The sequence below is a fragment of the Mesorhizobium dulcispinae genome, from assembly GCF_033977345.1.
Taxonomy (GTDB): Bacteria; Pseudomonadota; Alphaproteobacteria; order Rhizobiales; family Rhizobiaceae; genus Mesorhizobium; species Mesorhizobium dulcispinae.
The window spans coordinates 1-57671 of the sequence record NZ_JAVIIY010000008.1; the positions used below are offsets into that span (position 1 = coordinate 1).

The following is a 57671-nucleotide window of genomic DNA, read 5'->3' on the forward strand; positions in this document are numbered from 1 at the left end:
GGACCACGATAGGCGAGCAGGGTCTCGCCGAGCGCACGCCCGACCTCTCGACGATCGTCCAGGAGATCGTCAATCGTTCGGGCTGGGCTGCGCTCAACGACATGGCGTTTGTGATCACCGGCACTGGCACTCGCACAGCCGACTCGTATGAGTACAACCCCGCCAGCGCGCCGCTCCTGCACATCGAATATACCTTGCCCGGGCCGCCCAGCGCTCCGGTGGCTTTCAACACGCCGCCCGATGCCGATCCCGCCACCAACCAGATCGCCGAGCTCGCCGCGGCCGGCGACCCTACAGGGATCACCGCTTCGGCCACCGATCCCGATGCGGGCTCGACGGTCACCTACAGCCTCGGTGACGCGCGCTTCGCCGTCGATGCCAGCACGGGCGTCATCACGCGCTCAGCCAATGGCACGCTCGACTTCGAGACCCAGCCGTCGATCAATCTGACCGTTACGGCAACCTCGTCGGACGGCAGCACGGCCAACCAGACCTTCACCCTCGCCGTCCTCGACAGTCCCGAACCGGTTGCCTTCAACACCCCGCCGGATGCCGACACGGCGACCAACCGAATCGCCCAGAACGCGGCCGCGGGCACGGCTATCGGCATCACCGCTTCGGCCTCGGATCCCGATGCCGGTTCGACGGTCACCTACACGATCGATGACACGCGCTTTGCCATCAATTCCAGCACCGGCGTCATCACGCGCTCGGCCACAGGGATGCTCAACGCGGCCTCGGAGCCATCTATCAACCTCCACGTCACTGCAACCTCGTCCGACGGGAGCATGGCCGGGCAGGACTATACGGTCAGCGTCGTGCCGACGACGACACCCCAAGTATTATACCGGTACGCGGTCTTTGGTGATTACGGCGACACCGATCTCTCCGGCGAGAAGGCGGTGTCGGCGATGGTCCATGCCTGGAACGTCGATTTCATTCTCACAATAGGCGACAACGTCTACGCACCGCAGGTACTGGACGCTGCGGTCGGCCAGCAATACCACGACTACATCGGCAATTATCAGGGCGCGTACGGAAGCGGCAGCTCCATCAACCGCTTCTTTCCAACGCTGGGCAACCACGAATACAACGAAGGCAACGTCACCAACTACCTGAACTATTTCACGCTGCCCGACAATGAGAGGTATTACGACTTCCAGGTCGGTCCGGTGCACTTCTTCGCTCTCAACAGCAACAAGCAGGAGCCGGATGGCCGCAGTTCTACTTCGGTGCAAGGCCATTGGGTGCAAAACCTTCTCGCGAATTCCGACGCGACCTTCAACGTCGCCTACTTCCATCACACGCCATTCAATCCGAGCGGCGGCAGCGCCATCATGCGGTGGCCCTTCGAGCAATGGGGCGTGGACGCGGTCTTTGCCGGCCACCAGCACAACTATTACCGGGAGAACAGGGACGACAACGGCGACGGTGTCTTTCTTCCCTACACGACCACCGGGCTCGGCGGCGCCGGTAAAAGCGTCCCCAACGTCGGCGCCAACCTGGTGACGGTCACCGACCAGGGCATGCTCATAGAGTTCTACAAGGTGAGCAGCTTCAATGGGACAACCGCAACCAGCACTCTCTTCGACTCCTACTTTGTCCCGACGCCGGCGGGCCGCGCCCCGACGATCGCCAATGGTGGCTACGTCCTGAACGGCACCGCCGGCGCCGACTATCTGTGGGGCCTGGGCGGAAACGACACGCTGAACGGCGGGCGCGGAAACGACATGCTGGTTGCCGGCAACCAGCACAACCTGTTCGTATTCGCTCGTGGTGACGGTCAGGACACGGTCATGAATTTCCTGCCCGGCGCCGGCACCGGCGATGTCCTCGATCTCAGAGCCTTTGGCATCTACAACAACAGCCAGTTCCAGCAGGTGGCCACGAACCAGGGCTCCAGTGTCGTGGCATCCCTAGGCGGCGGGGATCAGATCACGCTGACTGGCGTTCATGTGGATCAGTTCCACGACGACAACTTCCTGAGCACTCTGCTGCTCGCATAGCGCGTCTTTCGGCGGACACGCGGGCGCGGTCCATCCAGGCGCCAGGCTAGCCGCCGCCGACAAACAAATGCCCGGACCGCTCGTGGTGCGTACCGCGGGCGATCCGGGCTGAAAAAGTGACAGAGCCCTATGTCCTCAAAACGCTGCTTTCAGCGACCCCGATGGTCAGGCTTACGTCTGGCCGGGAGGGCCGTAGTGAATATGGTTCTTGTCACCCCAGCCATTGCCCGGGCGCCCTCCCGATTGGGCGATCGCCTTGGAGTTCAAGCTCGTGCCGAGCAGAAGCGTTATGGCCGGTGGGGTCACCGCCGCAAAACGCCCCGCCTTCTTGAGAAAGTCCCGGCGCGCCTGAGCCTCTGAGACCAGAGTTTCCTGTGTCCGTTCCGAGCGTTTTGTGCCTTCGGTTGGCATGGCAAAACCTCCCCACAAGCGTTTCAAAATTTCACGGAATTTACTCTATGCTTCCTGATACATGGGTACCAGTTCACCAAAAGGCTTAGATCTTCGCGCTTGGAAGCAAGAGCGTGCGAGCGACGCGACGCGCAAGATCGGACGAGCCTCCTCGCGCCGAGCAATCGGCACTTAGAAACCGCCGCGTTCCCCAAATTAGATTGCCGGCCAGGCGCAGCGGAGCGCCGATGATCGGGTGCGTTGCCGTGAAGACGCGCCTCCAGTGCTGGAACCGGACGATCGGGCGCCGTGCGCATCTTGCCGGGATCCTGGTTCCAAAGAAGTGATGCAAGGCCAACAGCTGGGTGTCGAGCGCATTGCGTGCGCTTCGATCCGACATGGATGCTTGCAGCGCCCTCCAATCCACATCGTCGCTCTCCGCCAATTGCGCCAGGTCATGAAGATGCCTGAGATCGATCCTTCCGCGCCAGTAATCCCCCTCCTTCAGAAGGTCGTGCACGATCCAGTGCAGGGCCCGGGACTGGGCAGGAGGAATATTCACCCGCAAACCGTCTCGCTGGACAGGCATAGCGGGTTCAAAGCCGCGCGCCCGGCGCGCCCGGAGTTCCAGCATTCCGGCGTCCTGCTGACGAGCCATGCCCCGGCCACCCGCCACCTCGATGTAGCCGAGCTCCTCAAGGCAGGCTTGGGCGGCCGCCTCTTCAGCCGGCTCCACGGCCAGATCGAGGTCGCTTGTCATCCTGCTGGGAGCCCGGCCGGCCGGCGAAAGGAACAAGGGAACAGCGCCCTTGAGCAGGAGCGGAACGATGCCGCGGCGATTAAGGGCCGCAACCGCTTCGAGCAGTTGGGCACGCAAGCGCAGGTTCCGCTCCCGATTGCAGTCGTGAACGAACCGAAGGTACTCGTACACGTCCTGCGGCAGCCGGTGGATCTGGCCGGCGCGCGCGAGTGATGAGAACAGGTCTGGTGTGAGCAGCGTGCGATTGGCCAGGGCGATCACAGCGTGCCAATCCGCCCTGCCGGACGGACTGCCGCGTAGTCCGGCGACCAACGCCTCGAGCGCGTTGCCCCTGCGCCTCATCGGCATGCCTTCGTGATCAGCTCTACCGCATCATCGAGCTTCGAATAGGTCAGGCAATAGGTGTCCGCTGATCCGATTACTTGGGTCAGAGCGTCGAAGGCGGCGCCGCTCAACTCTCGGCCGGGTGCGAACGCCCCGTTGAGCAGGACGCGCAACGCGCTGGCCGGGTCGACCGGCTCCAGGCAAGCTTTCGCGTCGCGACCTCGACGAAGCTGGATCACACAGCCGATCGGTATGGGAGACGGCGGCGCGACATCGCTCGGCACCGCAAAGCGAACACGCCTGCCGTCCGGTCGGCGACAGACCGGCACAGCATCGAGATCGGGGTAGTGTTCGGCCAGAAGCGGCCATGCTCCCGCCTTGACCGCGGGAGCGAACGGCAGACCAACGCCGTGCCCACGGGAGTCCAGCAGCGTAACATCGTCAGACGCAAAACCGAACCCTGCGTGGACCAGCGCCAGGGTCAGTGTCGTCTTGCCCGCGCCCGGCTTGCCGCAAAGAAGCACGATGCGTTCATGTCGGAGAAGCGCGGCCGCGTGCAGGGCAAGTTCGTAGGCGCCGCGATCGAGCACCTCGATCAGCAATTGCCCTTTCAGCATGACGGGCAGCTCGTCGGGCGCGCAAGAGAGAATCCAGTCGCCATCGCGGAACAGATGAACGCGCCCTTCGCGCTCGACCAGTTGAAGCAGAACGTCGGCCCTCTCGCTTCGCACTTCGAGATGCCGAAACACGGCGATCGCGGGAAAGGCGCAGGCAGCCGGATAGTCGAGGCGCATCTTAAGGCCCGCAATGGCGACCATCTGGCTCACAGCCCCTTGAGCCGGCGCAGACAACGGGGCGTGCGGCCGTATCAGGCTCAACCGCTGCCAATCCCTCAGCGCGGCCTCGACGTGCTTGTTTGCCTCGAGCCTATCAACGCCAGCGCGCGCCATCTCGGCCGAGATGGCGTCCAGCGGCATGCCTCCTTCCAGGGAGCGCCAAATCTCGGCGGCAGTATCGTTGACGGCGAAAATGGCCTGCCGGGACGGGCTGAACAGGATATTTTGCTCCCTGACGCGAGCCAGCCGCCCCTGGATCACAAACGTCGCACGGCTGTGAGCGGCAGGGCCTGGCCCCACCGTTCTGTTAACCGCCTCGTGGTGATTCATCGGGATGGCCCCTCCCCGTCCGCCGAAACGTGGCGACGGTCCAAGCTGCAAAGCATTTCCGAGGACGGAATGATCGGCGAGACCCGCCGACGGGTGCGACTTCTCACAGCGCCTCGTCGGAGAATCGGGCCACGTTCTGATGTGCCGCGACCCACTGGAGATGCGCCTTGTTCCAGTACTCGCGCGCGTCAGCCCCCGTCAGCACCCTGAAACCGGACGGCGGCATCGGCAATGCCGGCGGGATTGGCTCGTCGGGCAGCCACAGCAACAAATTGTCCCGGCTTTCGATGGCCAGCCGCCAGGTCCTTTCCAGGCGGCGGAACCCGCGCATGTTTGCCGAAGCCAATGCAAAAACCGATCCCGTGATCCTCAGCCTCGGTGACTGATCGACGGCCTTGATCGGCGCCTGATGCGTGACTTCGCCCTTCGAGAGAAAGGCGTGCATACGGATGAGGGTTCGGTCGATCAGCACGGTTTGCCCAGTTCCGTCCCGGTCGTTTGACGCAGGATCCACGCTGATCCCCGAGAAACATCCGTCGAACAGGCAATCTTCGACGGTGCCGCTGAGGAGGTAATCGTTCTCCACCGCGTCATCCCTGACTTCGCTGAACCAGCACCCTTTTAGGCGAAAGCCGTCGGCCTGCTCGGCGAAACGGACGGCGTCCCAGCAGCGCCGTACACGGACCCCTTCTATTGTCGCATTGTCGGTTCCGTCCCTGACCAGCAGAGCCGCGCTGTTGCAGTAGGTATCCCGCCAATCGGAGGTCAGCGGCACCTGGCCGTCGATGCGACCTCCGATGAAGCGAACGCCGGGGCAATTGCGGATGACGACTGGATAGCGATTGACCGGCAAGGTCCCTTCGTCGCAGCCCATCATCGCGCTGGGTTCGGTGTTTCTGCTGTTGGCAACTATAAAGGAAGCATTCCGAGCGTCGATTGTTGCTCCGGCTTCGAGATTCCGGATCGTTTGCTGCTCGTAGCCATGCTCGCCTGTCAGAACGAGCTGCTTGCCCCTCGGCGTCTGCCCGCCCTCCGCCAGGCACGAGCCCGGCAGCAGGGCGAACATGGGAGACAAGCCAGCAAGGCCCATGAATGAACGGCGGTCTATTCTCATGCTGTTTGACCGGGAGAATCACATAGCCGATGCCGGTCGAGACAGGCCAAAAGCACCGCCTCGAGAGCTCTTTCGGCCACGTCCTCGGGCGAGGCAAATCTTTCGACATCGACCGCTGCCAGCACGCCGATATGATCTTCCGTTCCCATTCCCTGCTCAAGCGTGGCCGCCATCTCGCGACAGGCACGATCCGCCGCCGACCAGAGGTCAGGATCGCTGTCCGGAGATGTGCGTTGCAGCCGCGAGGACTGGTCGCCCCTGGTCAGGAGCCGGTCTCTGGCGATGCCGGTCTCGCTGCGCAGGTAGACAAAGATCATGTCATGTATCCCAATGGCAGAAAGCATATCCAGCCAATTCTCGGACGTTTTTCGACATCTGCTCTTCAGCAATACGGACCAGAATCCCTGCAGCAGCCCCTGATCCAGTATAATTATCGAATTTCTTCTTGACCTCTCATGCTGGACAAATGCGACCACGCCAATAAGGTTCCAGACAAGCCTGAAAGCATCGAAGCGCGAAACTTGCCTGCTTTCGATAACGAAGCGGACAATTCGAGCAAGCAACGAGCGAAACTCACGATCCAGGAATCGAGGGGCGACGACGCCGATCCTATATATCTGCCTCGCGATGAATGTTCTTCCTTCCGACGCCATTCGCACGTCGCCCACCAGCGGGCCACACCGTCGCAAGCTGTTCGCCAGTAGCCTGGAGGTGGTTGTCTTTCCGACCCCGGGCAGACCAAAGAACTCGACAAATCGAATGTCTGTTCTCAGCGCGCGCGCTTCGACGCTTGGCGGCAGGCTTGCCGCCAGATCACCAACCGTGTGCGAAGTCATTGGATTTCAGGCAGGAAAGTGGGTTTTTGGTAAACCGGAGAAACCAGGACGAATTTCTTCCTTCCTGATTTTTAATGTTGCAATAGCTGAGATCCGACCCTGACGTATAGCGGTGGATTTTTGCTTGAGGCCACCTGCAACGATCGCTGCATGCCGCGGTAGAATATGAGCAAAGCCAGCGGTAGCCAGAAGAAGGCCGCGGTTGATGGACCGAAGGAATCGCTCATCTGGTTGGCGACTAAGTAGTTCCATACGGCAACCGATGTTCCGAGCACCATGACATTCACTTCCGTCGCTTGTTCGCCTCTGCCCCTGTCGACCAATGTGTGAAGAACGGCGCTGATCAGATACCCGACCACCAGCACCACGATGACCAACACCAAGACCAAGCCGGGCACTCCCAGCGTTCTAAAATAGTCGATGAACAGGTTATGGCTATGCGGAGCGATGTCTTGCACCCACTGCCCTGCCCCCACGCCCATGAACGGATGCGCCAGGCCGAGATCGATCGATATGGACCACAGTCGTTGCCGAGACACGATCGAATGTGCCTCACCGCCGGAAAGCTGAAGTGAGAGCAGCTTGTAAGCTCGCGGATTTAGGAACTGCAACGTCGCCAAGCTCGCCTGGAATAATATCGGGGCGGCAACCATCCCCGCGATCACTGTTACTGGACGCTGCTTCCTTATCACCAGATAGAGGCTGTATAGCCCGAAGAATGTGCCGAGACCGACGACGCCAAGGACGAAATTCGTCTTGGATCCCGATTTGACCAAACCCAGCAATCCCGCGAGGAGGCAACCCGAAAGGAGGATTCGGTGCCTTCGAGAAGCGACGAGCTTCGCAGCGACAAGCGGCAGACCGGCCGACAAGGCAATTCCGAGCTGGTTTGCGTGCTTGAAATAGCCTTCCGCCCGATCGGCGAATCGAGCATCGCCCAGCCCGACAGTGACAAGGCAGGATGTAACTGCAACCATGATGACCATGGCCATCCCGATCCTGTCGATTGCCTCGAACCCCCTGGGCCTCGCGGCGATCACTGCAATCGTTGGAATAATGGCGAAACCGAACACCTGCGCGAAGACCGCGCGCATCGTCCTGATCGGATTGTCCGCGTAAAGCGCCGACAGCAGGGACAGGATCATGATGAACGCAGACATCGTCAGCACTGCCGACGCCAGGGCCGCATCGGTCCGATGAAGGCGTCTTGTCGTTTCGGCGTACGGAACGATGCTCAGCACGGCGCAAAACAAAGCAAGCAAAAAGGAAAGCGAGCCGTCGGTACCGGCTATCCGGGTGGCGCCGGGGAACCATATCGAAACGATAAGCAAAAGAATGGATGTCTGCAGCATGGGTGGACATCACGCCGAAAGCGCTATGCAGCAACTGCACGCCAATGCGGGATTCAAGGCGCGCTGCCGCACCGCGGGTGAATACTCCGCGTACCTATTTCATCAGCAGCGTAGGCGCAGCGGGAGGACAAGGAAATGAGCGAAAAAGCGTCATTGGGACAAGGTGTCCTACGCCTTTTGTGCAAGCGGCTGAGGTGCAGCGATTCCCCTGTGCCTGGTCGAGAGCCGGTCAGGCAGCGCAGCCGGGATTGGCTGTTGGTACGGATTCGCAGATATGGGAGACTTGGGCTCGGCACACCGAGTCTTCCACACCACAGGAGATCGCCGTGCTTTGGGGTCTTGTCGCCGTTGGCGCGATCGGCATTTTGCTCGGATTTCGCGTTCGGGCACCGGCGCTCATCGTCATGACCGCCGTGATTGTCGTGGTCGGCGCTGTTGCAGGCGGCATCGGCAGCTTGTTCGATTGGGACCGTCTGCTTTCGATCCTGCTTTTCGTTGTCACGCTGCAATGCGCCTACCTGCTCGGCGTCTTCCTTGGCGTCGTGTGGCGCCGCACCATGACCCATGAGCAATGACGAACCGCGGCTGCCATCGCCTCTCCGGCGCCGGGCCTGTTCGACGCGGCCATGCAGCCAAGGTCGCTGCCTTGCCCGGCAGTCAGGACGCATGATCGAATCTCATCACGGCGAAGACCGTCCGGATGAGAATGACGACATCGGCCCATATGGACCAGTTTCGCACATAGCGGCTGTCGATAGAGACACGGCTGGGGTAATCTATTGCGTCCCTGCCCGTCACCTGCCACGCGCCGGTCAGCCCGGGCCGGGTTCGAAGGTAATCGATCGCACAGGCGCCGTAACGTTGCAGTTCGTCGGGGACGACCGGTCGAGGCCCGACGCAGCTCATGTCGCCGCGCAGCACGTTGATGAGCTGAGGCAACTCATCCAGGCTCGACTTCCTGAGGATGTGCCCCAGGAATGTGATGCGCGGATCGTTCTTGAACTTCAAATTCCGCTCCCACTCCTTGGCGGCTTCGGGATTGCTCGCAAGATAGTCGGCCAGAACCTGCTGGGAGTTGGCGACCATGGTCCTGAACTTGTAGCAGGCGAAACGCCTGCCGTTGAAGCCGACCCGGGTGTGGGAGAATATCGCCGGTCCACCGTCGGTCACCAATATCAAGAGGGCAACCACAAGCATGATCGGCGCGGCAAGGACAAGTGCGACCGATGCCACGGTCACGTCCATGATCCTCTTGCGCCGCCCCCCAAGCGGACGGTGGTTCTGGCCGACGCGGATGCCGGGCCTGCGGGAGTTCATGTCGAATGCGCTGATTGTCATGAGCGTCGCCACGAAATACGGCTGGTTTCAACATTTCACTTCACAGCGGCGGGTCATTCCGGGCAAGAACCGCAAAGGAGGTAGCGCCGTATCCGGCGCCGGGTACCCCCTTAGCCTGATCCGCGCAGTGCCGGCGCGGTGTCGATAAGCCTTCTGATCAAACGACGTATCACCGGGCACCCGTTTTCTGCAGTAGCGGTTCGGGCAAGTTCGACTGTATTGCGTGATCGATGAATTGGAACTGGTTCGGCTACGGGCGGGTCAAGAGCGCGGACTAAATTCGGGCCCGAACTCTCGTGGCGAGGATGCTGAGAGAATGTCGGGGCCCACCTTTGCCGAATTCGCAACCCGGCAAAGCCGTGTGGCAATGCAATGCGTTAAAAGCATGCGCGTCGCGTCCGGACGAGATCCGACGGGACAGGTCTTCGGCGCAAAGGAATGCCAGCCTGCCTGACAGTGGAGAGCACGCAACGTGGCGCCCGTTCTGAAGCCTTGGTCCCGTGATTTCCCCGCAAGACCGGCCGCGCGTCATGCTCCCGAGATCGACCGTGCGGAAACACTTGCCGTCGTGCGCAAGCAGATAGCTTTGCTCGACCTCGATCTCTCCGGCCTCACCGTGGTGGTCGGCGCGGCGACAGGCTACCACGCGGTGGCTGCGACCGCAGCAGCGCTCGCCGATGCCGACCGCGTCGTTGCGCTCACTCGCGTATCCTCCAGACATCCGAGCCTGGCGGCAGCCGCAGATGCGACGTTGGCATTTGCCGGATACGCCAAGGTTGCCGAACGCGTGGAAGTGACAAACCGCATCGAAAGTCGCAAATGGCAGGACGTCGACATCATCACGAATTGTCCCCAGGTCGGGCCGATTTCGAGATCGCTCATCGAACTCCTGCCCTCTCATGCGGTTGTTTCACTCATGGCTGAACCTTGGGAGCTCCGGCCAGGCGTTTTGGACTTTGACGCCTGTGACGAGGCCGGCATCAAGGTTGCGGCTCCAAATCTCAGCCACCCGGCCATAGGCCTGCTGCCGGAATTCGCGCGCTTATGCCGGGTCTTGCTGGACGATGCCGGCGTTGATCAGCGCGCCTCGAGGTTCGCCATCGTCTGCGACACGCCCTGCGCGCCATTCCTCGAGCATATGATCGCCGAGCGTGGGGCAAGAGTGAGTGTCTTTTCGCATCCGGTGCTCCTGACGGACGAGGCATGGGAGGTGATCATCGTGGCGATGCGGCCCTCCACCAAACCGCCAATGGACATCAATAGCCTGGGCCGTATCGCCAGGAGATCGCGCCATACGCTGCTGGTGCAGTTCAGCGGCGGGATCGACCGCTCGGCCGCCAGCTATTTCGGCCTCAGGGTTTGGCCGCCGAAGCGTCCCAACCGCGGCGAACTGGGCCTGCCGCTCGACATACTCGGAGCGGCTCCGGTGATCCGCAGACTGACGGGAGGCCTGAAGGCCGCCGAAGCCGCATATCGTGGTGCGGCGTTGGGCGGAGACAGCGTTGGATTTCTCGTGAAGACAGGATTCGAGATGCTCGACCGGGAACATGCCTGACACCAGCCGAGCATATCCGTTTCACGGACCCGGAGGGACCGCCGACTTCTGAACCGCGTGGGAACGGCGGACCTGAAACAGGTCCGCAGTTCCGTCGAGGCATTGTCGCGCCCGGTCGTTTTGTCGCCGGGTGCTGTGCTGGGCAGCCTTCAAAGCATCATCTGTCTAAGCTTGTAGGCTACTTCCGTGCGGTTCGTAGCTTTCAACTTTTTCATGATGTTGCGGATATGGACTTTGACGGTGCTCTCGCAGAGGTTGAGCTCATAGGCAATGATCTTGTTGGCCTTGCCTTTCCTGAGCGCCTCCACGACCGCGGCCTCGCGTAAGGTGAACATGCCGGCAAGCGGCCGAGCCCCGTTTGCGGTCGAATGGATGATCTCGCGAAGCGCCAGCACGCAGCTGGCGGGCACGAAGATTCCTCCCGCGCGGGCGAGACCGATGGCCTCGGCGGCGACCTTCACCTTCACGCTTGTGGGAATGTAGCCGCGGGCGCCGCATTCGAGAGCCGCAAGAATCTCCCCTGGCTCGTCGGAATCCACCACGACGATTACAGGTACGGCGCCAACCTCGGAGATGAGGTGCACAAGTTCCGCCCGAACGCTTTGGTCGGTAACCTTTCTGGCTCCGAGAATAACGAGGATCGCGGAAGCCTCCGCCCCGCCGTCCACGTGCTGGATCTCGTCAAGAGATCCCACGGCGCTCACGCGCAAAGCGGGATTGTGTTCGATAAGGCCTCGAGCAAGACATTCGCGCTCGAGCGCTCGCTTGTCGACAATTACCACCAGGCCGTCGGTCGGATGTTCTTCTTCTAGCTCGGGCGTGCCAAGCCCATTCACGTCCGTCAGATGCCCGTTCTGTAACCCTGTCGCTTCCTTCCAAATGGAAATTTGAGGGTGTCCCATCGCCTTATTTACTCCTCTCCGCCGCCGACTTTTGCTCTCTCCCCCTTTATATCTTGGCACCCATGCAGGGCATCGTCAGAGGCATGAACTGATACGCTCGTTTACCGTGTGTCGGGCAACTGGCTGCTAAGTGAGGAATAGATTCAAGGAGTAGTGCATACGCCGGCCCAACCCACGGACGTATGGCACCCCCGCTCCATTGAGGTAATCCAACCTCGAATACATACTACGATGCTGTGGAAAAGGTGCATTAATCCCGGTTAACAATTTGGTAATTATATCTTAGGTGGCTAATATGTCCGAAAGGATGACAACCTAAAATTGCTCAGGCGCAATTCAGCACCTAAAAGCTGCGCGCTAGCCGTCTCGACCGCAGAGTGGGGATTTGCGGTTTGGCGGAAATGGCACCACAATTCTAGGAAAAACATTGACCTCGACTGCCAGCGTCCCCCACCCAACCGCTGCAGCCGGGGTTCTTTTTTGGCCGGCAACTCGAACAAGAACCCCGCTCCAGACGCCCCCCGTCGTCGAGCAATTCCAGGAAAAGTGTGTAACGGTTAGGCTCGGTGACTTCGCCGTAGCCCTCCGTCCGGAATTGCGTAAAAACAAAGAGATAGAGCGGTTCGCCGTTTCCATGAAACGGTGAAACGCTCCAGCGCGACGCATTGCCAAGTCGTATGTGCCGGCGCTTATGGCGGTGCACGGCATGGTCGTCGATAGTCTCGCCACGCGGGAAGCGACCCGGGGCCCTTCCTGCCATTTTGAGCTATGAACTCTGCCACGCAGTAAATGCCAGGCCTATCGCAAGCGCCATTGTTCCGTAGAGAACCGGCAGGGTCTTGGCGCTTATGCCGACCCGCAGCAGGGTGTGGCCGAGGTGGTCCGTGCCGCCGATCCAGGGTCGCCGTCCCAGCCGCAAGCGGCGGATGATGACGAATATCGCGTCGATCAGCGGGATAGCAAGCCACGCCAGCGAGGGGCCGAAACCTCGTTCGGAAGCCTGAAGCACGATTGCCGCGCCGAGCAGAAGACTGCCGCTGTCGCCCATGAAGACACGTGCGGGCGGATAGTTGAAACAAAGAAACCCGGCGCACGCCCCCGCGGCGGCCAGTCCGCTATTGCCGCCGAGACCGAGAAAGGCGGCCGCGATCGTGCTCGCGGCCAGGCCGTCGGCGTGATCGAGCATGTTGACCGCGTTGCAGGCTATCCAAATCACGATCGGCACCCACCATACGCCTGTTACGATGCCGGCAAGGATTGCGGCAGCGGCCAACGCCGCAGCCTTGTGCGCGGGCGAAAGGGATCGGATGTCGTCGAGAGCCCCGACCAGGCAGAAAACAGACAATAAGACGATATGACTGATCGGAAGCCACGGGGCCATGGCAATCAGAAAGGCCGGGCCCGCCAGCCGCGGAATCTCGCCCGATGTGTGCCAGCGGTCGCTCTTGACCTTGGAGACTGCCCCGATGCGCCCCGCCAGACGCGCAAACAGCCAGACGCAGGGAACTGCAATGAGCAGGGCCCCGATGAACGGGACCAATGGTTCAAGTGTCAAGCCATCACTCGTTCGGTACGCATATGCTCGATGCAGTCGGCAATCGTCTGCCTCGTGCTTCGCACCGGGCGCCAGCCTGTCATTCCGGTCAAAAGACTTGTGTCCGGCACGCGATCGTAGGTTACGGCGAACCTCTCGCCATAGACCGCGTTGGAAGGTTTCATGACGATCGGCGCGTCCGTCCTGGCCGCTTCGACCACCATCTTTGCAAGGTTGCCGATCTGCATCGCCTCGCTGCCGCCCAGATTGACCGGCCGCCCCCGCAAGGATCGGCATTGCATGACGAGCAGCAACCCTTCCGCGGCGTCGGCGACATGCAGGAATGCCCGCCTCTGCTCGCCGTCGTCGTGCACAACGAGCGGCTCGCCCCGCAAGGCTGCGTTGACGAAGACCGGCAACACCAGGCCGGTCGCCGGGCGCTGCCGCGGCCCGGCCATGTTGAATGGCCGCACGATCCAGGTCGGGATGCCGAAATCGAAGAACAGTCCAGCGACCAGATGCTCGACCGCCGCCTTGGCCGCGGCGTAGCCCCATCGCGGCCGCAGATCCGTCATCACGGGATCGGCCTCGCTGATCGGGCGGTCGCGGCCGGAGCCGTAGACTTCCGAGCTTGAGGTGTAAAGCAGCGGGCGCCGGTGCAGCCGACATGCTTCGACGATCGCGCTGCCCGACTCAAGAATGCCGCTGGTGACCGCAAAACGTTCCTTGTGGGCGCGCTGAACGCCGATCGGGCTCGCCAGATGGAACACGGCGTCGGCCTGGCCGACCTCGTCGTGGACGGCCGCATTGAAGGCCGGATCACCAACCCTGAAGGTACGGATCGTCAGACGGGGATGATTGGCCGGGAGATTGCGCAGCGAGCCGTTCGAGAGATCGTCGATAACGGTTACGCTGCAATTGCGGGCAAGCAGCAAATCGACCAGCGCCGACCCGACAAAGCCTGCGCCGCCGGTAACCAAAACATGCGTCCGCGGGCCGAATTCGACCATGTCCGCGCTATGGTTGTCCAAAGTTGCCGCCCTCCAGAATGACCCGTGGCCTCGCAACACACGGGACAGCCTTTCTATACAGTCAAGAACACGGGGAACAACTCGTTTTTCTATCAAGCGAGCGAGTTTTCGTCGCCCTCGATATACCAACGAATAAACACCACACCCGATAGGTGCCAAGAGCCACACGCCGCGGCGGCGGCGAACTGATTCTGCCACATACCTGCCACTGTGTAGGTTTTCGCCGTTCGAGCGCGAAATGAATTGTGGGGGTATCCCCATGTTTCTCGCAGTTTTTAACCGTAGGAACATGCTAATTCTCGAATGGATTGGCCGAGTTGTCGTGTCCACAAATTGTCGAGCTCATATCGAAGTCCACGATCGACTCTTGGGGTGTAATCGGGCTACGAGACGCAGCGGATACCTCCGGGGAGAGTTGTGAAGTTCGACTATCGGCCCGACGTCGACGGCTTGCGCGCGATTGCGGTGATCGCCGTCATTCTTTTCCATTTCGGCGTACCCGGTTTCCGGGGAGGATTCGTCGGCGTTGATATCTTCTTCGTCATCTCTGGTTACTTGATCACGCGACTTCTGGTCGCCGAGGGCCGCGAACTATCGCTTATCGAATTCTATGGCCGGCGCATGCGCCGAATCCTGCCGGCAATGCTGATGGTGATCACATTGTCGCTCGCCGCCGGCTGGTTCCTGCTGCTGCCGGGCGACTATTCCAGCCTGGGACGGAGCGCCGCTTTTTCCGCTGCAGGCCTCGGGAACTATTACTTCCTCTGGAACACGGGCTATTTCGATCGTGAGGCGACGCTCCTGCCGCTCCTGCATCTTTGGTCGCTCGGCGTAGAGGAGCAGTTCTATCTCGTGTGGCCGGCTCTGTTGATGGCTGCCAGCCGCCTGACGCGAGGCCGCCAGTCACCGACCATAGCGGCGATCTGTCTCGTCGCGGTGGCCAGCTTTTCAATCGCCCTGCACTTGGTGGCGGTCGATCCAAAGCAAGCGTTCTATGGTCCCTTCAGCCGGGCCTGGGAACTGGCGCTAGGCGGCCTGCTGGTATTTGTTCCGCTAGTCGGTCGCCGAATCACTTCCGAAGCGTTCGGCCTGCTCGGCCTTTGCCTGATAGCCGGCAGCATCATATGGCTATCGGCAAGCCAGCCCTTCCCGGGACTGAGCGCGCTCGCCCCGGTGATCGGCGCGGTGTTGCTCATCTGGCCGCGCTCGCACTCGATGGTGGGTGCGGCTCTTTCCAGCCGGCCGCTGCGATTCACCGGGAAGATTTCCTACAGCCTGTATCTCTGGCATTGGCCGATCCTGGTCTTCTTCCGTCACTACGCCGGCGGCGTAATGCCGACAGCGGTCGAAGGGTCGGTCCTCGTCGCAGCAGCATGGATGATGGCCTATCTATCTTGGCGATTCGTCGAAGAACCCCTTCACCGTCTGCGAGCACCCCCGCTTAGAACACTCATGGCTGGCGCAACCGCCGCGCTGGCGGTTGGTCTGAGCGGCGATTCAATCTTCGAAGCCGGTGGCATTACCAGCAGAATTCCGAAAGAAGCTGAGGCGATGCGCAGCCTCGACGTGATGTGGGACTGGCAATGTCCGCAGTTGATCAAGATCGACGAACTGGGCAGCACGTTCTGCGCCTTCGGGGCACGCTGGGACAAGGCCAGGCATCGCGGTATTGTTTGGGGCGACAGTCATGCAGAGCATATGGCGCCGTTGCTTGATGTTGTGGGACAGCGTGAGGATACAGGCTTCATCCTCTATCGAGCTTGCCCGGCGGCTTTGGGAGAGGGTGTCCATCGCAACAATCCTAAAGAGCCGACTTACCAAGAGGACTGCGCTTCTTCACGCAAGTCCGCCGTTGCACTGCTTGCGCGGCGATCCGATATCGACATCGTTGTTCTTGCTTCTGCTTGGACAACCCTTGCTAACACAGATCTCGTTGCTGATGATGGACGGCAAGCAGACAAAGTCCAGCTGGTGCGTGACGGATTGCAAAGCCTTATTAAGGAAATCGACACGCGTGATCGGCGTATTGGCATTATCGGCCAAGTTCCGGGGTCGGGTGTCGATCTAACATTCTGCGCCGCAATGCGGGAGAGCAGCATTCTGAGACGTTGTTCCACCGAGATCGACAGCAAGGTAATCCTGACTGCATGGGCGCCGATGGTGACGGCCCTCAAATCGCTGGCGGAACAAGCCAGGGTCTTCTTCGTCGATCCGCTGAAGGGTATGTGCCCGGACGGACGCTGCGTCGCCTATGTCAATGACGAGATGATCTACCGCGATGGATCGCACCTACGCAGGAATCTGACGCCTGCCACCAACGACGCCCTGGCCCGGATGATGGGCCTTTACCCAGCTATTGGCAGTACTCAAAGCCGAATATCGGCTGCCGCCAGCGATTAAGTCAGTTGATTCGTGGGGTTTCTGTTGAAGCCGGCGATCTGTCGGCCACCCGCCCGGTTACCTTCCGGCGGTCGGTGCGTTGGGAAGATTGGGTCGGACGGCTCCAGAAACGCCAGAACGACATCAAGGCCCATCGGTAGAAGTTGCGATCCGGTACGAACCATAATGTGGGTAACCAGTCTTGCGGCGAATAAGAAAAAAGTATGCCAATAAGTATGATACGGACGTCATCGCAAGAAGGTTGGCCACCAATCGAGATTTCTTGAAAAGAGCAGCCTGTTTTTCAAAAACGCGGTCAATATAATCGCCGTATGGTTTATTGTCCTCCGCGCTGTTGTAAAATCCCACGAGCAATTCCAGGTCGCCGGAAGCTGCCAACGAATAATTTGATCGTACAGCCTCTTCCAAGGTATCAGCCGCTGCCGGGAATGGTCCAACTCCATAGTCTGGGTCTGTGTAATATTGCTTTCGATCGATATTGACACGAGCAACAACATGGCCATTCAATCCAAATAAGTCTGAAGTAATTCCATTCCTTTGCAAAGCTTGACGTACCAAGAATACCCTTTGATGACAGAACCCACAAGTAAAACGGTCTTTTACCAATATTCCTTCGACAAATAAGCTGGGACTCCCCGACAGCCAAAGGAAAATCCTTTCCAGCCAACTCAATGAAAATTCCGTCGGCTGACAATTGAAGGTCGAAAGGTGCACCACATCCGTAACTCGTTTGACGTATCCTAGCTGGCTCTCCCCTTCGGTTATATCGAGAACGGTGTCCGCAATTTCGGATATTGGCTTTATGGTGACGGCGGTCAGGCCCGCAGTGCCGGCTCCTAGTCTGCCCGGATACACCGTCCAAAAATGTTGAGCGGAAATGACCGCACATGCGACGGCGAGACCAAGCAAGGCTGTGTGAATGTAGGAGATATTTTTCACACCCTCTCGTTACTTTAGCGAGACCGTCAAGTCAAAAAGGAAGGCGGCGCGGATGACCACACTTCTCGATCTTTGCCCAAAAATCATAAAGACGTCGAGTGATTTGTCGCGCACCTTGGGTGTCAGCGCTTGGATGACGCAATGGATCTGGACGCAAGGTCGTCCTACAAACCATCCACCCGGTGCGACCCACGAATCGAAACCACCGTCGCAATCGACCACACGATGATTGTGCCTAGAAGAATGAAACAGAGTGCACTGACCGAAAGTGGAACGGCTACCTCGTAGGTTCGCCCATTGTTGCGAGGATCGCTCGAATCCGTGGCCGCGAACAGCACCGCCTCTCGCCGGCGAAAAGTAAACTCGCCCTGCCGGACGGCGGGCCGTGCATGCGAGGACCAGTCGACCCGCTGGAGCGGTGTCCTGTCCTCGCGCAGATAGGATGCCTGCGACGAGGAACTGGCGGCAAGGTTGTCAAATTGGAAAAGGCCCGGAAACTGTGACCGCGGAAGCGGCGTCTCGTATCCGCCGCGCGCCGTGACCATGGTCTCGTTCTGCAGCCGCCCGCTGGCCAGCAGCGGTGTGACGAGCAGTACCGCAACGCAGCCGGCAACAAATGCCACGACGCCTGTGGCTGTTCCGAAAACAAAGCTCCAGGACTCCCCGTTCCTCGCCGGCGACGACTTTGGAGCAGGCACCCTCCGCCCGGCGAGCATACCGCCAATTCCCAGGGTGACCGGAAGAAGGAGGCTGGGTGTAAGCAAGATGTCATGAGACGTCAGCATGACCCCCACGAGTGCTATACCAAGGGCAAGATCGCCGGCGTTGCGGGCGAAGCAGAAAGCGAAGCCGACGAGGCCGATCGGGATCAACCAGCCGAGATGACCGAAGGCGATTGCGAAGAGAAGGAATGTGTTGTGGGGCGCGAGGGCTTGCGCCTCTTCAAGTCCCCGACCAAAGAAGCCGCCTTCGCGATAGGCGAGCAGGCCGCGCTCAAGAAAGAGAGCTCTTGCCGAGATCGAATTTCTCGTGCCCTCATCCGCCAGACGCTCGCCGAGCGCCCGCATCTTGGCAACGTTGGATTGGCTGGCCGCTGACGAAGGCGGAGTGTCGGACTGCACAGAAGATGGCGCAGCGCTGTCCGCGGGCTTGTCGGTCTCAGGAGGAGGCGTTGAACTGATCGCAGATCTTGCCGGCGGCGGCTCAATGCCCGCGGGCCAACCTTCCGAAGCCGGTTGATTTGCCGAAGTCTCCGCAGGCGACGGCGCAACCGGAACTGCAGTGTCAGGGGGATATCGATCGCGAGATGCATCGATAGCCTCCGATGCCTCGTCGAGCGCCCTGCCAACCGACAATACGCCAGCAAAGGATTCATCCATGGCTACGCGAAAATACGCATTTGTCGCCAGCGCGATGCCGATGGCACCCAACAGCACAAATGCGACGACGGTCGCTCGGCCCCAGCCGTTGAGATCGGTCTGAAAACGACGGCCACTGCGGAACTGCTGCCAAATGCGAATGACGACCGGCACGGCCACGGTGCCGAAGGCGGCAAGAAGGGTCGAGCGGGACAGTGTGGCAAGAAGCGCCGCGCCTACAAGGGTGAGGAAGCTTGCACGCCATTTTTGCGAGACGGCGCGGTAGCTCGCCGCAGCCCCGAGCAGAAGGCCAGCCGCCGCGACATTGGGATTGATCGCCAATCCGGCAGCCCGGCCAGGGGTATTGGTGAAGCCGTTGGCGAACAAAAGGTCGAGGAAGCACGCCACCGCACTGAACGCTGTCACCGATGCGGATATGCGCAACACCGTCGCAGGCGTGGAGGCAAGCATGAAGACAATCGCTGCGCCACCTAGAAAAAGGGTGATAAGATAGCACTCGGCGACGATCCCGACCGGATGGAGCGCAACCGGGGCGACCGCCATGGCAGCGGAGATCGCCAGCGGGAGGATAGCGCTAAGCACATCCCGGCGCGCCGCAAGAACGGCGATCGCAACAATCAGGATGCCGCCGTAGAGCGCATGAAAAACCAGCCTCGCGAACTCGTCCCGCCCGGTAAAGAACGGCAGAAAGTATGGCATGAACCAGGACTGATAGATGACGACGGTGAACGCGCAAAGCCAGGCGGAGACGTTCGTCAGGATCGCACGCAGCGAGTGCGCTGAATTCGCCGAGCGTTCTGAATGAGCAATCCCGCTCATTCAATCGTCCGCGAGATAAAGGCGTTCATAGGCATCGACCATAGCCCCCGTCGAATAGCGCTCCCGCATTGTCCGTTGCCTAAATTCCCGGTCGCTTGCTTGCTCCGGCAATCGGTCAATGACGGTTAGAAGCCCACGCGCGAGATCAGCCGGCTCACGGGGATCCACCAATATACAGCCCGGCATGCCGGAGACGGCTTCCGGATTTCCGCCGACATTGGTGGCGACGACAGGAAGGCCTGCCGCGAGCTTTTCCATCAACGCATTGCAGAAGCCCTCTTCATGGGAAGCGATCACGCCGACATCCATGCCGGCCAGCAAACCGGGAACATCGTTCTGCGTTCCCAGCGCCTGCACTTTCGATTCGACACCGAGCCGCTTGGCTTGCTCCGCCAGGGCCGGTCCGATGCCCCGATCCTGTCCAGCCATGAATAGCCTTAGATTCGGTAGCTTCTCGCTTGCACGGGCGAAAGCTTCGATTAGATCGCTGTGCCCTTTGTAGGGGATCAGATTGGCGACTATGACGATGCCGACTTCGCCAGGACCGAGACCCAGTCGGCGCCGGGCTTCGTCCCGACGGTGGCTGATATCATCGAAACGGCTGAGATCGAGACCGTTCGGGATCACCTTTATACTGTCGATGTCATATTTGTCGCGGGCCGCTGTGTCGACCGCCACCGCGTGGGAGTTCGCGATGACTACATGCGAAAGTCGGTTGGCGATCCGATCCATCCGTTTCGCCCGAGGCCATCGCTCCTGATGGTTACCAAGGGCTCGCCGCGAGGTGATGACTAGCGGTGCAAGCGCGATCCGGCCTGCCAAGGCGCCCAAGAAGTTGGTTAGAGGTAGGAAAGCCTGAACTACGTGCGGCCGGGTTAAAACAATACGGATGACAAGCGAAGCGACGGCGGCGCCGAGAACCAGCATCGCCTTCACGCTTGGACGCGTCTTCAAGGCAACGCTCGACTTGACAAGCCCGTTAGCCGATGCCGGCGGTGCGGGCGAGAGATTCGGCCGATGAAGCCCGTACAGTACCCGAATTCCGGCGCGATTCAGTGTCTCCGCCAGAACACCGCCCTGCGAAAGCGCAAAGACTTCAACCTTCCAGCCTCGCGCCTTCAATTCCTTGGCAAGCAGTACAAGCTGGCTCTCCGTGCCGCCGAGATCGAGCGTCCCTATGATAAAGAGCACACCGCGGCGGCGTTTTCTGGCGAACGCTTTTGGGGGCACGGCAACGTACCCCTGTTCTTCAGCACCAATCATCGGAACTTCTTCTTGCAGCGTCATTCGTTTCGCCGCCTATTTCTTGCTCAGTCACCGCTTGCCACAGGCGTTGGCCCCACGCAAGCACGGGGCTTTGCTGGCCAGCGGTCCATGGTGGACAGGCAATCGTACCAGCCGGAATTGACAGGGCTTCAGCGCGATCGCTTTTTTGTGGCTGCGACGTAGTACATTGCTTGTCGTTCCCGCCGTTCTATCGGCATGCTTGCAAATAATCTCAAGCTCGACGCCAGTTGCGGCTTGTCGTCGGGCATTGAACATGCGCATTGGAAATCCATTGGATACGGACATCGACTTGGCATTGAACGGAAAACGAACCTCCGACAACACCCTCGACATGCTTCGACGCTTGTGGCGGCAGGTGTCGAAGCGCCGGCAACGGCAACTCCTCGGCCTTTTGGTCCTGATGATGTTCGGCGCGCTCGCCGAAGCCGCCACGCTTGGTGCCTTGCTGCCGTTCCTTGCGCGCATCGCCAATCCCGAAGCGATCGGTGGCCAGTCGTTCCTTGCGCGCCAGCTCGCCGGTTTTAGGCTGGCCGGCTCTTCCGACAGCCTTCTCGGTTTGACGGTTCTGTTTTCGGTGGTCGCAATCATAGCCGGAGCCGTGCGCATAGCCCTCACCTGGGCTACGAATTCCTACGTTTTCTCGCTGGGACATGAATTGGGGGTGAAGGTCTACGACCGGGTGCTCCACCAGCCCTATAGCTACCACGTTTCGCGCAATTCCAGTTCCGTGCTGGCCGCACTTCGGCAGGTCCAGGCGATTGCCGCAGGCGTGATGCTGCCCCTGTTGCAATCAATCAGCGGCGTAATCATCGGCGTCTTCATCATCGTCGCTCTTTTCGTTCTAAGTTCCTTCATCACCTTCGTCATCTTCGCAGGCTTTGGGGCAGTCTACCTCGCGATGTCGCTTGTCATCCGCAAGCATCTCAAGAGAAATGCGCGCATCATTGCCAGCGTGCAGGCGGAAGGCATCCGTTCGGTGCAAGAGGGACTGGGCGGCATCCGCGACGTCATCATCAACGACACCCAATCCTATTTTCTCTCGCGCTACAGCGAACTCGACAAGCACTTCCAGCGTGCGAACGCCGCGAACGCGCTCGGGGCAGGCGCTCCGCGTTTCGCGATCGAAGCCGCGGGCATGGTGATCATCGCGGCGCTCGCCTATTTCCTGATCACCCGGTCCAACAATGCCGGCCAAGTGCTTCCGATGCTGGGAACATTCGTTCTTGGAGCGCAGCGTCTGCTTCCGTCCATGCAGCTTGTATACGGCAACTGGGCGCTCATCCTGAGCAATCTTGCGGGCGCCGAGGTCGTGCTCCAGGCGCTCGAGGCACCGGTTGGTCCAGAATGGAACCAGCCACCGGCCAGGCGGCTGCCCTTCGATCGAGCAATCGTGCTCAAGGATGTGTCTTTCAGTTACGCTTCCGATCAGCCGCCCATACTCGAGCGGTTCAATCTTGCGATCTCGAAGGGGAGCAAGGTGGGGTTCATCGGCAAGACAGGCAGCGGCAAGAGCACGACGGTCGATCTGATAATGGGTTTGCTCGAACCGACCAGCGGGGCGATCGAGATCGACGGGCAGAGGCTGGACGGCACGACGCGGCGCGCCTGGCAAAGACAGATCGCGCATGTGCCACAAAGCATCTTTTTGGCCGACGCCTCTATCGCCGACAATATTGCCTTCGGCATTGACCCGGCCACGATCGATCATGCGCGCGTGCGCAATGCGGCCCAGCAGGCTGCCGTGGCGGACTTCATCGAAAGCCTGCCGCAGGGCTATGAGACCCGGGTCGGCGAGCGTGGCGTCCGTCTGTCAGGCGGCCAGCGCCAGCGAATCGGCATCGCCCGGGCATTGTACAAACAGGCGAGCGTGCTCGTCTTCGACGAAGCGACGAGCGCTCTCGACATGGAAACCGAGACAGCGGTCATGGAAGCGATCGAAGAACTGCCCGCCGATCTGACGGTGCTGATCATCGCTCATCGTCTCACGACAGTCGAAAATTGTGACGAGATCGTAACCCTCGAAAGCGGCCGACCACATATCTGGACGAGAACCGGTGGTCAGATCGCCTAAGGCACGTCGAATAGTTGCGCGTCGCTCGCTGACATTTGGACGTGTACTAGAATTGCTCTAGTTCCGGCTGGATGGCGGGTTATTCGGGCTTTGGAAGAGAAATTCCGTGCATGCTTCACCCGTGGACATCCTGACGAGCTCGAAATCGAACCGTTCCTTCAGGAAATCGACCACGGCCTGATCGTCGGCGAACTCCATCGGCCAGCCGCCCAGCCAGTCGCGGACGTCGGTCATGTAGCTCATACCCCGACCTTTCTTCTTTTGGTAAATCTGCCTCAGCAATTGAGGCAGATAACGGGGATTGCGGCCAAGCCCGAAGCGCCAGATGTACCAATATTCCATCCAGCGTCTCTTGCTTGGACCGGCGGCATTGTACCGACGCTTCACATCCAGCCAGAATTCCGCGGACGGCTTGACGACATTCGACGAATAGAGGGCAATGAAGAAGAGCCCGCCGGGCGCCACCTTGTGCGCCGCATTTTCGATCGCCTGCCACATGGCGCCGGTGTGGTGGAGCACGCCCCACGAATAGACCAGGCTCCAAGTGCCCAGCCTCTGGAGATAATCGACGTCGAGCACGTCGCCTCTCTCCACGATCCAGTTCGGCGGGTCGCCCGCCAATTGGCGCAGCTTTGCGGTTGTCCTGACCGAAAGCGGATCAAAGTCGAAGGAATGTATCCGCTTGGCTTTTGCATCGAAGGCGGCAAGCGAGTGCAATCCGCTGCCGCTGCCGATATCGAGAAAATCGATACCTTCAAGGCTCTCTTTGCCTAAGAAGGACAAAAGCTTGTCGGCCGACGTCCGCCGGCGTTCAGGCGAGTAATGCCTGTCGATAAACGCAGCCCAATTGGCTCCGAACTCGTATCGTTCCGACAACGAATTCTCTGTAAACGTCATTCTGCGGCCTGTCGCCCTGCTTCGATGATTTCCATCATATGAGCGGTCACCTTTTGAATATCATAGCGCTGTTCAGCGATCGTTCGACTGTTCTTGGCCATGCTGTCGGCCTCATCCGGATTGTCGATCAGGCGGATCATAGCTTCCGCCAAGGGGGCCGTGGCGCCGACCGGCACCAGCAGGCCGTTCACCCCCGGCACGATCGGCGCGCGGCAACCCGGCGCATCCGTCGTGATCACGGGGCGTCCCATCGCCATCGCCTCCAGAACCGAGCGCGACGTGCCCTCACGATAGGAAGGGAGCACGTAAACACGCGAATCGGCAATCACCCCGCGAACGTCTTCGACGGCCCCGTGATAACTTATCGTTCCGTCCGCGACGGCTGCTTCAACCTCCGAAACCGGAAATCCCGCGGGATTGGGATCTGTGTCGCCGACCAGGTCGAAACGAGCCTCCGGCCGGACCGCCTTCACCAATCTCGCCGCGCCCAGATATTCGGCGAGGCCTTTGTCGCGAAGCAGGCGCGCGATCATAAGAAATCGCGGCTTCTCCGATAGAGGCGCCACCTTGAAACGGTCCAGGTCGACGCCTGAACCGTTGACGACGTTGGCTGGTGTCCTCCCGAGAAGCCCCAGTCGACGGAAATCGTCGCGGTCGTCGTCGTTCTGGAAGGTGGCAGTGGTGGCCACGCGCAGGCTGGCGGCATAAAGCAGCCGAGCCACGGCGTTGACCGCCCTCCAGCGCAGCGATTTGTGCCGGTCCGTGAACGCATAGCCAAGACCGGTAACAAGTGCGTGCCGGCGCGGCACCCGTGCAAGCAATGCCGCGGGTACGCCGTAGACGATTGGCTTGATCGCGCAGGCCAGCACGATCCGAGGCTTGAGTTTTCGTATCTTCCTGTAAAGGCGAAGGGCCAAAAGCGTATCGCCGAACGGCGCAATAGCGGCGCGCTCCATCGGCAATGGATGAAACCGGATGCCGTTTTCCGTCAGCCAACGAACGGTCGTCGCGTCGAAAGGGGCCAGGGCATGAACTTCATATCCGGCAAGGCGCAGCGCCAGAAGAAAATGCCCCCGCGTGGTTGCAAGGGACTTTGGTTCGCTCACGACAACGACGATACGGTTCATGCGTTCAATTTCTTGGGCTGATCGCTTCAGGCCATTCGCCCCTTGTAGGTTTTCGACGCCCGAAACCCAATCCTGACGCATGTTATCCACAACATCGATCGGCATGAGAGCGGATCTACAGTGCAAGCATGGTCGCGGACCATTTTTGAGTGGAGACTTCTCCCTTCGCAATGGCGCATCGTTGAATTGAAACACCGCCTGCCATACAAGCGCCTCGACTCATAAATGACCTGAGGAAATCTGCGGATGTCCGAACGCATTGCTGTAATCGGGTTAGGCTATGTCGGCTTGCCGGTAGCTGTCGCGTTTGGAAAGGTTTTCCCGGGAACGATTGCATTTGATATCAGCGAACGTCGGATCGGCGAGCTGCGCGACGGCATCGATCGCACGGGAGAGGTCGACGCAACGGCGCTCAAGGAATCCTCGATCGTGCTGACGACCGACCGGGAGATGCTGAAAGGGGCGACTTTCTTCATCGTTGCCGTGCCGACCCCTATCGACATCAACCGCGCCCCCGATCTTGCTCCTCTGAAGCTGGCATCCGAACTTGTCGGCGAGGCTGTAAGCAAAGGCGCGGTCGTCGTTTTCGAATCGACAGTCTATCCAGGCGTGACGGAAGATTTCTGCGGGCCGATCATCGAGCGGATTTCAGGTCTGCGGCATCCTCACGACTTCGCGCTTGGCTATTCGCCCGAGCGAGCCAACCCCGGCGATCGCGAACACTCACTGCAACGGATCGTCAAAGTCGTCTCCGGCGAGAATACCGACACGCTGGAGCGCGTGGCGGATACCTACGGCCGCATCATCGATGCCGGTGTCTACCGCGCCCCCTCGATCAAGGTGGCCGAGGCAGCGAAAGTTATCGAGAACACCCAGCGCGACCTGAACATCGCACTGATGAATGAACTGGCAATGATCTTCGAGCGGCTCGAGATTCGGACGCAGGACGTCCTCGATGCGGCGTCGACAAAATGGAACTTCCTTCCCTTCAAGCCGGGTTTCGTGGGCGGCCACTGCATCAGCGTCGATCCATACTATCTGACCGCCAAGGCAGAGGCTGAGGGATACCATCCGCAGATCATCCTCGCCGGTCGTCGCATCAATGACGGCATGGGAGCCTTTGTTGCCCAGCAGGTTGTCAAGCAGTTGATCCGCTCGGACATGCCCGTCAAAGGAGCTTCCATCGGCATCCTCGGGCTGACCTTCAAGGAGGACGTGCCGGATTTGCGCAACAGCCGCGTTTTCGACATGGTCAGGGAACTGAGGCAGTTCGGCATTGTCCCCAAAGTCCACGACCCGCTTGCCGATGCCGAAACCGCTCGACGCGACCATGGCGAAACAATCCTGCCGATTGAGGAAATAAAAGATCTGCAGGCGCTTGTTCTGGCGGTTCCTCACAAGCATTATCTGGAGGGTGGGAAGTCCCGCATTTTTCAGATGATCAGGCCAGGTGGAACGCTGTTCGACATCAAGTCTGCCTTCAAGCCGAATGAAATTCCTGGCACGATAAGATATTGGAGCCTGTGAGGTTCAGCCCGAAATCGACGCTGGGGATAGACCGTGACATCAAGCAGGCCAATTCTGATCACCGGTGCGGCCGGTTTCATAGGTTTTCATCTCTGTGAGAGACTGCTCTCCGATGGCCGGCAGGTCGTCGGATTGGACTCCATGAATGAATACTACGACGTCAACCTGAAGCGGGCGCGACTCGATCGGCTGAACGGGTTCTCGAACTTTCGGTTCGAGCATGTCGACCTCACGGAGCGCGACCGTATTTCGGCGCTGTTTCTGTCAACCGCGCCGGAGGTCGTCGTCAATCTCGCGGCTCAAGCCGGCGTGCGCTATTCGCTGACCAATCCGCACGCCTATGCGGAAAGCAATCTCAGCGGCTTTCTCAATATTCTCGAAGGATGCCGGCACGCCTCGGTTGGCCATCTGGTCTATGCCTCTTCCAGCTCGATCTATGGCGGCAGCACTCGAATGCCGTTCTCCGTCCACGATTCAGCCGACCATCCGCTCAGCCTCTATGCGGCAAGCAAGAAGGCCAACGAGCTTATGGCGCACACCTACAGCCATCTGTTCAGACTGCCGACGACAGGACTGCGCTTCTTCACCGTCTATGGTCCTTGGGGACGGCCGGACATGGCTCTGTTCATCTTCGCCAAGGCCATCCTCGCCGGCGAGCCGATCGACGTCTTCAACTATGGCAACATGCAGCGGGATTTCACTTACATCGACGACATTGTTGAAGGTATTGTCCGCGTCATGCGGCAGCCCGCGACATCCAACCCCGATTGGAAAAGCGCCGCGCCGGATCCGGCAACCAGCAACGCGCCGTTCAGGATCCACAACATTGGTGGCAATTCACCCGTTCAGCTGAACCGGCTGATCGAAGTGTTGGAAGACGCGCTCGAGCGCAAGGCAAACCGCAACCTGATGCCGATCCAGCCGGGCGACGTTCCGTCAACTTCCGCCGACGTCAGCTCGCTCGAGGAGGCGACCGGATTCAAACCAAAGATTCCGATCGAGATCGGGGTTCCGCGCTTCGTGAAATGGTACCGGGATTTCTATCGGGTATGATCGACAGCTTCGGCGGACGACGGGTGAAAGTCCATGAACGCGCGCTATGATTTCGGCCGCAACTGGTCCGAGCTCGCCGCGCGCTTCGAGCAGGAACACCTGGACCGCGCTTGCGAAGACCTTCACCGCCTCGTCGGCGATGTGAAGGACAAGACCTTTCTGGATATCGGCTGCGGATCGGGTTTGCACTCGGCGGCCGCCCTCCGGCTCGGGGCGGCGAAGGTCCAGGCGCTGGACTATGACACCGGCTGCGTCGAAACGACGAGAGCCGTCCTCTCCCGGTTCGCGCCGGAAGCCGAATGGAGCGTGGAGCGAGCCGACATTCTCGACGAGGGATCGCTTCCGTCCGGGACGTTCGACATCGTCTATTCGTGGGGCGTCCTGCATCACACCGGGGACATGTGGGCTGCGATCTGCAACGCAGCCGGTTTCGTCGGCCGTGGAGGACGTTTTGGCCTTGCGATCTACCTGAAGACGCCTCTTTGCGGACTATGGACCGTCGAAAAACGGCTCTACTCCTCCCATCGGTGGTTGCGCGCCCCCGTAAAGGCGCTCTTTGTTCCCGCCTACATTTTGGCGAGAACGTTGCGCCACGGGGACCCAATTTCTTTTGTAAAGAACTATCGCGCGCGCCGCGGCATGGAGTTCCTGGCAGATGTCGACGACTGGCTCGGTGGATATCCCTATCAATCCACCTCGGCCGATGAGTTGGAGACGACCGTCGAAAAACTTGGGTTTCGTACGAAGCAGCGCTTCAATGTAACGCCTGGAATTGGCCTTTTCGGCACCGGCTGCGGTGAATGGTGTTTCGAGCGAATCGATTTATAGATACTTGGTTTTCCTCTATCTGATCACGCGGCATAGAGAGCAAGTCCCGAGCTGGCCATCATGGAGCAGTGACGCCGTATGTGCGGTATTGTCGGCATTGTAGGAGGAGCGGCCGCGACGGGTAGCGGCGCCTTCACCGTGCGCCGCATGGCCGACATGATCCGACATCGCGGGCCGGATGGAGACGGCGTCTGGACCGATGCCGAGGCCGGTGTCGCTCTCAGTCAGCGCCGACTGGCGATCATCGACCTGTCGTCGGCGGGCGCGCAGCCGATGATCTCGCATGGTGGTCGCTACGTCATCATCTTCAACGGAGAAATCTACAATCATACCGAGATGCGCACGCTTCTCGATCGCAAGCATGGCCTTCATGCCTGGCGCGGGCATTCCGACACCGAGGTCTTTCTGGCTGCGATCGAAGAGCTGGGTCTGAAAAAGGCCCTCGAACTGGCCGTCGGCATGTTCGCTTTCGGCTTGTGGGACCGGCTGGAGAGGACGCTTGTCCTCGCGCGCGATCGTCTGGGTGAAAAACCCTTGTATTACGGGCGTGTCGGCAAGGCGTTCGCTTTCGCCTCCGAGGTCAAGGCATTCAACGCACTTCCCAACTGGCGCCCGGAGATCGACCGCAACGCGCTGGCGTTGTTGATGCGCCACAACTACATCCCCGCGCCTTACAGCATCTATCAGGGCATCCGCAAACTGAGGCCCGGCGAGTTTCTCGTCCTTTCCGACCCCCTGCGCGAGCCGCGCGTCGAGAGCTATTGGAGCGCCAGGGAAGTCGCCGAACAGGGCCGGCGTGATCCTTTTCAAGGCAGCACCGAAGAGGCGGTCGACGAACTCGAGCGTCATCTTCGCCAGGCGCTCGAAGGGCAGATGATCGCCGACGTGCCGCTCGGCGCCTTCCTCTCGGGCGGCATCGATTCCTCCGCGATCGTGGCGGTCATGCAGTTGATCAGCTCGCGGCCGGTGCGGACGTTCACGATCGGATTTAACGAAGCGGGCTACAACGAGGCGCACCATGCCCAGCAGGTGGCGCGCCGGCTCGGCACCGATCATACCGAACTTTATCTTAGCGAGCGGGACGCGCTCGACGTCGTGCCGCAGCTGCCCGGCATCTATTGCGAGCCTTTCTCGGACTCCTCGCAGATTCCGACGTTCCTGGTGTCCAAGTTGGCGCGAGGCAGTGTCAAGGTCGCGCTGTCGGGCGACGGCGGAGACGAGCTGTTTTCGGGCTACACGCGTTACGCGCTTGCCGATGCCTTCTGGAACAGACTTTCCCGCATCCCGATCGGGTTGCGCCTTGTGTCGGCAAGCTTGGCCACGCTGCTGTCGGCGGGTCTCTATGACAATGTCGCAGGCGGGATCATGCCGCTCCTGCCGCGGCGCATGCGCCGCCAGCGTGTGGGCGACAAGATCCACAAAGCCGCCTCGCTGCTTTCGCTGCGAACCGTCGATGACGTTTATCGTCGCCTTTGCTCGCATTGGGAGCCGACGGAGATCGTTGCCGATGCGGCTGAGCCACCCACCATGCTGACGGGGCTTGAACCCCTTCCGGATTTGCCGGGCAACGTCGAGCGGATGATGTATCTCGACACGATGAGCTATCTGCCGGACGACATTCTGGTAAAGGTCGACCGCGCGGCAATGGCGGTCGGCCTTGAAACCCGTGTGCCGCTTCTCGACCATCGCCTTGTAAGCTTCGCGCTTTCGCTGCCGCTTTCCGTTCTGCGGACCGGCGGGCAGACCAAGTGGCCGCTCAGGCAACTGCTCTACAGACATGTTCCGCAGGCGCTTGTCGAGCGTCCCAAGATGGGCTTCGGTGTGCCTATAGACGCTTGGCTGCGTGGTGCCCTTCGCGAATGGGCGGAGGCGCTGCTGGACGAGCGCCGGCTGCGGGAAGATGGCTTTTTCCGGCCGGAGCCGATCCGACGCGCCTGGTCCGAGCACCTTTCCGGACATCGCAACAACCAGTACCTGCTTTGGGACGTGCTGATGTTCCAATCGTGGCGGGAAGCGCAGGAGGGAGCCTTGGCTGCCGCCGCGGCTTGAACAAGCGCCAGCTCAGACGGTTTCATTTTGTGCTATCTGCCCGCCGCGGCCGGATGGCGAGCGCAACAGAATCGCACTATCGGATGCCGGAACTAGAGGCTATACCGGCTCCGGAGAGGGGCCAAGGTAAGCGGGGATCATTGAATCGATCTGCACGCAACCTAAAGGATTGCAAAGCAAGGCATTGAACCCGTTTACATCGCTCCGGCGCCACCTGACGGCCGAAAAGGTCAACCTCTACTTCTCAATGGTCTGTTTCTTCTCGCCGCCGGTGCTCGGATCGGTGGTGAGCTTCGTTTTTCATGGTGGAGCGCTCTGGTCGGTGGTGCTGCTGGCGGCTAGGCGACGCCGCTTGAACATCGACCCGTCGATGGTTGCCATGACCATTGCAATTTATGCCTATTGCCTGGCGATGGTTTTGGCGTCGATCGTCAACGGTACGCTGCGGACCGACGTTGCGTATTTCCTGCCGCTGATCACCTTGTGGTTGTTTCCGATCTCTTATTCGACCTGGAGCATCACCGACAAGGCGGCCCTTGTACGCATTGCCGTGCTCGCCAGCGCGGCGGCCTGTGTGGGCGCGCTAGTGCTGGCAGTCGTCCAATATTACTGGATCGGCATGCTCCGGGCCGAAGGCGGAGCCGGAAATCCGATCGTGTTTGCGACGGTCACCTGTCTCGCCGTGATGATATGCCTGGCAGGCGCTCTGTCAGGGATAGAGCAAGCGTGGGAACCACTCATCATCGCCGCCCTCGCCGGCGTCGTAGCAACGCTATTTTCGGGCTCACGCATGGTTTGGGTGGCCTTGTTGATCGCGGTTGTTGCCGTCCTCGTGATCAATCGCCGGAGGTTCGCCCGGGCGAATATAAGGCGGTTGCTGGTGGTCGTTGGAGCATCAAGCATGCTGACAGCGGCAGTTACGTCCCCGATCATCGTGGATCGCACTCATGTCCTTTTTAACGACTGGGATGCCCTTGTCACCAAAGGCGATCATTCCACCCCGCTCGGACTACGTGTTGGGCTCTGGGACATAGGGTTCGATGCATTTCGCGAAGCCCCGCTTTTCGGCCACGGCATTTCCGCGAGTCGAGGGCTTACAAGGCAGGGGTTCAAGAAGTACTTTGGGCTGAGCCAAGGTTTCAACCATTTTCACAACGGCTTTCTGACGGCGTTGGTGCAGGCCGGACTTTTAGGCGCAGTTGCACTGGCGGCGATCTTCGTCGTCGCGATCTGGAACGCGACAAGGGTGCTGCGTTTCAGTGCCGATGCGTTGGAGCGGTTCGGGGCGACGATGATCGTCGTCACCGTCATAGTGTACCTTGTTGGTGGGCTGACCGGCATCCTTGTCGGCCACGACATTCTTGATTCAACGCTGATGGTATTCCTGATTTCTGGAACATATCTGGCTTGCGGGCGCACCGTGCCGCCGATCGAAAAAAGCTCCTATGACCATGGTCCAGTTCGCCAGTTGGGCTTCACAAGGACCTCGACCGAAAGCCGGTCCCTATGACTGCCGTTCGATATTCAGCGAGCCACGCGGGCAGCTTGTCCGACAAAGTGCGGACAGGCAGCCCAAAGTCGCGGCATGGTGCTGCATGTACAAATGATTTCGACCGCGATAGGCGCGCCGCTTAGAAGGCAATTTTTTGACGATGCGCCTTCGCCAAATCCCCGATCCGCCACCGGTGACGATGGCAACTTTGCCAGCAAGTCGCATATCTGTTCCTCCGTTGCTGGAACCACCGGGGAAGATGCGCACGTCTCACAGTCCGATTAACTGAACGCCCTTTTAGCTTTCCTTGTTTGAGGTCACCCGCAGCGGGAGTAATAGTCGGCTCGGAATTGCGAGGAGGAGACGATGACGCTGAACTTCGACCCTAGGGCGAAGGCCACGACGCTCTACCATGGCGAATTCCGGCCGATGTTCATCGGCGGCAAGTGGGTCGCGGCGCAATCCGGTGAGGAGATGCAGGCGCTGAACCCGGCGACGGGAGAGGTGCTGGCGACGGTGCCGCGCGGCTCGGCCGTCGATATCGATGCGGCGGTGGCTGCGGCGCGCGCGGCCTTCGAAGGTCCCTGGTCCGAATTCTCGCCTTACGAGCGGCAATGCGTGCTGCTCAGGATCGCCGATCTGTTCGAGAAGCATTGGGAGGAACTCAGCGTCTCCGACACGCTCGACATGGGGCTGCCGATCACGCGTACGCTGGCCAACCGGCGCCGGGTCATCGGCATGCTGCGCTTCTATGGCGGCATGGCGACGGCGTTGCATGGCGAGGCGATCGACAATTCCATTCCCGGCGAAATCGTCACCTTCACCCGGCGCGAGCCGGTCGGCGTCGTCGGCGCGATCATCCCCTGGAACGCCCCGACCGCCGCCTCTATCTGGAAGATCGCGCCGGCTTTGGCGACGGGCTGCGCCATCGTGCTGAAGCCGTCGGAAGAGGCATCGCTGACGCCGCTGCTTATCGCGCGGCTGATGCAGGAGGCCGGCGTCCCCGACGGCGTCGTCAACATCGTCACCGGAACCGGCGCCGAGGCCGGCGCAAGGCTGGCCGAGCATCCGGACGTCAACAAGATCGTCTTCACCGGCTCGACGCTGACCGGCCAGGCCATCGCGCGGGCCGGTGTGACCAATCTCAAGCGGGTGTCGCTGGAGCTTGGCGGCAAGTCGCCGGTCATCGTCTGCCGCGACGCCGATATCGACAAGGCTGTTCCTGTCGCCGCCATGGCGGTGTTCGTGCATTCCGGCCAGATCTGCATCGCCGGCTCGCGCCTGTTCGTGGCACGCGAAATCCACGACGAGTTCGTGCGCCGGGTCGCCGAGTTCGCCGGCAAGCTGCGCATCGGCCACGGCATCGAGGCGGAGACCGAAATCGGGCCGCTGATCAATGCAAGGCAGGCCGGCAGGGTGGAAAGCTACATCAAGGCCGGCAGCGACGAGGGCGCCAAGCTGATCGCCGGCGGCTCGAGGCTGACGGGCAAGGTCTACGACGGCGGCAACTTCATCGCGCCGACCGTCTTCGGCGCGGTGTCTGACAAGATGACGATTGCGCGGGAGGAGATTTTCGGGCCGGTTATTTCGGCTCTCCCCTTCGACACGCTGGATGAGGCCGTCGCGCGCGCCAACGCGACGCCTTACGGTCTGGCGGCCGGTATCTTCACCACCAATCTCGGCACGGCGCACAAGCTCGCGCGGCGCGTCAAGGCGGGCTCGGTCTGGGTCAACATGTACCACGCCATCGATCCGGCCGTGCCGTTCGGCGGCATGAAGATGTCAGGCTATGGCCGCGAGGGCGGCGTCGAGCATCTGCACGAATATCTGGAGACGAAATCGGTCTGGATCCAGACCGACTGATATTCGGCCAAGGTCGGGCCGCGATGACGGGTACGCAGAGGCCCCGTATGTCTGCGTGACCTCCAGCAAGAAGCGCGGGCACGATCTATATCGGCGTCACCGATGATCTTGGCCGCCGCATGTCCGAACACAAGTCCGGGCAAGGGTGGCAGTTCACCAGTCGCTACGGCGTGCCCTACGGATCGTCCAGGATCGACTCGAATTGGAAGTCGTTAAGGTTCGGCAGTTCGGGCCGATGTGGAACTCGACCTCCCCCTGCCGCAAAAGCGCAAGCACCGCCTGGGGCGGAGTCTTCAATCGGCGGCGATCTTGCCATCGCAAGCGACTATGAGGCGGTTCCGGCCACCTTCAGGTGACTTGCCAGGGCTGCCCTCATTCCAACGGTTGCAAGGGGTGCTGCCGCAGCGACCCCGCAACTCTATTGGGCGACCTGGGACACGGCTGACATCAGCTCCTGAGGGCTTGCCGCCCGAAACATGTATCGCCCACCCTCTGGAACCTCCGTGAAGCTCCAGCGGACGATCCCCTGCCGGTCCAGGAGGAACTGGCCGATCAGTTGTCCGTGTCCCGTTGCCATCATCTGTTCGTCGGCTTCGGTCACTTCGTAATGGTCCCTCTTGTCGAGGAATTCGCTGGCCGCAAAAGGATCCATTGGACCGGGCAACTCGCCCGGTATGTCGACCCGCATATCCTTTGCCGCTGCCATCGAGACCTTGTACGGCCAGTTCGTCTCGTCTTGGGTGAATTCGAGATTGGGCAGTCCAAAAGCACGATGTGAAGCGCGTTCGGGGTCGGAGGCCGCAAGCAGGTTCGGCATCGGGTGGTAGCGGAAATAGAGGCGCGCCCGCTCGATCGGCGTGTTGACCACCGTCAGGCTCCCCACGCCCTTTTCGCGCAGCTCCGGATCAAGCCGCGCCTGGGCGGCTATATGGCGCCGGCAAAACGCACAATGCAGACCTCGAAACAGGCCGACCAGCACCGGTTTTTGTCCGCGAAAGTCGTCAAGCGCGATCTTGCCTTCCTGGGTAATGGCGTCGAGTACCACGTTTGGCGCACGATCGCCCGGTTGAAGCGGTACCAAGTCAATACGCGCGGACATTTCCAACCTCCCTCCCGGCTAGTCGAGAAAAGGCAGCACCACAAGCGCTTCCGGGTCGAGCCCGTGCTGGGCGCATATGCCCTGCGCCAGGGAAAAGTAGCGCTCGGCCTCGGCCAGATTGTCGAGGTCGAGATTAAGCGTTGCGAGACCATCATAGCACGGAAACAGCAGTTGGGGTTCGCCCGTTTCGCGGGCTACGTCCAGTGCTTCGTGGAACAACGCAACCGCCAGCTCTGGACGGCCGTTGCACTGGTGGATCTGCCCCAGCACGATCAACGGCACCGGCAGGTGCTCGCGCTGGTCGAGCGCCCGGTCGATCTCGATGGCCTTCTCGGCAGCAGGCACGCCCTCCGTTGGACAGCGATCCGTGAAAGTACAACAAGCGACCGCCAGATTGGCGAGGAGGCGCGCCTGGAAACCCAAATCACCAATATGGCGCGCCACTTCAAGACCGCGCCGACAGACGTCCATCGCCCGTGCCGGATCGATGGTCGTGTAGAGCACGCCGAGATTGGTGTAGCCGCGGCAGGCCGTGCCCGGGAGACCGGCGGCTTCGGCCAATTCGATGCTACGCTCAATCTGACGCACGGCTTCGTGGTTTCGCCCAAGGCGAGCCAACGCGACAGCCTTGGTATTGAGCGCCTCGGCGGTCACAAGAGTGGCATCACGCCCTACCTCGGAGACATGCTCCGCTGTCAGAGAGCGCACACAATCCAGCGCCGCGTCCGCCCATTTTGCCGCGAGAGCGTGATCTCCGCTACGGAACGCCTGTCGGCCACGTTCTTGCCAGAGATGCGCCTGCTCGACCGGGGCATCCGCGCCATCGAGAAGCGCTGCCGCTTCGGCATAACGGGATTCCGCGTTGTCCCGCTTGCCGACGTCCCAGAGCAGCCGACCGATCTTGCGCAAAACCCGCGCCGAAGCGACGCGATCGGCCGACTCGCGGTATGCCTGCAACACCATCTCGTAGTGCTGGTGCGCGATCTCGCGGCGGCCTAGCGGGCCGCTCAGATCGGCAATGCGCTCTGCAATTGCCAGTTTGAGCGGTGTTTGACCGACCGCGCCCAACGCGGTCATTGCTCGCTCGTAGAAACGAAGGGCGTCGTCGTTGGCATATATCATGCGGGCGCGATCGCCTGCCGCCTGCAGGTAATGCGCGCCCCTCTCCCGCTCGGCGCTCTGTGCGAAATGATGACCGAGCACGGTCAAATCCTCGAGCCGTTCCGGCTTGTCGCCGTACAGTTGCTCCAAGGCAGCACCGACCCGCCCGTGGATGTCGGTCCTGCGTTGCAGGAGCAGATTCTGGTAGATCACGTCCTGCAGCAACGTTTGCGTAAAGCGGTAGCTTTGCGACGAGACCGAGCCTGATCCGGCAACTTCCTCGATGATTTCCGCATCGCAAAGCAGTTCGCAGCCGGCTTCCAGGCGGCCGGGGTCGGCTGTCACGGCTTTCAGAAGTGTGGCATCGAAGCGCGGGCCGATAACCGCGGCCTCCTGGGCCAACCGGCGCACCTCTTGGGGCAGCCGGTCGACGCGAGCAAGCAACATTGCCTGGATCGTGGCGGGAATGCCGCTTGCGACTTCGCCTGCCGCAGTCCGCCATTGCTGGCCCTCGCGCATCAGTACACCGCGATCGATCAGGCCGCGAACGATCTCTTCTACAAAAAGGGGGTTGCCGCCCGCGCGCTCGAGGATCTGGTCGGGAAGCCCTCCTGCTGAGTTTACCCAGCCCTCGCCGAAAAGCGCGGCCAGCAGGCTGCGTCCGTCATCACTGGTGAGCGGCGATAGCCTGAGCGCCGTGTGACTGACCCGGCTTGAGTCGAGCTGGTCGTTGTGCGGGGCCGGACGATGCGTGACCAGCAACATCAATCGCGTGCGTTCCAACCTGTCCATTACGAAACGCAGTGCCTCGAGCGACACGGCGTCGGCCCAGTGCAGGTCTTCGACGACAATCAACAGCGGCGACAAGGCAAGCCGCCGTTCGATGATTGTGCGGACTGCGTAGAGAATTTGCCGCCGCAGCTGCTCGGGCTCGACGTGCTGCAAGGTGGCGTCGGGGTCGCCAAGGCCAAGTACATGGTAGAGCAAAGGCATCAGCCGCTTCGCCTCCTCGCCCTGCAGGCCGAGATCGGCGAGCAAGCCTGCGAGCTTCTCCCGCATGTCGTCCGCATTGTCGTTTTGCATCATCCCGGCAGCGCTGCGCATCATTGCGCCCAGGGCACCATATGATTGTTCGCCCAGCGGTGAGCACGTGGCCTGCCGCACGGCGACGTTGCGAAAACGATCCTCGTCGCCGACGCGGGCGACGAACTCCTTCACCAGCCGCGATTTCCCGATACCGGCTTCTCCGACGAGGCGGACAAGTTGCGCCGAGCCGCCGCACGCCTGATCAAGGCTCGCCAGCATTCTATTGAGCTCCGCACCGCGACCTATTATCGGCGCATTGAGGCCGAGCGCCTCGAGCCCACGCGCGGCACGCGGCGCCGCAAGCGGTCCTTCCAGTCGATGGACGAGCACGCTGCCGGCCTTGCCGCGGAGCACGACATCACCCAGCGACTCATAAGAGAAGGCATGCCGGGTCAGCCTGTGAGTGAGCTCGCCGACCAGCACCTCGCCCGGTGCGGCCAGCGATTGCAGGCGTTGCGCCGTATTCACTGTATCGCCGGTCACCGAATAGGATTTGGCGGTGCCGATGCCCAATCCCCCGGTAACGACCGGACCAGTGTTTATGCCGACGTGAAGTAACAGGGGCGAGCCGGAGTGGAAGGTGCTTTCGCCGAGCCGCGTCGTCCGGGCGATCATGTCGAGAGCGGCGCGAAGCGCACGTTCCGGATCGTCCTCATGCGCCACCGGCGCACCGAACAGAGCGAGCAGTGCATCGCCGATGAATTTGTCGACGAAACCCCCAAAGTTTCGCACCGCCGCCGTCAATTCCTTGAACAGTTCGTTCTGCAGCGCCTGCATGACCTCGGGGTCGAGCTGCTCGCTGAGTGTCGTGAAGCCGCAAAGGTCGGCGAACAGGACCGTTACCGTCCGGCGATCGGCATCAGAGACGGGATGCAGACCGTCTTCGCTTTCGATGTTCGCAAGCAGCGACGGAGTTCGAGACGGCGGCACAATGGTCCGGCTTGGTGTCGGAGCAGGCCGTTCGACGGCTTTTGCGGGCGCGCCGACGCTTGCCCCACATTTCGGACAGAACTCGAAATCAGGTGCGCAGGGGTAGCCGCAACTGGCGCATGGCACGGGCTGGCGCCTGCCACACTTCGGACAGAAGGCGTAACCGCTCTCAACCTGGAAACCGCAGCCCGAGCAGTCCATAGGACAAGACCTCACTTGCGGCCGTGACGGCGTGATCTCGCCACGCAGTTCACGGCCAGCGTGTTCACAAGGATGAACCCTTCGCCGTCGACCAGCAAGCGGCAGCGCATATAGGCATCGAATGATCGGGCGGGTCCGGTGGCGGAGCGCTGCCGATTCGAGCGGTCGCGTGGCCGTCGTTTGCGAAAGTTCCCTCTTACGTTCCGTCTACCTGCTATCGTGGAGATGAGGAGACGGACCTATGAGCGAGAATCGCAAGCCCCGGCGCATGGACCTCAGCTCCAAGCTGCCGGGCATGAGCGCTTGCCATTCAAGCCTGTCTTCAAGTCCTTTTGCCTGCCTCCAACTTCGCCTCGATCTTGACAGAGCGGTGCTGCCATCCGATGCCGTCATCCGTTTTTGACATTCGCCGGTTCTTGCCGAAGAAAACGAAAGCTGATGATTCAGGACAATGCTACCGCCGGCGCTGCGGTACCGATGTTCAATGCCGAGCGAACCGGGCGCGGGTAGGACGGCATGGCGCATAATCCCTTGGTTTCAATCGTGGTTCCTGCGCACAACGCGGAGGTGACGCTGGCGCGCGCACTCGATTGCCTTCTCGATCAGGAAATAATGGATTGGGAGGCGATCATCGTCGACGACGCCTCCACGGACCGCACCCCCGCGATCATCGCCGGTTATGTGGAGCGCGATGCCCGATTTCGGACGTTGAGGTCTGGCGCGTACAGCGCCGCCGGCGCGCGCAATAGCGGGATTTCGACAGCGCGCGGCCACTGGCTCATGTTTCTGGATGCGGACGATTGGGTGGACGCCAGCTTCCTTGCCAAAATGCTGGCCGCACTGAAAACCGCTCCCGATGCAGCGGCCGCCTATTGCGGTTTTCGGCGCGTGATGCCCGATGGCGAACTCACCCCGTCGAGCATCTCAACGGAGGTTGCGATCCAGCCCTTCGAAACATTCGCCCGCCAGCATGCCGTTTGCACCCACGCGGTGCTGGTCGACCGGAAGACAATTGTCGAGTTGGGCGGTTTCGATGCGTCGCTGCGCACCTGCGAGGACTGGGATCTGTGGCAGCGCCTCGCACGTCTAGGCAAGCGTTGGGTGATGGTCGACGAGCCGCTCGCTTTCTATCGGGTCAGCCCCAACTCGCTCTCCCGCAATTCGACGCAGATGGTGGCGGATGCGGAAATCGTGATCGCCCGCGGCTTTTCGCCTGATCCCAGGGTCAAACACCCGGCATCGGCTCATGCCAATGGGGCGATCGAGGCGAACGGCCGCAGCGCTTCCGAAGCACTCGCGTGGTTCGCGCTGTGGAACGCCGCGTCGGATTGCGGCCGCGGCTCGCGCTCGATCGACCCGCGGTCCCTGCGCGCGCTCCCGGCAGGACGCAAGTGGGCGCGCGAGATCGCCGAGATGGTCTTCGATGGCCTTATGGCAGGAAGCCTGTCGGTGCCAGCACAACTGGCTGCCAGGTGGGATAGGTTCGGCGGCCCCCTCGCCGAGTTGATCGTCGAACTCGGCAAGCTCTGGGGCGATCCCGTAGCGGGTCGCCGCGCCCAGTATCACCTTGAGCAAATGCTTCTCGACTTCGACGACCTTGCCGCGCCGCGCAAACTGGGGCGGACGCTTGGAATTCGCGTCGACGCTCGAAATCCGACCTCGACCGAACTTCCGGAAGGAATCGATCAAATTTACGCCTGTCTGATGATCGATGGCCGGATCGAGGCTCGCGTCCAGTTCGGCGCGCTCGGGAATGTGACAAGGCGTCACTGGATTGAATTGACCCTGAACCTCGTGCCCTCCGAGCGGCTTGCACCACAAAACGGCGCCGGCGCCGATACGTCAAACATGTTTGCTGCAGAGGCATTGTCTTCGACAGCGGGAGACCGGTCTGATGGGGACAGCCACTTCGGCAAACTCGCGCGATTGGCGGCGGAAGCGCAGCGGCTGGTTCGGGCGAGCGCCGAACCCACAGGGCCTCTTGCGGCGCCGCGCCGTAAAGCGGCCGCGGATGGCCACGACAATGATCGCACGTCGTTCTGGAATCGCCATTTCGCGACCGAGGATCCCTGGAACTACGGTTCGCCCTATGAGCAGGAAAAATATGAGCGCCAGCTCGAAATTCTGCCTGCCGGTCCCATCGGACGGGCGCTTGAGCTGGCCTGCGCGGAGGGCCACTTCACGCGGCAGCTGGCGCCGCGAGTGGGCCATTTGACCGCAACCGACATCTCCGCCATTGCCGTCGGGCGGGCGCGCGCACGATGCAGCGATCAGCCGAATGTTGACTTCGGCGTACTGGATTTCTCGGCGGACACGCTGCCAGGCGAGATGGATCTGATCGTCTGTTCGGAAGTGCTCTACTACCTGGATGATCTCGCCGAGTTGCGGCGCATCGCTAAAAAACTCGTCGAGGCGTTGGCGCCCGGCGGCAGTTTCATCAGCGCACATGCATTCGTGCTGCGTGACAACCCTGAGAGGACCGGCTTCGACTGGAACACATTCGGTGCGCAAGCGATCTCGGAGACGCTCGCAGGGACCGAAGGCCTCGTCCTCGAGCGATCGATCCAGACCGAGCTCTATCGCATAGACCGCTTCCGCCGCCTGTCACCAGGCGACGCGGCGATGGAGCCGATGATTGATCATGTGCCGGTCCGCGCGTCCATCGAAATCGGCGTCGCGCGAAAAATCGTCTGGGGCGGCGCGCGATCATTGCGCCGCGACGTCGCACGTAGCGAACGGCGGCAGCGTATCCCTATCCTCATGTATCACAGCGTCGCCGATGATGGTCCGGCCGCGCTCGCCCGGTTTCGGTGCACGCCCGCCGCATTCGGCAGTCAGATGGCGTGGCTGCGCGCCAACGGCTTTCATGCGGTCGTGTCCGAGCAGCTGGAATGGTTCATCGCCAACCGTCAGCCTTTCGTTGGCCGCCCGGTGCTCATCACGTTCGATGACGGCTTCCAGAACTTTGCCGACCATGCCTGGCCGACCTTGCGCAAGAACGACCTGACCGCGGAAGTATTCCTGGTGACGGACCTGGTGGGTGAAAGTGCACGGTGGGACGCCGTCAGCGGTCCGCCGACGCCGCTTATGGACGCCGGGACGGTGCGACGCCTCGCCGGCGAAGGTGCGTTCTTCGGAAGCCATCTGGCGACGCATCGCGCGATCGACGGTCTGTCGAGCTCTGACTTGGCGGCCGAGCTCCTGCGCTCCCGTATGTTCATCGAACGGTGGACCGGTCGGCCAATCACGGCGTTCGCGGCGCCCTACTCTGTCACCGACCGACGGCTTGGTCGGCTGGCCAGGGAGTGCGGCTATCGGATCGGCTTCGGCGGCAGGCACGGGCCGGCGGACCTCGATTGCGATCCCATCGACCTTCCCCGCATCGAGATTCGCGGAGACCGCTCGCTCGATGACTTTGTTGCCATTCTCGAGGCCGCGCTAGAATGAGGCGGCCGGATCAGACGCCAGAGGCTCAGGTCGCCTTGATCCTTGCCTGGCCGATCTTGCGCCATCGTGCGTTCTCGCGAACCAGTTTCAGGCCGTCGGTCGTCTCGGCAAATGTCTGCGATCGGTATCGCCGGAGCAGGTCCGGAAAGATCGCCCCCTCCGGCAGGCCGGCAAGCTGCTCGCGGACCGAAATCTTTTCATCGATGACCCGCGTGCCCCAAGCATTTTCCCGAACCTTGAGCTCCGCAGCTAGATCACGCTCTTCAGGCGCGTTTTCGTCCAGCGCTGCCAGCAGGATCGAATGGAAAAGCGCGACGTAGCCAATCTGTCTCAGGCCACCCACAACCCGCACCCGCGGCAATATGGCAAGGACGAGGAACATCAGGAACAAGTTCGGCAGCAGCATGCCGTCCATCAGCGCCTGCCTGAGATGCGGCCGTTCGAACGGGATGGAAAGACCATGCGGCCTGTCAGGCTCGATCAAGCGCCCGTTCTCGAGGACGAGCTTGCGCACACGCTCCTCGCGGATGCCCCAGAAGTAATCCGTGGCATTGGGCAGGAATCTGCCAAACGGGCTCGATGCGGCCTCCTGCATGGCATGTTCGAGACGCTGGCGCCTGGCGGGTTCGATGAGCAGCCTGGAAATAAGGCTGCCGTCATATTCCAGATGCCGCGCCATGGCAGCCGCGGCGAGCCGATCATCGATGAAAACCGGCCGGGCCATGCCGGAACGATCCCAATTGGCGACCAAATCCTCGTTGAGGGCTGTCAGCGCATCGGCGGCGGTTCCAAACACCTTGTCCTGACTGGCAAGCAATGTGCCCAGCCAGCGGCTGGCATCCGTCTCATCGCCCACCGCTTCGAGAGCGCGCTTGTTGAGGGAGACGGGACCGGCCGCGCAGGCGCTTTTACGGCACAGTTTGTGGCGCCCCATGCCAAACAGGTTGACCTTGTCGTCGCCGACATCGAACCATCCCGGCCCCTCGCGGCCAATTGTCTCCATGGTCATCGTCGTTCCCATGAAGCCGACGAAGGCCGACAGCTCGTTCTCGACCGCGCCGAGCCAGGCAAATAGAAGGGCATCGAAGGTGATCCGGTCCATCAGAAGCAGGCAATGCAGGCCGGACTGAATCACCGGCCTGTGCTCGAACTCTTCGAGGGCCTTGCCGATCTCCTCAGGCTGCATAATCACGCCGAGGCGCTGATGCAGGACGTCGCGCAGGATCGAGCGGGCAGCGATCGCCGGGCCCGATTGAGGCCTTGCCACCGGCCGCCACAGATGGCGGGCGTAGTCGGAAACCGGTGCATCCCAGTTCTGCTCGATGTCTCGCACGACTTCCGGGCAGAGCAGCGACAGCACAGCCAGAACTTCCACCGGAGGCGCAGGAGTTGGGTCAAAGACGGCGGTCATTGGTTCCCGTCAAGCCGCTTGCGGTGCAAACACCAAGGGAGACCAGACTTGCTGAAGCGCTCGGCCAACGCAACTCGATCAAATGGTGTGAGGCGAAATTGACCGTATCCTACGGAGTTCTCCATCAGCAATCACCTGTTCGCCGGCTCGGCACGATTGTCGGATTGGCTAAACAAATGAGGCCGTATCCTAGAACCGCAGCCGGGCCATGCTCAGGAGGTCGTGGTACTGCCCGTCGGTAAAACCGGCCTTCACATGCCGACCTTCGACCTCGAAGCCGTGGCTTGTGTAGAGACGAATGGCCGGTTCGTTGTCGGCATAGACGGTCAGTTCGACCCGCTTCAGGGCCCGCCAATTGTCGGCCACGTCGAGCAGCGCGCCAAGTATGGCCGAACCGATGCCCTTGCCGACAAAGGCATCGTCAAGGCCGATATTGATCTCGCCGATATGCGAACGGCGCGGCGAACCTTGCACGACCAGGCTGCCATGGCCGACGACCTTGCCCTCCAGCTCCGCAACGATCCAGGTGGTTTCCTGGCCGGACTTGGCGATGCGCCGCTCCACCTGCTCCACCCTCTCGAAGGGCATCCTGAACGTGCCCCAGCGGAAGCCCGGCATGTTGAAGATAGCGCAAAGCGCCTCCGCATCGCTTGGCCGCACGGATCGGAGCTGCGGCTGGATTTTCTCGGAGGATGGCGAGGTCTTGCTGGTCATGGCGTTCCCGGCGGAGGCAATCGGCCCGGCACGATGCACCGGACGTCACCTGAAAATCCAGCCGTCTCTGCACCCTATGATGCCGGTTGCGAGGTAAAATACCGGGAGGCGGCGTAGAGTTTGAAGACGCCACTGAGGCCGATCCAGCCGAAAAGGGCGAGCCAAAACAATGTTCCGGTCGCCGTCCAGTCGATCCGGTGCACCGCAGCGTCGGTGATGACGAGTCCAAGGATGGCAAGCAGGCCAACCAGAAACTGCGCCAAGCCGAGCACCAGCAGTTCCTCGCGCGGCGCGCTTGTCCAGACGAGATATGTGCCGCCCGCCCCGGCGAGGAAGATGGCGCTGTAAACCTGGGCGTGGAAGGCATCGACCGGCCATGGCCAGATGCTGCTGAAAGTCAGGGGAAACACCAACAGGCCGACGCCATAGAGCCCAAGGATTGCCGATTCCGCGGGCATGTAGCCGCGCCATGCGGGGCTTAAGGTCACGCCTTTTGCAGAAGGACGGTCCCTGGCCTGCCACAGGAACAGCCCGGATACCGCGACCGAGCCAAGATAGACCAAGAACCAGAGCCAGGGCGCTTTGCGCTCGAAGTTGAAATAGCCGAGATTGATGAACGAAGCCGCGGAGACGATGATGGTGAAGATGAAGGCCATGACGAGCACGAGCCTGCCGGGCGACCAGCGGTTCCAGAACAGCAGCGCCGCCATCACGACCATTTCGGCGGTGTAGAAGCCGCCGAGGAAGCGGGCATTGAACGGTGTGACGGCCCAGGGCCAGCGCGGCTTGACCAGCACAGGCGCGAAAAACAGGCCTGCGCCTACGATCAGGACGATGATGACCACCGCAGAGAAAAGGCGCAGGGCCGCGGGAAATGGCGGGTTGTTGGATGTCGGCATGGGAGAGGGTCCCAAAGATGAATGCCTATGGGCCATCATAATGCGGCTTGCGGCCGGTGAAAATCGGCCGAATGGAGATTGAACTGTCACCAGGCCTGTCTATTCGAATGGCCGTACGGTCTGTTTCGACGTAAAATGGAGCACTCGGACCAAAGAGCGGTCCGGCCAACAGCCTCGAGGGCGCATTTTCTGGAGCCTGCACGATGAACGAAGCTCAGGATCTGTTCTCGCTTCTGCGGCAGTCGACCGATGTCGATCCCCTGGCAATCGACGCGATCAAGCGAACCATCGCGGAGGGCGAGGATCGCGAGCTTTGCCGCATCAATGTGCCGGCCTTCGCCGGCAAGCATGGCCTCGACGAGGAGCGCGCCATAGGCGCCTTTCTCCATGCGGCGCGGGTGGGCATCTTCGACATTTCCTGGAATGTTCTGTGCCCCGGCTGCGGCGGCGTGCTCGACACCAACGCCTCGCTGAAGACCCTGCAGAAGGATGAATACAGCTGCGCGCTGTGCTCTCAGGGCTATTCGCCGACGCTCGACGAGATGGTCGAGGTGACATTCACTGTCAGTCCCCGCATGCGCAGGATTGCCGCCCACAATCCACACGAACTGCCTTTGGTGGAATATTTCCGCCAGATCTACTGGGCGTCCGGCGTCGACGTGCCGGATGAGGATTTCGCGAAAAAGATGGAAGAGTTCTCGATGGAGGACATCGAGCTTGGGCCCGGTGAAAAGGCGGTTCTGCCCATACAGCTTCCGCCCGAGTTCATCATCGTCTTCGAGCCGGTCACCCATTCGGCGCAGTTCATCGACGTGAAGGGCGAACCAACAAAGGAGCGCCGAAGCCTCTCGTTGGTCTTCGACCGCGACCATGTCCAGAGCCAGACGCTGGAGATGCAGCCTGGCCCGTTGCGCATTTCGCTGGAAAACAGGACCGACACCCGCGTGCTGCCGGCGGTCTTCATCGCCGGCCATGCATTGCATGATTTCCTGGGCAAACGCCGGCCCTTCCTCACCGCCAAGCGCCTGCTCACCAACCAGACGTTCCGCGATCTCTATCGCACGGATACGGTCGACATCAACCAGCGCCTGAAGATCACCAGCCTGACATTCCTGTTCACCGACCTGCGCGGATCGACCGCGCTTTACGAGCGGGTGGGCGACCTTTCGGCCTTCGATCTCGTGCGCGCGCATTTCCAGGTTCTGCATGAGATCGTCGCGGCGGAGGCAGGCGCGGTGGTGAAGACGATCGGCGATGCGGTGATGGCGACCTTCGCGACGCCTGATCGGGCGATTGCTGCGGCCCTCAGGATGCGCGAGGCCATGCGTGCGCTCAACGACGAGAGCGGGCGCGAGGATCTGCTGCTCAAGATCGGAATCCATGCCGGCCCCTGCATCGCCGTGTCCATGAACGAGCGACAGGACTATTTCGGCCAGACGGTCAACATTGCTTCGCGGGTCCAGAACCTTGCTAACGCACAGGCGATCTTCGCCACTCGTGCGGTGGTCGAAGACACTCTCACCGCAGATCTGTTGCACAGGAACGCGCTGATGCCCGTGCCCCACGAGGTCTCGCTGCGCGGCATTGAGCGAGAGATAGCAGTATATACGATCCCCTGAAGACTAAAGCATGTCTCCCGAAAGTGGGAACCGGTTTCGGGAGACATGCGTAAAATCAAAAACCTAAAGCGCATGGAGCGAATCTGAAAGATCGCGACGCGCTTAGGGTCGTCTCGGCCCTCAAACGCGCCTGCAGACAAAATATCGATCGGCGGGCACAGAAGGCGGCAGCGGGAGGCGTAGCAGCAGCGGGTGATCGAGCGGCGTGCCGCTGACCGCGAGGCCGCCGACGCGAAGCAGGCGCGCCGTCAGATCGGGAAGCCAGGTAGAGGTCACTGCATCGCGATCTTCATAGCCCGTGCCGATATCGGCATGAACAAGAGCGGCCTCGATGCCAATGAACCTGCTCGCCGTCTCGCGTATTTCGCCGAGCACGAGGTTTTCAGCTTCGGGAATTGAGCTGGCGTGTGCGGCCAACGCCCGGTCGAACGCCACGATCCGGCGTCCGGGCAGGCGCTCGCGCAGGTGGTGGAACGTCCGGCCATTGCCGAGGCCGAGCTCGAGGATGGGGCCCTCGATCTTAGCCACCTCCGCGCAGACTTGATCGAGAATGTCGCGCTGTGCGGTCAGCCTGCGGATGAAACTCTCGAGCCGACTCATATGGGTTTGTGTGTCCTGAACCAGCTCAAGAGACCGGCAATGCCCGCAACCAGGGTGAAACCCAACAGTGACGTGTTAGGCCCGATCGAGCCTCGCCGCATATAGAGGCGAACGGTGAACACTGCAACAACCGAACAGGCCGCCGACAAGCCGGGTGGAGTCTGCGGCCCGGTGCGCGACAGAATACCGATGTCACTTGTAGGGGTCTGCGGCGTCCCGCAGGCCGTCGCCGAGGAAGTTGAACGCCAGGATGACGAGAATGACGGGGAGGATCGGCAAAAGCAGCCATGGATAGAACGCGATCACGCTGACGCTGCGCGCTTCGGTTAGCAGGATGCCCCAGCTTGTTGTCGGCGCCCTCAGGCCGAGCCCGAGGAAGCTCAGCGCCGTCTCGCCCAGGATCATGCCGGGTATGGAGATCGTCGCCGTCGCGATCAGATGCGACATGAAGCCGGGAATGAGGTGCCGCCGGATAATGCGGCTGCTGCTGGCGCCCATCAATTGCGCGGCCAGAACGTAATCCTCCTCGCGCAAGGCCAGAAGCTTTGAACGCACAGCCCGCGCCAGTCCGGTCCAGTGGATCAACCCGAGGATGACGGTGATGCCGAAATAGATCAGGACCGGACTCCAGGTTATCGGCATGATCGCCGCCAGAGCGAGCCATAGCGGAATGCTGGGGATCGATTGCAGAACTTCGATTATCCGTTGAACGACCAAGTCGAAGATACCGCCGTGATAGCCGGCCAGTCCGCCGATGACGATGCCGAGCACGAAGCTGAAACCGATGCCGACAAGGCCGATTGTCAGTGAAATGCGTGCGCCATAGATGATGCGCGAGAGCACATCGCGCCCCAGCCTGTCGGTGCCGGCCAGAAAGAGCTGGCCGTTTTCGGCTGGGCAGACAAGATGCCTATCGCCTTCGATCAGGCCCCAGAACCGGTAACTGTCGCCCTTGCAGAAGAAACGGATCCGCTGAACATCATCCTGTTTATCGATGTAGTTCCGCTTGAGCGTGTCCATATCCAGCTTCATCTCGCGGCCATAAACGAACGGCCCGACGAACTGCCCGTTGTGGAACAGGTGCACCCGCTGCGGCGGCGAATAGATGTAGTCCATGTTGCGCGTGTGCAGATTGTAGGGCGCCAGGAACTCGCAGATCAGTATCCCGAAATAAAGCGCTGCCAGGAATATGCCGGATATAAGGGCAAGCCGGTGCCGTCGGAATTTCCACCACATCAGCCGCAACTGCGACGCCTGAAAGACCTTCGACTGCTCCGGCGTCATCGCCTCGACCGACTGCAGGTCAAAGGGCGCAATCGAAACGTAGTGTTGCAGTGGGGCGCCCGGAGCGGGCAGCGGCGATTGCGTGTTCATTTGGTGCTGCCGCCCTGCAAACGAATTCGCGGATCAAGCAGCGCCAGCGCCAGGTCGGAAATCAGGACACCGATGACCGTAAGGAAGGCGAGGAACATCAGGAACGACCCTGCCAGATACATGTCCTGGCTTTGCAGCGCCCTGATCAGCATCGGCCCGGTCGTTTCCAAAGACAGCACTATTGCCGTGATTTCGGCGCCGGAGATGATGGCCGGCAGGATAGAGCCGATGTCGGAAATGAAGAAATTGAGGGCCATGCGCAGCGGGTATTTGACCAGCGCCTTGAAGGGATGAAGGCCTTTGGCGCGCGCGGTCACGACATACTGCTTGTGTAGCTCATCGAGCAGATTGGCGCGCAGCCGCCGGATCATGCTTGCCGTGCCCCCGGTGCCGATGATCAGGACCGGGATCCAGAGATGGGCGAGGATCGACTTCGCCTTGGCCCAGCTCATCGGATCGCCGAGATATTGCTGGTCCATGAGATGGCCGATGGACGTGCCGAACCAGATGTTGGCGAAATACATCAGGATCAGCGCCAGCATGAAGTTCGGAATGGCAAGGCCGAGAAGGCCGAAGAAAGTCAGGCCGTAGTCGCCCCAGCTGTATTGATGCGTGGCGGAGTACATGCCGATTGGAAAGGCGATGAGCCAGGTGAAGATGATCGTGACGAAGGAAACCAGCACGGTCAGCCACATTCGGTCCCCGACGACGTCGCGAACCGGCAGCTCATATTCGAAGGAATAGCCGAAATCCCCATGCAGCATCCCCCCGACCCAGTAGAAGTAGCGAATGACCGGCGGCTTGTCGAAACCATACTCCTTCCGCATCATCTGGATGCGATCGGAATCCACCGCTTCGCCCTGAGCCCGAAGCTCGGAAACATAGCTGTCGAAATAGTCGCCTGGGGGAAGTTCGATGATCGTGAACACCAGCGCCGATATGATCAGCAGCGTTGGAACCATCACGGCGATGCGCCAGGCAATATATCGAAGCACGCTCAGGACTCTCCCAGCCAGAATGTATCCGGCATGTAGACACCGAAATAGGCCGTCGGGTCGTAGCCGTAGAGCGCCTTGTCAGGCAGATTGCGCAGCCGCGAGGACGCCAGAACCGGCTGATGCGTTCCGTTCACCGTGCCGATCGAAAAGACCTGATCGGTGTAGATCGACAGCATCGAATTCCAGATTTCGGCGCGCTCCGCGGCTTCGGTCGATGCGTTCCAGCGCTTGAGCAAAGCCATCAACTCGGCCACAGGTGGAAGGTCGGGCGCCTCACCGAGCGTGCCATGAGACAAGTAGTGGGCACCCCAGAGCGGCCATTGCAGCTGGTCGTCGATGGTGGGGGCCAGCTGGTACGGATTCATGTCGGCGGTCGGCACGCCATTGTCGATGCCCGACCACATCGACATCATGATCTGGCCGCCAAGCGCGCGGCTGCGGAAGATGTCGCGCTGCGAAGTCCGGACGAACAGAGCGATGCCGACCTTGCGCCAGTGATCGGTGATGAGTTCGAGCGCATCGGTTTCCAGTGTGCTTTCGCCAGCCGTCTCCACTATGATCTGCGCCGGGCGTCCATCGGGAAGTATCCGCAGGCCGTCTTCGTCACGCGTCTGAAGCCCGACCTCGTCGAGCAGGGCATTGGCTTGGTCGGGATCATGCGCGACCCAGGCTTTCGCGAATTCCGGCCGGTAGAGCGGGCTCTCCGGCAGGACCGTGTCGGCACTTTCCTGCGCCAATCCGTAGAACACGGCCAAATTGATCTCGCGCCTGTCAACAGCGAGCGACAGTGCGCGGCGCACGCGCACGTCACGAAGAAGGTCACGCCACACCTGGTCGGCGCAATTCAGATTGGGCAGCAGCGCCAGCCGCGACCCCTGCGTGCGTTTCCAAAGATGCAACTTCACCGGGTAGCGCTTCTCCGCGTCCTTCAGGAAGGAGTAATCGCTGAAGTCAATTCCCATGCATTGCAGGTCGCTCTCGCCCGCGCCGGTCTTGGCGGAAATGATCGCCGGCGAGCTGACATTCATGACAATCCGGTCGACATAGGGCAGTTGCCGGCCATTCTCATCTATTCGATGAAAGAACGGGTTCCGCTCGAAGACGAACTGCTCGGCCGGCGGCTTGGTCCGGTTTCGCCAGGGATCGAGCGTCGGCAGTTCCGGGTTCTCCGGGCGATACTGTCGCGACATGCGGATATGCAGAAGCGTCCATTTCCTGGCCCTGTTCTCCTCCATCAGGCCGGCGAGCCGGAATGGATCCTGATATTTCTTGTGGAACTGCTTGAGATAGGCGGCCGGCAGAACAAGCGATAGCGGCGCAGCAGCAGCGAGCTTGGGCAGGAAATCGGGATTGGGCGCATCCCAACTATAGCGGACCGTCAACGCGTCGACGATCTCGAAGCGCGGCGGCTTGCCGTCCGCCAGCAGGGCCGGGGCGAGCTCGCCTTGCGAAAGCTCATCGTTGAGCCAGACATCTTCCCAGCAATAGCGAAAATCCTCCGGCGTCAGCAGGCTGCCGTCAGACCATTTATGTCCTTCCCGTATCTTGAAAGTGAAGACGCGATCATCCGCTACGTCGAAGCTTTCGAGAATGTCGGCTTGCAAGTTAAGCTTTTCGTCGTAGCCGACCAGGCGAGAATATCCGTAAATCGTCATCATCCGGATATCTTTCTGGCTGCCGATGATCGTGCGCAGCGTGCCGCCGTACTGGCCGGGCTGCCGGCCCATCGCAGCGAGATTCAACACGCGCGGGTTCTTGGGCAAGCGTTCGGCGAGCGCCGGCAGCGCCAGGGCCTTCAGCAGCGGCTGAAGAAATTCCGGCTCCAGATCGCCGGCGCGCAACGTGCTCGGCACAAATGCCGAAGCCATGAGTCCAAGGATGGTGCGCCGGCTGATCAATGGCGCAACTCGCTGACATCGGCCGAACGTCGGGCCAGCACGAGGTGGCCGCCGCCAAGATCGAGCGGCGACAGCATATCCTCGCCGCCCTCGTCGCGGAATTGCGGACCCCATGCGCTGGTGTCGGAAGCGCCGCTGAGCTTCAGCGTCTTGAAATCCATCGGCCTGTCGAGGTCGGGGAAAGGCACTGCGGCGACCAGTGAGCGCGTGTAGGGGTGGATCGGCTTCCTAAGCAGAATTTCGCGCGGCGCAAGCTCGACGATGCGTCCACCGCACATCACCGCGATGCGGTCTGCCATGTAGTCCACCACCGCCAGATTGTGGGATATGAAGAGGTAGGTCAGACCCAGTTCCTTCTGCAGGTCCTTCAGAAGGTTCAGGATCTGCGCCTGGACAGAGACATCGAGCGCCGAAACCGGCTCGTCGCAGATCAGCAGTTCAGGCCCCAGCGCCAACGCGCGCGCGATGCCGATACGCTGACGCTGCCCGCCGGAGAAACTGTGCGGATAACGCTTGATGAAGCGCGGATCGAGCCCGATCGCCTGCATCAGGCTCTTGACCGTGGCGAGTCGGGACGCGGCATTGCCACGTTGATGGATTTCCAGCGGTTCGCTCAAGATGTTCTCCACCGTCATGCGAGGTGAAAGCGATGAAACCGGATCCTGGAAGACCATCTGGATTTTGGCGCGCAGCGTGCGCAGGGCCTCCCCCTCGCCTGCCAAGACGTCGATCGGTCCATCGCGGCCGTTGAAGATCACAGAGCCGCCGCTGGGCGTGACAGCCCGCATGAGGATCTTGCTGACGGTGGTTTTGCCGGAGCCGCTTTCGCCGACCAGACCCAGGCACTCACCCCGCCTGATATCGAAGCTCACGCCGTCCACGGCGCGAACAGAGGTTTGATGATCCCCGCCGAACAATCCGGACTTGCGGATGGTGAAGGTCTTTTGCAGATCCCTGACCGACAGCAGGATATCGTCCGGCCCCTTCGATACCGGCGCCGTCTGCTTGCCGAGCAGGTTCCCGACATTCACCGGCACCTCGCGCAGCGCCTTTAGCCTTTCGCCTGGCTTCAGGTCGAAATGCGGAACGGCTGCCATCAGCCCCTTCAAGTAAGGGTGGCCCGGCCGGCGGAATATCGCCTCGACGGGCCCCGCTTCCATGATCTCGCCATGGTACATGACCACCACCTCGTCGGCGACATTGGCGACCACGCCGAGGTCGTGCGTGATCAGCAGCATCGCCATGTTCAGCTTGGTCTGAAGCCCGCGCAGCAATTGCAGGATCTGCGCCTGGATGGTGACGTCCAACGCCGTCGTCGGCTCATCGGCGATCAACAGGGCGGGCCGGCAGATAAGAGCCATGGCGATCATGGCGCGTTGACGCAATCCTCCCGAAAGTTCAAAGGGATACATGTCATAGGCGCGCTTGGGATTGGGAAAGCCGACAAGGCTGAGCATTTCCTCGGTCCGCGCCTTGCGCTCCGCCCGAGTCATGAGCGTATGAATCTGCAGGGATTCGCTGACCTGGTTGCCGATCGTGTGCAGCGGCGACAGCGATGTCATCGGCTCCTGGAAGATCTCGCCGATGCGGCTGCCTCTCAACGCCCGGATTTCGGGTCCATCACGCGGCATCTGCAGGATATCCTGCGTCTTGCCGGGCTTTTCGGGATCGGAAAACAGGATGCGGCCGCGAACATGGGCCGAGTTCGGCAAAATGCCCATCACTGCTTGGCTGAGAACCGATTTTCCGGAACCTGACTCGCCCACAAGCGCGGTAACCTTGCCCGGCAGCACACGAAGATTTGCGCGCCTGACGGCATGCAACGGCCCCCCGACAATGGCAAAAGAGATACCTACGTCCTCGATCCGCAGCAGATCAACGCCCGAATTCATTATCACACCAGCCCCACTCTGGCAGGTCCAGAAGGCGAGACTAGCGTATTGCCAGCCTAGAGCAACCGGGACTTTTCAATGCGGTCGGAGCGCGGTCGACACGACGACCATAGCGGGAAAGCCGGTCAATGTCGGACACCCAGGGGATGGGCGGCTGACCTGACCTATCCGACCGACGATCGGATGGAAGGATCGGTGCAGCGCCGCTGTGTTCGAAGCTGGCTCGATCGACCCGGCTATTCCACCTTCTCTACAAACTGCAGGAACTCGACCGGCGGGAACAAGTTGAGCTTCCTGGCAACCTTCATGTTCACCAGATAGGCAAACTTATCCATGGCTACGACCGGCATGTCGCCGGGCTTGGCGTTTTCCGTCAGGATCTTGGCCACTTGGTCTCCCGCAAGCTTGCCGACGTCATAGTCGCGGGCGGCTACCGACATCAGTGCCTCGGACTCGGCGACCAGATGCTCATACGGACTGAGCACTGGCAGGCCATTAGCCACGGCAGCGCTGGTGAAAGCATCGGCGTTCTTCTCCAGGAAAGTGCTCGAACCCAGGTACACGAACTGCACGCCGGCTCGTTTCAACTGGGCGGTGGCCTCAGGAAGCTTCGCTGGATCCGGTGTGCCGTCGGGGAGCGTCTGGAGCGGCAAGGCGTCGAAAGCGAACTTCATTTTCTGCGACAACGCCGTCAGTTCCTCCATCTTTTTCACGGAGTTGGGCTCGTTGCGATCGAACAGGAGACCCAGATGGTCGAAGTTCGGCAGGTAGCGCTTGATGCTCTTGATGTTGACGCTTTCGGGGACTCTGTTTCTGGTTCCGGTAACATTGGCGCGACCAGTTTTGTCGTAGCTCTCGATGATACCCGCCCCGATCGGGTCGGCTACTACGGTGAACACCACAGGGATATCGTTGAGAAGATCAGGATTCTGCCGGTCCTTCATCGTGCCGATCATGCCGAGAGTGGTTTTTGTGCCCCAGGTGACCACCACGTCGGCCTTGCGCTCGCGTGCGTCGGCGATGAAGCCGGGCAACTTGCTCTTGTCCTGAGCCGCATCGTCAACGACGAAGCTGACGTCAACTTTCTTCTCTTCAAGCGAATCCTTCAGGCCTTTGCAGACATCCTCGCAGCCCAGCCAGGTGATCATCACGACAGTCTTTTTCGCCGCCTCGGCTCGAGGCGGAAGAATGAAGCAAGCAGCCAATGCGGCCCCGATCAACATACGATGCCCGAATTTCATGCCTTCCTCCCGTCCATGATTGGCAAGCCTGGGCTTGCCACGTGATAGATGAAATACGTGCCGACTCCGGCCAGCACCAAAACGGCGATCAGGCCCATTCCGGCGGAGTAGCCAAACGTTCCTGCCACGCCAGCAATGACGATCAGGCCCGCCACGCTGCCGAGCCGCTCCATGACCCTGACCGTGCCGACGATCTTTTCCGAGCCAATATGGACCAGCCGTCCTTCCGCCAGTTCCATCACCGTGGCCGTCTGGGGCCCGGTCACCAGCCCGTAGCCGAGGCCTGTTCCGATTGCGGCGGCAAGCATGGTCCAACCGCTGGTCATTGCCGCCGCCGCGAGCAGGGTCACTCCGCCAAGCAGCGCTCCAGCAACAGTGATGGTTACCGCCGAGATCTTGCCCGCCGGCAGCCGCCCGTACAGCGACCCCGACAGGATGACCATGAGAAAATAGACCATCATCATACGCCCGGTATCAGCCGTGGACGCGCCAAGCGCATTCATCTGCAGGGATAGGAGGTAGGAGATGAAGACCTGATCGAGGATCGTTTGGGGCAGGATTATTCCAAACAGCAGGGTCGCGAACTTCCCGTCGGTCATCGCTTCAAGCAACTGCCCTAGTCTGGCGCGGTCGCTCGGCTTGGCCACCGCCGAAACGTGGCTGGTTGCGGGTAGCATCTGAGTGATCATCGCAGCTGAAATCAGGATCAAAGCCGCGCAGACCAGGAACACGGTGCGCTCGCCCAGTCGGTCGGCGATCACCCCGCCCAACGCAGTTCCGGCATAAAAGCCTCCGAACAGTGCGACGTGGAACAGGCCGAGCGCCTGGCCGCGTTCCTCCTTTGGGGCTGCATCGATGACATAATCTTGGCAGGAGAGCGAAGCAAAAGCATAGCCCGTGCCGCTCAAAACGCTGAAAAAGACGATTTCCACCACATTGTTGGAAATGAAGTAGCCAAGGTTGGCGAGGGCCCCCGGAATCGCTGCAAGCAGGAATAGATTGCGGTGGCCAAAGCGCCTGGACAGCGGTCGCGCATAGGGTGAGCCGACAACGATGGCAATAAGATAGGCGGCCAGCGGTAAGCTGATGACGATGCCCGGATTGAGCAAAGTCATAGGGTTGTCGGCGTCGCGGACATAAAGCGAAAAGAACGACAGCGAAAAAGAGTCAGCCGCTGCGATCAGGAATAGGGGAAGTCGCACGTCACTGAGGCTGCAAAACCGCATGATCAACGGTCTACCGGCCGGAATGATGAAATCCGGCTCCAGTTGCGCAGCGCGGTTGCCATCGGGAAGTCCTCGAACGACTGCCATCATTGCTCCAAGCCGCTCCGCCCTCAACGACAGGGCTTGGCTCAGCCGATCGACGGCGCTGACCCCGTTGGCCAGGATGCGTTGGGAGAAGTCGCCGGCAGCCTGCAGCTTCAGAATGTAGTCGAGGCGGTTCAACGGCCCGGCCAGCGAGTGGTTGGTCATCACCGAAACCAGCTCGACCGCCAAAAGAATTGTGACCAGAGTCACGACCAGGAGGTCGAGGATCACATCGCGGAACTCGCGCGACAGGTAGCCGGCATTTTTGATGACGACGAGATTCGCGATCGCCTTGCCGTCGACGACGATCGGTACGACAGTCCCAGCCTGTAGCATCGCAGGCGTGGTAATTGGGGGCCGATCACCCACCGCGAGGATTGGGCGGTTGGTGACAAGCGCGAAATAGGAGATCTCGGGAAAGTCGCGAAGCAGCGATCTGAAGAAATCCTGTCCCCCGACCATTGTATCAAACGGCACACCGGCCTGGAGCGTTCGCGCAATGGCGTCATTGGCGATGCTGCCGATAAGCCTTGTACGTCTTTCAAGTTCCGGGGCGAAGGATTGATCGATGCTCCGGTAGGCAACAGCGCCGAGCGATGCGGTTGTTCCCAAGACCAAGGCGGCAATGAGCAGCGTGAGCCGTCGTGAGACCGCAATGGCCGTAGGGCAGTCAGGAACCGAGATAACGTCAGCACCCTGGACGCCTGCTGGCGGATCAACTCCCCGGTCTGCAGCCATCAGCGCCGTAAGCTTCGCCATTGCCACGCGGTATTTTGCGGTGCCGGTGACAAGCGTGGCGTGAAGATCGGCAAAATCGCGGGCCGCCACCATACTGCTGTCTTCGGCGTGGCGGGCGATATCGTCGAGGGCCCGGATGGTCGGACGCAGCCGGTAGCGCAGTGCCACGTAGGCCAGGGCCGAGAAGCCGGCCAGGAGCGCCAGCGCCGCCATCCGAATCTGCGAGCTGACCAGGCTATTATGCGACTGCAATTCCTTCATAGGATAAATGACAGCCAGCGCGCCTGACAGTTCGTTGCTCTCATCCAATATGCCGGCGCCGCTGACCAGTGCGGTTGCTGTCTCGAGATCCCACATGTCATTTGAGCCCTCTTCCATGGCGCGCGCCATTTGGTGCGTGTTGAATGGAACGGGTTCATCCGACACCGACCAGACGACCTTGCCCGATGGGTCGAGCAACACGATGTTGGAAATAGCCGGGTCTGACTGCCAGGCCCGGTTCAACAGCGCTTCTGCATTGCGTATCGTTGCAATCGGCAGACCGAGTTCTGAGACCGACCTGAAAGGGGCGGCAGTTGCCGCTGCGATGACTGAAAGGCGTTGTCGCAGAAGCTGCGAATAGACAGCCTCATTCTGCAATTTGACCAGCACCGCCAAGATGGCAATCACAATCGCCAGGACAAAGGTCAACGCTAGCCAGACACGCAGAAGTAACGTCATAGGTACTTTGCCAACACGGCTGCCGAATTATCGATGCCAACTCTCTCTACTGGTTGAAGTGGATCGCCCATCCGCTGCAGGGTGCCCCGATTTGACCTATCGCTCGCCCGCTCCGGCAGCGTGTCTCTACCCATGCCTTCGCCGGCGATTCTTATGTCACCCGCCGTTACGACAGCGCTTGAACGCGCGGTCGCACGGGTTGCGCAGCGTTAGTTTTGCGTTAGGATTTTGTCAGGCCAGGGAAATCTTAAGTGACGCAAATTGGGGCGGCGTCGCTGCAAGTAGAATCCCGCTCTTCGGTGGCTTCCGGATTGAAAAGGAAAGCTGGCGGTTGGTCTGGCTCACCGGAAAGCG

The 57671-nt window shown here is 60.9% G+C and carries 41 protein-coding genes; 14 read left to right on the forward strand and 27 right to left on the reverse strand.

The window, feature by feature from the left end; translation table 11 throughout:
- Positions 1 to 2006 (forward strand): metallophosphoesterase (locus RFN30_RS18120; RefSeq protein ID WP_320263455.1); only part of this gene is annotated, 2006 nt, incomplete at its 5' end.
- Positions 2007 to 2177: 171 nt separating this feature from the next.
- On the opposite strand, the gene RFN30_RS18125 is transcribed toward RFN30_RS18120, so the two are convergent.
- The 6 genes from RFN30_RS18125 to RFN30_RS18150 all read right to left on the reverse strand — a co-directional run bounded on the left by RFN30_RS18125 (position 2178) and on the right by RFN30_RS18150 (position 7948).
- Entirely contained in the window at positions 2178 to 2417 is a 240-nt protein-coding gene (locus tag RFN30_RS18125; RefSeq protein WP_320263735.1) for a hypothetical protein, read from the reverse strand.
- Between the two features lie 85 nt (positions 2418 to 2502).
- Positions 2503 to 3504 carry a nucleotidyltransferase family protein gene (locus tag RFN30_RS18130; RefSeq protein WP_320263456.1) on the reverse strand — a complete coding sequence of 334 codons (1002 nt, stop codon included), beginning with the start codon at positions 3502 to 3504 and terminating at the stop codon, positions 2503 to 2505.
- Positions 3495 to 4646, reverse strand: coding sequence for a PqqD family peptide modification chaperone (locus RFN30_RS18135; protein WP_320263457.1), 1152 nt, complete (start codon positions 4644 to 4646; stop codon positions 3495 to 3497). The genes RFN30_RS18130 and RFN30_RS18135 overlap by 10 nt, the downstream gene beginning before the upstream one ends.
- A gap of 103 nt (positions 4647 to 4749) precedes the next feature.
- Positions 4750 to 5712, reverse strand: a complete 963-nt coding sequence (locus RFN30_RS18140; RefSeq protein ID WP_320263458.1) for a hypothetical protein — start codon at positions 5710 to 5712, stop codon at positions 4750 to 4752.
- 44 nt (positions 5713 to 5756) lie between these two features.
- On the reverse strand, positions 5757 to 6596 hold the full coding sequence (locus tag RFN30_RS18145; RefSeq protein WP_320263459.1) for a hypothetical protein: 840 nt from the start codon (positions 6594 to 6596) through the stop codon (positions 5757 to 5759).
- 71 nt (positions 6597 to 6667) lie between these two features.
- A complete protein-coding gene (locus RFN30_RS18150; RefSeq protein ID WP_320263460.1) occupies positions 6668 to 7948 on the reverse strand; it encodes an O-antigen ligase family protein in 1281 nt (426 codons plus the stop codon).
- 326 nt (positions 7949 to 8274) lie between these two features.
- Here RFN30_RS18150 and RFN30_RS18155 point away from each other — a divergent pair, with 326 nt between their 5' ends.
- Positions 8275 to 8523 carry a hypothetical protein gene (locus RFN30_RS18155; protein ID WP_320263461.1) on the forward strand — a complete coding sequence of 83 codons (249 nt, stop codon included), beginning with the start codon at positions 8275 to 8277 and terminating at the stop codon, positions 8521 to 8523.
- Between the two features lie 82 nt (positions 8524 to 8605).
- Here the strand turns inward: RFN30_RS18155 and RFN30_RS18160 are convergent, their stop codons facing one another.
- Positions 8606 to 9286 carry a sugar transferase gene (locus RFN30_RS18160; RefSeq protein ID WP_320263462.1) on the reverse strand — a complete coding sequence of 227 codons (681 nt, stop codon included), beginning with the start codon at positions 9284 to 9286 and terminating at the stop codon, positions 8606 to 8608.
- 586 nt (positions 9287 to 9872) lie between these two features.
- Here RFN30_RS18160 and RFN30_RS18165 point away from each other — a divergent pair.
- Complete coding sequence (locus tag RFN30_RS18165; protein WP_320263463.1) at positions 9873 to 10841, forward strand: DNA-directed RNA polymerase subunit omega; 969 nt, start codon at positions 9873 to 9875, stop codon at positions 10839 to 10841.
- A gap of 149 nt (positions 10842 to 10990) precedes the next feature.
- On the opposite strand, the gene RFN30_RS18170 is transcribed toward RFN30_RS18165, so the two are convergent.
- From RFN30_RS18170 to RFN30_RS18180, 3 genes are all read right to left on the reverse strand, one after another.
- A complete protein-coding gene (locus tag RFN30_RS18170) occupies positions 10991 to 11743 on the reverse strand; it encodes a helix-turn-helix transcriptional regulator (RefSeq protein WP_320263464.1) in 753 nt (250 codons plus the stop codon).
- A 766-nt stretch (positions 11744 to 12509) separates the two neighbouring features.
- Entirely contained in the window at positions 12510 to 13298 is a 789-nt protein-coding gene (locus tag RFN30_RS18175) for an undecaprenyl/decaprenyl-phosphate alpha-N-acetylglucosaminyl 1-phosphate transferase (RefSeq protein WP_320263465.1), read from the reverse strand.
- On the reverse strand, positions 13295 to 14308 hold the full coding sequence (locus RFN30_RS18180; RefSeq protein ID WP_320263466.1) for an NAD-dependent epimerase/dehydratase family protein: 1014 nt from the start codon (positions 14306 to 14308) through the stop codon (positions 13295 to 13297). Before RFN30_RS18180 ends, RFN30_RS18175 begins: the two co-directional genes overlap by 4 nt.
- Positions 14309 to 14725: 417 nt before the next feature.
- Here RFN30_RS18180 and RFN30_RS18185 point away from each other — a divergent pair, with 417 nt between their 5' ends.
- Positions 14726 to 16708: an acyltransferase family protein gene (locus tag RFN30_RS18185; protein WP_320263467.1), complete on the forward strand. Its 1983-nt coding sequence runs from the start codon at positions 14726 to 14728 to the stop codon at positions 16706 to 16708.
- A 123-nt stretch (positions 16709 to 16831) separates the two neighbouring features.
- Here RFN30_RS18185 and RFN30_RS18190 read toward each other — a convergent pair whose 3' ends face one another.
- From RFN30_RS18190 to RFN30_RS18200, 3 genes are all read right to left on the reverse strand, one after another.
- Positions 16832 to 17647, reverse strand: coding sequence for a hypothetical protein (locus tag RFN30_RS18190; protein WP_320263468.1), 816 nt, complete (start codon positions 17645 to 17647; stop codon positions 16832 to 16834).
- Positions 17648 to 17811: 164 nt separating this feature from the next.
- Positions 17812 to 19845: a hypothetical protein gene (locus RFN30_RS18195; RefSeq protein ID WP_320263469.1), complete on the reverse strand. Its 2034-nt coding sequence runs from the start codon at positions 19843 to 19845 to the stop codon at positions 17812 to 17814.
- Complete coding sequence (locus RFN30_RS18200) at positions 19846 to 21132, reverse strand: glycosyltransferase (protein ID WP_320263470.1); 1287 nt, start codon at positions 21130 to 21132, stop codon at positions 19846 to 19848.
- A 271-nt stretch (positions 21133 to 21403) separates the two neighbouring features.
- Here RFN30_RS18200 and RFN30_RS18205 point away from each other — a divergent pair, with 271 nt between their 5' ends.
- Positions 21404 to 23203: an ABC transporter ATP-binding protein gene (locus RFN30_RS18205; protein ID WP_320263471.1), complete on the forward strand. Its 1800-nt coding sequence runs from the start codon at positions 21404 to 21406 to the stop codon at positions 23201 to 23203.
- Between the two features lie 57 nt (positions 23204 to 23260).
- Here RFN30_RS18205 and RFN30_RS18210 read toward each other — a convergent pair whose 3' ends face one another.
- Positions 23261 to 24100, reverse strand: coding sequence for a class I SAM-dependent methyltransferase (locus tag RFN30_RS18210; RefSeq protein ID WP_320263472.1), 840 nt, complete (start codon positions 24098 to 24100; stop codon positions 23261 to 23263).
- Complete coding sequence (locus tag RFN30_RS18215) at positions 24097 to 25332, reverse strand: glycosyltransferase family 4 protein (RefSeq protein ID WP_320263473.1); 1236 nt, start codon at positions 25330 to 25332, stop codon at positions 24097 to 24099. Before RFN30_RS18215 ends, RFN30_RS18210 begins: the two co-directional genes overlap by 4 nt.
- Positions 25333 to 25473: 141 nt before the next feature.
- On the opposite strand from RFN30_RS18215, the gene RFN30_RS18220 reads away from it, so the two are divergent.
- The 6 genes from RFN30_RS18220 to RFN30_RS18245 all read left to right on the forward strand — a co-directional run bounded on the left by RFN30_RS18220 (position 25474) and on the right by RFN30_RS18245 (position 34039).
- A complete protein-coding gene (locus tag RFN30_RS18220; RefSeq protein WP_320263474.1) occupies positions 25474 to 26754 on the forward strand; it encodes a nucleotide sugar dehydrogenase in 1281 nt (426 codons plus the stop codon).
- Positions 26755 to 26787: 33 nt separating this feature from the next.
- Entirely contained in the window at positions 26788 to 27807 is a 1020-nt protein-coding gene (locus tag RFN30_RS18225) for an NAD-dependent epimerase (RefSeq protein WP_320263475.1), read from the forward strand.
- A 33-nt stretch (positions 27808 to 27840) separates the two neighbouring features.
- Positions 27841 to 28635, forward strand: coding sequence for a class I SAM-dependent methyltransferase (locus RFN30_RS18230; RefSeq protein WP_320263476.1), 795 nt, complete (start codon positions 27841 to 27843; stop codon positions 28633 to 28635).
- 78 nt (positions 28636 to 28713) lie between these two features.
- Complete coding sequence (asnB, locus tag RFN30_RS18235; protein WP_320263477.1) at positions 28714 to 30684, forward strand: asparagine synthase (glutamine-hydrolyzing); 1971 nt, start codon at positions 28714 to 28716, stop codon at positions 30682 to 30684.
- A gap of 184 nt (positions 30685 to 30868) precedes the next feature.
- Positions 30869 to 32194 (forward strand): O-antigen ligase family protein, encoded by a 1326-nt coding sequence (locus tag RFN30_RS18240; RefSeq protein WP_320263723.1) that lies wholly within the window; start codon positions 30869 to 30871, stop codon positions 32192 to 32194.
- 348 nt (positions 32195 to 32542) lie between these two features.
- Complete coding sequence (locus RFN30_RS18245) at positions 32543 to 34039, forward strand: aldehyde dehydrogenase family protein (RefSeq protein ID WP_320263478.1); 1497 nt, start codon at positions 32543 to 32545, stop codon at positions 34037 to 34039.
- A 418-nt stretch (positions 34040 to 34457) separates the two neighbouring features.
- Here RFN30_RS18245 and RFN30_RS18250 read toward each other — a convergent pair whose 3' ends face one another.
- Together RFN30_RS18250 and RFN30_RS18255 are read right to left on the reverse strand one after the other, a co-directional pair.
- Positions 34458 to 35138: a redoxin domain-containing protein gene (locus RFN30_RS18250; protein WP_320263479.1), complete on the reverse strand. Its 681-nt coding sequence runs from the start codon at positions 35136 to 35138 to the stop codon at positions 34458 to 34460.
- 18 nt (positions 35139 to 35156) lie between these two features.
- Positions 35157 to 38456, reverse strand: coding sequence for an adenylate/guanylate cyclase domain-containing protein (locus RFN30_RS18255; protein ID WP_320263481.1), 3300 nt, complete (start codon positions 38454 to 38456; stop codon positions 35157 to 35159).
- Between the two features lie 241 nt (positions 38457 to 38697).
- Here RFN30_RS18255 and RFN30_RS18260 point away from each other — a divergent pair, with 241 nt between their 5' ends.
- Together RFN30_RS18260 and RFN30_RS18265 are read left to right on the forward strand one after the other, a co-directional pair.
- Positions 38698 to 38859 carry a hypothetical protein gene (locus RFN30_RS18260; RefSeq protein WP_320263482.1) on the forward strand — a complete coding sequence of 54 codons (162 nt, stop codon included), beginning with the start codon at positions 38698 to 38700 and terminating at the stop codon, positions 38857 to 38859.
- 113 nt (positions 38860 to 38972) lie between these two features.
- A complete protein-coding gene (locus RFN30_RS18265) occupies positions 38973 to 41903 on the forward strand; it encodes a trifunctional glycosyltransferase/class I SAM-dependent methyltransferase/polysaccharide deacetylase (protein WP_320263483.1) in 2931 nt (976 codons plus the stop codon).
- 25 nt (positions 41904 to 41928) lie between these two features.
- Here the strand turns inward: RFN30_RS18265 and RFN30_RS18270 are convergent, their stop codons facing one another.
- The 3 genes from RFN30_RS18270 to RFN30_RS18280 all read right to left on the reverse strand — a co-directional run bounded on the left by RFN30_RS18270 (position 41929) and on the right by RFN30_RS18280 (position 44927).
- A complete protein-coding gene (locus RFN30_RS18270) occupies positions 41929 to 43278 on the reverse strand; it encodes a hypothetical protein (protein WP_320263484.1) in 1350 nt (449 codons plus the stop codon).
- 225 nt (positions 43279 to 43503) lie between these two features.
- Positions 43504 to 44028, reverse strand: a complete 525-nt coding sequence (locus RFN30_RS18275; RefSeq protein ID WP_320263485.1) for a GNAT family N-acetyltransferase — start codon at positions 44026 to 44028, stop codon at positions 43504 to 43506.
- Positions 44029 to 44102: 74 nt separating this feature from the next.
- A complete protein-coding gene (locus RFN30_RS18280; protein WP_320263486.1) occupies positions 44103 to 44927 on the reverse strand; it encodes a hypothetical protein in 825 nt (274 codons plus the stop codon).
- 203 nt (positions 44928 to 45130) lie between these two features.
- On the opposite strand from RFN30_RS18280, the gene RFN30_RS18285 reads away from it, so the two are divergent.
- Positions 45131 to 46546: an adenylate/guanylate cyclase domain-containing protein gene (locus RFN30_RS18285; RefSeq protein ID WP_320263487.1), complete on the forward strand. Its 1416-nt coding sequence runs from the start codon at positions 45131 to 45133 to the stop codon at positions 46544 to 46546.
- Positions 46547 to 46666: 120 nt separating this feature from the next.
- On the opposite strand, the gene RFN30_RS18290 is transcribed toward RFN30_RS18285, so the two are convergent.
- The 7 genes from RFN30_RS18290 to RFN30_RS18320 form a co-directional block, all read right to left on the reverse strand.
- The gene (locus RFN30_RS18290; protein WP_320263488.1) at positions 46667 to 47146 is read right to left on the reverse strand and encodes a class I SAM-dependent methyltransferase; all 480 of its coding nucleotides are present in this window, start codon (positions 47144 to 47146) and stop codon (positions 46667 to 46669) included.
- A gap of 192 nt (positions 47147 to 47338) precedes the next feature.
- Entirely contained in the window at positions 47339 to 48520 is a 1182-nt protein-coding gene (locus RFN30_RS18295; protein WP_320263489.1) for an ABC transporter permease, read from the reverse strand.
- Positions 48517 to 49515, reverse strand: coding sequence for an ABC transporter permease (locus RFN30_RS18300; RefSeq protein ID WP_320263490.1), 999 nt, complete (start codon positions 49513 to 49515; stop codon positions 48517 to 48519). The genes RFN30_RS18295 and RFN30_RS18300 overlap by 4 nt, the downstream gene beginning before the upstream one ends.
- Positions 49516 to 49517: 2 nt before the next feature.
- Entirely contained in the window at positions 49518 to 51386 is a 1869-nt protein-coding gene (locus RFN30_RS18305; RefSeq protein WP_430699063.1) for an ABC transporter substrate-binding protein, read from the reverse strand.
- 26 nt (positions 51387 to 51412) lie between these two features.
- Complete coding sequence (locus RFN30_RS18310; protein WP_320263492.1) at positions 51413 to 53308, reverse strand: ABC transporter ATP-binding protein; 1896 nt, start codon at positions 53306 to 53308, stop codon at positions 51413 to 51415.
- Between the two features lie 236 nt (positions 53309 to 53544).
- Positions 53545 to 54549 carry an ABC transporter substrate-binding protein gene (locus tag RFN30_RS18315; protein ID WP_320263493.1) on the reverse strand — a complete coding sequence of 335 codons (1005 nt, stop codon included), beginning with the start codon at positions 54547 to 54549 and terminating at the stop codon, positions 53545 to 53547.
- Positions 54546 to 57317 (reverse strand): MFS transporter, encoded by a 2772-nt coding sequence (locus RFN30_RS18320; protein WP_320263494.1) that lies wholly within the window; start codon positions 57315 to 57317, stop codon positions 54546 to 54548. Before RFN30_RS18320 ends, RFN30_RS18315 begins: the two co-directional genes overlap by 4 nt.
- Positions 57318 to 57671: the final 354 nt, after the last annotated feature.

Coding starts and splice junctions, on each gene's coding strand:
- RFN30_RS18125 (WP_320263735.1), bottom strand. CDS start 2,417: ATGCCAACCGAAGGCACAAAACGCTCGGAACGGACACAGGAAACTCTG.
- RFN30_RS18130 (WP_320263456.1), bottom strand. CDS start 3,504: ATGCCGATGAGGCGCAGGGGCAACGCGCTCGAGGCGTTGGTCGCCGGA.
- RFN30_RS18135 (WP_320263457.1), bottom strand. CDS start 4,646: ATGAATCACCACGAGGCGGTTAACAGAACGGTGGGGCCAGGCCCTGCC.
- RFN30_RS18140 (WP_320263458.1), bottom strand. CDS start 5,712: ATGTTCGCCCTGCTGCCGGGCTCGTGCCTGGCGGAGGGCGGGCAGACG.
- RFN30_RS18145 (WP_320263459.1), bottom strand. CDS start 6,596: ATGACTTCGCACACGGTTGGTGATCTGGCGGCAAGCCTGCCGCCAAGC.
- RFN30_RS18150 (WP_320263460.1), bottom strand. CDS start 7,948: ATGCTGCAGACATCCATTCTTTTGCTTATCGTTTCGATATGGTTCCCC.
- RFN30_RS18160 (WP_320263462.1), bottom strand. CDS start 9,286: ATGACAATCAGCGCATTCGACATGAACTCCCGCAGGCCCGGCATCCGC.
- RFN30_RS18170 (WP_320263464.1), bottom strand. CDS start 11,743: ATGGGACACCCTCAAATTTCCATTTGGAAGGAAGCGACAGGGTTACAG.
- RFN30_RS18195 (WP_320263469.1), bottom strand. CDS start 19,845: ATGAGCGGGATTGCTCATTCAGAACGCTCGGCGAATTCAGCGCACTCG.
- RFN30_RS18200 (WP_320263470.1), bottom strand. CDS start 21,132: ATGACGCTGCAAGAAGAAGTTCCGATGATTGGTGCTGAAGAACAGGGG.
- RFN30_RS18210 (WP_320263472.1), bottom strand. CDS start 24,100: ATGACGTTTACAGAGAATTCGTTGTCGGAACGATACGAGTTCGGAGCC.
- RFN30_RS18215 (WP_320263473.1), bottom strand. CDS start 25,332: ATGCCGATCGATGTTGTGGATAACATGCGTCAGGATTGGGTTTCGGGC.
- RFN30_RS18220 (WP_320263474.1), top strand. CDS start 25,474: ATGTCCGAACGCATTGCTGTAATCGGGTTAGGCTATGTCGGCTTGCCG.
- RFN30_RS18230 (WP_320263476.1), top strand. CDS start 27,841: ATGAACGCGCGCTATGATTTCGGCCGCAACTGGTCCGAGCTCGCCGCG.
- asnB (WP_320263477.1), top strand. CDS start 28,714: ATGTGCGGTATTGTCGGCATTGTAGGAGGAGCGGCCGCGACGGGTAGC.
- RFN30_RS18245 (WP_320263478.1), top strand. CDS start 32,543: ATGACGCTGAACTTCGACCCTAGGGCGAAGGCCACGACGCTCTACCAT.
- RFN30_RS18250 (WP_320263479.1), bottom strand. CDS start 35,138: ATGTCCGCGCGTATTGACTTGGTACCGCTTCAACCGGGCGATCGTGCG.
- RFN30_RS18255 (WP_320263481.1), bottom strand. CDS start 38,456: ATGGACTGCTCGGGCTGCGGTTTCCAGGTTGAGAGCGGTTACGCCTTC.
- RFN30_RS18260 (WP_320263482.1), top strand. CDS start 38,698: ATGAGCGAGAATCGCAAGCCCCGGCGCATGGACCTCAGCTCCAAGCTG.
- RFN30_RS18265 (WP_320263483.1), top strand. CDS start 38,973: ATGGCGCATAATCCCTTGGTTTCAATCGTGGTTCCTGCGCACAACGCG.
- RFN30_RS18275 (WP_320263485.1), bottom strand. CDS start 44,028: ATGACCAGCAAGACCTCGCCATCCTCCGAGAAAATCCAGCCGCAGCTC.
- RFN30_RS18280 (WP_320263486.1), bottom strand. CDS start 44,927: ATGCCGACATCCAACAACCCGCCATTTCCCGCGGCCCTGCGCCTTTTC.
- RFN30_RS18285 (WP_320263487.1), top strand. CDS start 45,131: ATGAACGAAGCTCAGGATCTGTTCTCGCTTCTGCGGCAGTCGACCGAT.
- RFN30_RS18290 (WP_320263488.1), bottom strand. CDS start 47,146: ATGAGTCGGCTCGAGAGTTTCATCCGCAGGCTGACCGCACAGCGCGAC.
- RFN30_RS18295 (WP_320263489.1), bottom strand. CDS start 48,520: ATGAACACGCAATCGCCGCTGCCCGCTCCGGGCGCCCCACTGCAACAC.
- RFN30_RS18305 (WP_430699063.1), bottom strand. CDS start 51,386: ATGGCTTCGGCATTTGTGCCGAGCACGTTGCGCGCCGGCGATCTGGAG.
- RFN30_RS18310 (WP_320263492.1), bottom strand. CDS start 53,308: ATGAATTCGGGCGTTGATCTGCTGCGGATCGAGGACGTAGGTATCTCT.
- RFN30_RS18315 (WP_320263493.1), bottom strand. CDS start 54,549: ATGAAATTCGGGCATCGTATGTTGATCGGGGCCGCATTGGCTGCTTGC.
- RFN30_RS18320 (WP_320263494.1), bottom strand. CDS start 57,317: ATGACGTTACTTCTGCGTGTCTGGCTAGCGTTGACCTTTGTCCTGGCG.